The sequence below is a fragment of the Dysgonomonas sp. 511 genome (assembly GCF_010501105.1).
Classification (GTDB): Bacteria; Bacteroidota; Bacteroidia; order Bacteroidales; family Dysgonomonadaceae; genus Dysgonomonas.
Window position 1 is genome coordinate 1 of record NZ_QVMQ01000006.1, and the last position, 57,671, is coordinate 57,671.

General features: G+C 43.2%; 34 protein-coding genes and 3 pseudogenes (1 of these 37 running past the window's edge). 34 read left to right on the forward strand and 3 right to left on the reverse strand.

Annotation, left to right across the window (positions count from 1 at the left end):
* Positions 1 to 395: 395 nt before the first annotated feature.
* The 9 genes from D0T57_RS03735 (at position 396) to D0T57_RS03775 (ending at position 19,242) form a co-directional block, all read left to right on the forward strand.
* Positions 396 to 2,522 (forward strand): RagB/SusD family nutrient uptake outer membrane protein, encoded by a 2,127-nt coding sequence (locus D0T57_RS03735; protein WP_368666898.1) that lies wholly within the window; start codon positions 396 to 398, stop codon positions 2,520 to 2,522.
* Between the two features lie 152 nt (positions 2,523 to 2,674).
* Positions 2,675 to 4,369 (forward strand): polysaccharide lyase, encoded by a 1,695-nt coding sequence (locus D0T57_RS03740; RefSeq protein WP_163271028.1) that lies wholly within the window; start codon positions 2,675 to 2,677, stop codon positions 4,367 to 4,369.
* A gap of 80 nt (positions 4,370 to 4,449) precedes the next feature.
* A complete protein-coding gene (locus D0T57_RS03745) occupies positions 4,450 to 5,103 on the forward strand; it encodes a DUF3826 domain-containing protein (RefSeq protein ID WP_163271030.1) in 654 nt (217 codons plus the stop codon).
* A 114-nt stretch (positions 5,104 to 5,217) separates the two neighbouring features.
* Positions 5,218 to 8,253, forward strand: a complete 3,036-nt coding sequence (locus tag D0T57_RS16060; RefSeq protein ID WP_221412279.1) for a DUF6298 domain-containing protein — start codon at positions 5,218 to 5,220, stop codon at positions 8,251 to 8,253.
* Between the two features lie 282 nt (positions 8,254 to 8,535).
* Complete coding sequence (locus D0T57_RS03755; protein WP_163271204.1) at positions 8,536 to 9,384, forward strand: glycoside hydrolase family 43 protein; 849 nt, start codon at positions 8,536 to 8,538, stop codon at positions 9,382 to 9,384.
* Positions 9,377 to 12,697: a glycosyl hydrolase family 65 protein gene (locus D0T57_RS03760; RefSeq protein ID WP_163271034.1), complete on the forward strand. Its 3,321-nt coding sequence runs from the start codon at positions 9,377 to 9,379 to the stop codon at positions 12,695 to 12,697. Before D0T57_RS03755 ends, D0T57_RS03760 begins: the two co-directional genes overlap by 8 nt.
* Before the next feature lie 3 nt (positions 12,698 to 12,700).
* A complete protein-coding gene (locus D0T57_RS03765; protein ID WP_163271035.1) occupies positions 12,701 to 15,382 on the forward strand; it encodes a glycoside hydrolase family 78 protein in 2,682 nt (893 codons plus the stop codon).
* Positions 15,383 to 15,406: 24 nt separating this feature from the next.
* Positions 15,407 to 17,434, forward strand: coding sequence for a glycoside hydrolase family 127 protein (locus tag D0T57_RS03770; RefSeq protein ID WP_163271037.1), 2,028 nt, complete (start codon positions 15,407 to 15,409; stop codon positions 17,432 to 17,434).
* Positions 17,435 to 17,583: 149 nt separating this feature from the next.
* Entirely contained in the window at positions 17,584 to 19,242 is a 1,659-nt protein-coding gene (locus D0T57_RS03775; protein WP_163271039.1) for a glycosyltransferase family 39 protein, read from the forward strand.
* Positions 19,243 to 19,317: 75 nt separating this feature from the next.
* Here D0T57_RS03775 and D0T57_RS03780 read toward each other — a convergent pair whose 3' ends face one another.
* Both D0T57_RS03780 and D0T57_RS03785 read right to left on the reverse strand, forming a co-directional pair.
* On the reverse strand, positions 19,318 to 19,707 hold the full coding sequence (locus tag D0T57_RS03780) for a hypothetical protein (RefSeq protein ID WP_163271041.1): 390 nt from the start codon (positions 19,705 to 19,707) through the stop codon (positions 19,318 to 19,320).
* A 160-nt stretch (positions 19,708 to 19,867) separates the two neighbouring features.
* Positions 19,868 to 20,887 carry a LacI family DNA-binding transcriptional regulator gene (locus tag D0T57_RS03785; protein WP_163271042.1) on the reverse strand — a complete coding sequence of 340 codons (1,020 nt, stop codon included), beginning with the start codon at positions 20,885 to 20,887 and terminating at the stop codon, positions 19,868 to 19,870.
* 144 nt (positions 20,888 to 21,031) lie between these two features.
* Between D0T57_RS03785 and D0T57_RS03790 the strand changes: the two genes are divergently transcribed.
* From D0T57_RS03790 to D0T57_RS03860, 16 genes and pseudogenes are all read left to right on the forward strand, one after another.
* Positions 21,032 to 21,964 carry an aldo/keto reductase gene (locus D0T57_RS03790; protein ID WP_163271044.1) on the forward strand — a complete coding sequence of 311 codons (933 nt, stop codon included), beginning with the start codon at positions 21,032 to 21,034 and terminating at the stop codon, positions 21,962 to 21,964.
* A 3-nt stretch (positions 21,965 to 21,967) separates the two neighbouring features.
* Positions 21,968 to 22,357 (forward strand): L-rhamnose mutarotase, encoded by a 390-nt coding sequence (locus D0T57_RS03795; RefSeq protein ID WP_163271046.1) that lies wholly within the window; start codon positions 21,968 to 21,970, stop codon positions 22,355 to 22,357.
* Position 22,358: 1 nt separating this feature from the next.
* The gene (locus D0T57_RS03800) at positions 22,359 to 23,375 is read left to right on the forward strand and encodes a zinc-binding alcohol dehydrogenase family protein (RefSeq protein WP_163271048.1); all 1,017 of its coding nucleotides are present in this window, start codon (positions 22,359 to 22,361) and stop codon (positions 23,373 to 23,375) included.
* 13 nt (positions 23,376 to 23,388) lie between these two features.
* Complete coding sequence (locus tag D0T57_RS03805; RefSeq protein ID WP_163271049.1) at positions 23,389 to 24,312, forward strand: amidohydrolase; 924 nt, start codon at positions 23,389 to 23,391, stop codon at positions 24,310 to 24,312.
* Positions 24,313 to 24,359: 47 nt separating this feature from the next.
* Positions 24,360 to 25,625: pseudogene (gene fucP, locus D0T57_RS03810) on the forward strand (L-fucose:H+ symporter permease).
* Between the two features lie 153 nt (positions 25,626 to 25,778).
* The gene (locus tag D0T57_RS03815) at positions 25,779 to 27,887 is read left to right on the forward strand and encodes a S46 family peptidase (protein ID WP_163271051.1); all 2,109 of its coding nucleotides are present in this window, start codon (positions 25,779 to 25,781) and stop codon (positions 27,885 to 27,887) included.
* 304 nt (positions 27,888 to 28,191) lie between these two features.
* The gene (locus tag D0T57_RS03820) at positions 28,192 to 29,037 is read left to right on the forward strand and encodes a hypothetical protein (protein WP_163271053.1); all 846 of its coding nucleotides are present in this window, start codon (positions 28,192 to 28,194) and stop codon (positions 29,035 to 29,037) included.
* Positions 29,038 to 29,277: 240 nt separating this feature from the next.
* Complete coding sequence (locus tag D0T57_RS03825; RefSeq protein WP_163271055.1) at positions 29,278 to 30,747, forward strand: glycosyltransferase family A protein; 1,470 nt, start codon at positions 29,278 to 29,280, stop codon at positions 30,745 to 30,747.
* Positions 30,748 to 30,779: 32 nt separating this feature from the next.
* A complete protein-coding gene (locus D0T57_RS03830) occupies positions 30,780 to 31,718 on the forward strand; it encodes a DUF4922 domain-containing protein (protein WP_163271206.1) in 939 nt (312 codons plus the stop codon).
* A 2-nt stretch (positions 31,719 to 31,720) separates the two neighbouring features.
* Positions 31,721 to 33,016, forward strand: coding sequence for a SpoIID/LytB domain-containing protein (locus D0T57_RS03835; RefSeq protein ID WP_163271057.1), 1,296 nt, complete (start codon positions 31,721 to 31,723; stop codon positions 33,014 to 33,016).
* Between the two features lie 22 nt (positions 33,017 to 33,038).
* Positions 33,039 to 33,539: pseudogene (locus D0T57_RS15780) on the forward strand (MFS transporter); the annotation flags it as partial.
* 573 nt (positions 33,540 to 34,112) lie between these two features.
* Positions 34,113 to 34,913, forward strand: a pseudogene (locus tag D0T57_RS16065) (MFS transporter); the annotation flags it as partial.
* A 179-nt stretch (positions 34,914 to 35,092) separates the two neighbouring features.
* Positions 35,093 to 36,325 (forward strand): exo-beta-N-acetylmuramidase NamZ domain-containing protein, encoded by a 1,233-nt coding sequence (locus D0T57_RS03845; RefSeq protein ID WP_163271059.1) that lies wholly within the window; start codon positions 35,093 to 35,095, stop codon positions 36,323 to 36,325.
* 36 nt (positions 36,326 to 36,361) lie between these two features.
* Positions 36,362 to 37,195, forward strand: a complete 834-nt coding sequence (locus D0T57_RS03850) for a BadF/BadG/BcrA/BcrD ATPase family protein (protein WP_163271061.1) — start codon at positions 36,362 to 36,364, stop codon at positions 37,193 to 37,195.
* Positions 37,196 to 37,215: 20 nt separating this feature from the next.
* Positions 37,216 to 38,034, forward strand: a complete 819-nt coding sequence (gene murQ / locus D0T57_RS03855; protein ID WP_163271063.1) for an N-acetylmuramic acid 6-phosphate etherase — start codon at positions 37,216 to 37,218, stop codon at positions 38,032 to 38,034.
* A gap of 422 nt (positions 38,035 to 38,456) precedes the next feature.
* Entirely contained in the window at positions 38,457 to 41,504 is a 3,048-nt protein-coding gene (locus tag D0T57_RS03860) for a xanthan lyase (protein ID WP_255490479.1), read from the forward strand.
* A gap of 67 nt (positions 41,505 to 41,571) precedes the next feature.
* On the opposite strand, the gene D0T57_RS03865 is transcribed toward D0T57_RS03860, so the two are convergent.
* The gene (locus D0T57_RS03865) at positions 41,572 to 42,462 is read right to left on the reverse strand and encodes an outer membrane beta-barrel protein (RefSeq protein WP_163271065.1); all 891 of its coding nucleotides are present in this window, start codon (positions 42,460 to 42,462) and stop codon (positions 41,572 to 41,574) included.
* 729 nt (positions 42,463 to 43,191) lie between these two features.
* On the opposite strand from D0T57_RS03865, the gene D0T57_RS03870 reads away from it, so the two are divergent.
* The 9 genes from D0T57_RS03870 to D0T57_RS03910 all read left to right on the forward strand — a co-directional run.
* Positions 43,192 to 44,856 carry a DUF4623 domain-containing protein gene (locus D0T57_RS03870; protein ID WP_163271067.1) on the forward strand — a complete coding sequence of 555 codons (1,665 nt, stop codon included), beginning with the start codon at positions 43,192 to 43,194 and terminating at the stop codon, positions 44,854 to 44,856.
* 21 nt (positions 44,857 to 44,877) lie between these two features.
* On the forward strand, positions 44,878 to 46,341 hold the full coding sequence (locus D0T57_RS03875; RefSeq protein WP_163271069.1) for a glycoside hydrolase family 10 protein: 1,464 nt from the start codon (positions 44,878 to 44,880) through the stop codon (positions 46,339 to 46,341).
* 72 nt (positions 46,342 to 46,413) lie between these two features.
* On the forward strand, positions 46,414 to 49,914 hold the full coding sequence (locus D0T57_RS03880; RefSeq protein WP_163271071.1) for a TonB-dependent receptor: 3,501 nt from the start codon (positions 46,414 to 46,416) through the stop codon (positions 49,912 to 49,914).
* 19 nt (positions 49,915 to 49,933) lie between these two features.
* Positions 49,934 to 51,805, forward strand: coding sequence for a RagB/SusD family nutrient uptake outer membrane protein (locus tag D0T57_RS03885; protein WP_163271073.1), 1,872 nt, complete (start codon positions 49,934 to 49,936; stop codon positions 51,803 to 51,805).
* A gap of 259 nt (positions 51,806 to 52,064) precedes the next feature.
* Positions 52,065 to 53,036, forward strand: a complete 972-nt coding sequence (locus D0T57_RS03890; protein ID WP_163271075.1) for an ROK family protein — start codon at positions 52,065 to 52,067, stop codon at positions 53,034 to 53,036.
* On the forward strand, positions 53,033 to 54,184 hold the full coding sequence (locus D0T57_RS03895) for a sugar MFS transporter (protein ID WP_163271077.1): 1,152 nt from the start codon (positions 53,033 to 53,035) through the stop codon (positions 54,182 to 54,184). The genes D0T57_RS03890 and D0T57_RS03895 overlap by 4 nt, the downstream gene beginning before the upstream one ends.
* A gap of 113 nt (positions 54,185 to 54,297) precedes the next feature.
* The gene (locus tag D0T57_RS03900) at positions 54,298 to 55,059 is read left to right on the forward strand and encodes a sugar isomerase domain-containing protein (protein WP_163271079.1); all 762 of its coding nucleotides are present in this window, start codon (positions 54,298 to 54,300) and stop codon (positions 55,057 to 55,059) included.
* Positions 55,060 to 55,068: 9 nt separating this feature from the next.
* Complete coding sequence (locus D0T57_RS03905) at positions 55,069 to 55,845, forward strand: creatininase family protein (RefSeq protein WP_163271081.1); 777 nt, start codon at positions 55,069 to 55,071, stop codon at positions 55,843 to 55,845.
* A gap of 12 nt (positions 55,846 to 55,857) precedes the next feature.
* Positions 55,858 to 57,671 carry the 5' portion of a glycoside hydrolase family 20 protein gene (locus D0T57_RS03910; protein ID WP_163271083.1) on the forward strand. It continues 469 nt past the right edge of the window, so 1,814 of the gene's 2,283 nt are visible here — the first part of the coding sequence; it begins with the start codon at positions 55,858 to 55,860; the stop codon falls past the right edge of the window.

Genomic DNA, 57,671 nt, shown 5'->3' on the forward strand with positions numbered 1-57,671 from the left:
ACTTAATTGCTTACTTTTGTTACAGACCTTGGTTTCCATCTTATGAAAAACTGGGGAGTTTTTCTTTCTAAGATACTAAAAATCAAGGTCTTTTCAAAACAATAACAGGCTTATTATCAGTTAATTATTTCCCTTTTTATCCTATTTTTGTCATGTACTATGCACTCAGGTTACTCTCCGTAATGTTACATTGGCTTATAGCTTGCCTAAAAATCTTGTGAATAAAATCGGACTAGAAAGTTGTCGGTTAAACCTGACAGCACAGAATGTATTGAGTTTTTATAATCCTTATCCTGACAATTTTATGAGTTCGCTTTCGGGAAGTTATAATCAATATCCTAACCTGCGAAAAATTACTTTAGGGGTTAATGTTTCATTCTAAAAAAAGAATAATAATGATGAAAATGAAAAAAATATATGGTTTAAGCACAGCTTTCTTAATGGCGATACTCGTCCTTACAGGGTGTAGTGATCAATTCCTGGAAGATAAAAGAAATTTCTCCAATGCCGGAGACGAGATTTTTGATAATTATGTAACTGCTGAAGCTCTAATCAATGATTTGTATTTACTCTCTTTACCAGCTTCAACTTCTGGTATTACTTATCAGTATCCTAGTGCCGGGACAAGCGATGCATACTCTCAAGCTACTGAAGAATATGCAGGATTAAGCTTTATTGTAGATGATGGAGTTGTACTAACGACATCCTCTACACAAATGTTAAGCCTTTTCTATAATGAACGAAAAACATCTAATAATCCTTATGGGCGTATACGTACATGTAATGATGCAATCAGAGGTATAGAACAAGGTGCCCTTAACAATGAAGAAAAGGCCAAATTGCTGGGGCAGGTATATTTCTTCCGGGCATGGACTTACTATCGTTTAGTTAAAGAGTTTGGAGGCGTACCAATTGTTACGGAAGTACAGAATGCAATAATAGGTGACGATGGCGGAATTTCATTATTTGTTCCACGTTCAACAACGAAACAGTGTATAGACTATATTTGCGATGATTTAGATAAAGCTGCGAATTATTTATCTTCTGTGAATTGGGGCAATGATAGCGACTATGGTAGGGTGACAGCTGGTACAGCTCTGGCTTTACAAGGACGCGCTCGCCTACTTTATGCGAGTCCGGTATTCAATCGTGCAGATAATGCAGACCGTTGGACATTGGCTTACCAATCAAATAAGGCTGCTATTGAAAGGTTGAAAACAGAAGGACGTAAGTTAGCATATCTTGATGATCCGGGTGAAAATGCCTCTGGATGGGCAAAAATGTTCGCTGAATATAACAGCCCTGAAGCCGTTTTTGTAACACTTTATAATAATGTGGCGAAACCGACAGGAACAACAAATCCTGCATGGTGGAATGGTTGGGAAAACTCTATTCGTCCTGCCAATACAGGAGCTAATACAGGAAAAAACACTACAAGTACGATGATAGACTTGTTTCCTATGGTAGATGGTAAAAAGCCAGGACAATCAGTAGATTATCCATATGATCCGGATTTATTTATGTTGAATAGGGATCCTCGTTTCTACCGTACGTTTGGTTTCCCTGGAGTACGTTGGGCGTATGCATATACAGGGTCTAATGGTTATGGAAATGGGACTAACTATGAATTGTGGAACTATTCATGGTATATATCTCAAGAAAGTAAAGAATCTCCGTCAGATGGTGGTTATGCTGGTGATAAATTGGGTACAGATTATAAAGGAGTATATGTTCGCAAACGTACTGATGATGCAGACCTGAATTCTACTGCTCTATATGTCTACGAAGTAGACGGAACAAAATGTTTCCAACGTAGTGCTGCCCCATATATGGAAATACGCTATGCTGAGGTATTACTTAATTTTGCCGAAGCCGCCTGTGGTGTAGGACAATATAGCGAGGCCCTGGAAGCATTGAGAGATATACGCAGACGAGTTGGCTATACTGGCAATTGTGGATTAGAAGATGGTTTGGCCGGAGATAGAGGAAAATTGTTCGGTGCAATTCTGTATGAACGCCAAATCGAATTAGCTTATGAAGGTAAACGCTTCGATGATATGCGTCGCTGGATGCTTTGGGATGGTGGTGTAGGACAATCTGCTATAAAATCTACTTGGGCGTTGACAGGATTCGGTGGAAATACATGTAACTATTTAGGACTTACTCCTTTTAATGGTACAAATAGAAAAATAGTAGAACTCCGTGTCTCGGATGATATTAACAATGGTTTGTCTTCATCTAAGGATGTTGATCCATTATTAGCTGATCGTCCTAAAGCTTGGAACTTGAAAACAGAGGCTTCGCCTAGTGCAGAATTAGTGAAATTCTATACTGAAAAATTGAAACGTAAAGAAAGAAAAGGGGATGATCTCGATAAAGTTATTTCTTTCAAACCGAAGTATTATATTGGAGGTCTTAAGGAAAATGCACAAAGAACAAATCCTAAGCTTGAACAAAACATTGGTTGGGAAGATTATATGAATGGTAATGCCCCTGGCACATTCGACCCGCTAGCCGAATAATATTAAATAAAGCAATAAACATAAAGACTTCTGTAGTTTTCTACAGGAGTCTTTATATTAGAAAAGAAAGGTTATTAGGTAAATTTATATATTTTTTAAGGTAATTAAGCCTGATCGTTGAGAGAAAGGCTATAAATTGAAACAAAAAGATTATGAAAAAGAAGTTGATCCTTGCAGTAGCAGCATTATGTATGCTAGCATTCAACACAGAGGTATTTGCCCAGTACCCCAAAGAATCTGCTGAGGTAAAGGCACATGTAGCCAAAATGATGAAAGAAGAAAGGGAAAGATCCGATGCTGCGTTTGAAAAAGCGATGGTAATTATCGAACAAGAAACCAAAGAAGGAAGACCTTACATCCCTTGGGCTGCACGTCCTACCGATTTGCCACAAGCAGAAATTCCTGCATTCCCCGGAGCTGAAGGGGGCGGTGCATATAGCTTTGGCGGACGTGGGGGTAAAGTGATTGTTGTCACCAGCCTCGAAGACAGTGGCCCGGGTACTTTGCGCGAAGCGTGCGAACAAGGAGGAGCCCGTATTGTTGTGTTTAACGTTGCCGGTATTATCAAACTTAAAACACCGCTTATCATCCGTGCCCCATATATAACTATTGCGGGACAAACAGCTCCCGGCGATGGAGTTTGTGTTGCAGGAGAAACACTGTGGGTTAATACTCACGATGTAGTGGTAAGGCATATGCGTTTCCGTAGAGGTGAGACTTATGTCGGTCGTCGCGACGATTCTTTTGGAGGAAATCCGGTCGGTAACATCATGATCGACCACTGTTCCACAAGCTGGGGACTGGACGAGAATATCTCATTCTATCGTCATATGTTCGATCCGGGATACGAAGGAGCAAAAGAATTGAAACTGCCAACAGTGAACGTTACAATCCAAAATACAATTTCTTCTCAGGCACTCGATACATATAACCATGCTTTCGGAAGTACTCTTGGTGGAGAAAACTGTACATTCATGCGCAACCTGTGGGCTAACAATGCCGGACGTAACCCATCTATAGGTTGGAATGGAGTATTCAACTTCGTAAACAATGTTATCTACAACTGGGTACACCGTTCGGTAGACGGAGGAGATTACTCTGCATTGTACAACATGATAAATAACTATTACAAACCGGGACCCCTTACGCCGAAAAATTCGCCTGTAGGTCACCGCATCTTAAAACCCGAATCGGGACGCAGCAAACTGAGCTATAAAGAATATGGCCGCGTTTATGCAAATGGTAATATAATGGAAGGTTACCCTGAAATAACAAAAGATAACTGGGCTGGTGGTATCCAAGTAGAAACTCAAGGTAATACAGATGGATATACCGAGAAAATGAAATGGAACAAACCATTTCCAATCGAAAATCCATTCCCTATTATGACAGCTCAGGAAGCTTACAACTTTGTGATGGATAATGTAGGAGCAACTTTTCCTAAGCGCGATATCGTAGACCAACGCGTTGTAGAACAAGTGCAAACAGGAAAGGTATATTATGCAAAAGACCTCAATCCTGACGATTTCTACCAATTCGAACACCGCCGTCTGCCAAAAGACTCATACAAGCATGGCATTATAACCGACATCAAGCAAGTTGGCGGATATCCTGAATATAAAGGAAAACCATATAAAGACAGCGATGGTGACGGTATGCCGGATGAGTGGGAAAAGAAATACGGGCTCAACCCTAACGATCCGTCTGATGCTGTAAAAGATATGAATGGTGACGGATATACTAATATCGAAAAATATATCAACGGTATCGACCCTACTACGAAAGTTGACTGGACAAAACCGGAGAATAACCACGATACACTGGCCAAAAGAAAAAGCCTATTATAAATAATAAAATACAATAAAATTCCGGATTGGCGGTACATATATTAAAAATGTATCGTCAATCTTTGTAACACAAAGATATTATGAGACATATATTGTCAATATTAGCCATCCTTTTTATCTCGGTTTCTTTATTCGCCCAAAATAACGATGAGGAATATAACAAAGTATTGCAACAGAGAGCCGATAAGATAGTCAAGACTCTAGGCGTAAGAAATCAGGCTGTTTACGATGAAGTTGTAGATATTATAGCCGATCAGTACAAAGGGCTGGGTACAATTCACGATAGTGCCAATGAACAAATAAAAGCAACTAAAAAGAATATTCAGAACAAGGAACAAAAAGAAACAGCCGTCAAGAACATAGAAAACGACCGTGATGCCCAACTCTATAAATTACATTGTGCATATATAGGCGCATTGTCAGTCTACCTGACCAACGACCAAATAGAAAAAGTGAAGGATGGTATGACTTATGGTGTTGTAAAAGTAACCTACGATTCTTATCTTGATATGATACCGACACTCAAACAAGGAGAAAAAGACCAATTGTATGCTTGGCTGGTAGAAGCCCGCGAATATGCTATGAGTGAATCGTCTTCGAAGAAGAAACACGAATGGTTTGGCAAATACAAAGGGCGTTTCAATAATTACCTTTCTAAAAACGGATACAACCTGCAAAAGGAACGCGAAGAATGGACCAAACGTATTCAGGAACGTGAGAGTGCCGATAAATAACAAGGATATTCATTTGTAAAACAATCATATTCGAATATCAGAAATATGAATAAGATTAATCTATTGATATTACTTCTTTTTTTGGGTGGATATATTTCCGCTCAAAAAAAGAAAGTGGAAAAACCAATCCCCCCTCTGGAGTGGAAAGCTGGAAAGCTGGTTTATACGCCAGACAGTTTGGGAAACCGTATCCCCGACTTCTCTTATGCCGGATATATGGCAGGCGAAATGCCCATACCTCAGCCTGCTGCTATAGTATCCATTCCTCGTACTAACGGTGATGCAACGACAAGCATACAAAATGCTATTAACTATATAGGGAATTTAAAACCCGGAGAGAACGGATTCCGGGGCGTTATACAATTCGATCCGGGTACTTACAAGATATCAGGAAATATCAATATCCCATATTCGGGAATTGTCCTTCGCGGTTCGGGAATGAATGCCGGAGGAACGACATTACTGGCAACAGGGGAAGACCGCAGAACCCTTATACAGATAAGCGGCAAGAAAGATATAATAAAAGGAACACCGCAGGAGATAACGGATAGTTACGTGCCTGTCAATGCAATGACTATGAGTGTTGCAGCAGGGCATAACCTGAAAAAAGGAGATAAAATATTCATCCAACGCCCCTCTACTCAGGAATGGATAAAAACACTGGGTACAGAGCATTTTGGCGGAGGAATAACAGCCTTAGGATGGAAAGCAGGAGAGCAAGACCTGTTTTGGGACAGGACTATTGTTTCGGCCGAAGGAAACCAGATAACAATTGATGCACCGATAACCACGACTCTAGACAAGAAATACGGAGGTGGATATATCATCCCTTACACATGGAATGGGCGTATAACCAATGTGGGAATAGAAAATATGACTATCGCCTCCGAATATGATACCAACAATCCGAAAGACGAAGCTCATTCGTGGACGGCGATTACGATGGAAAACATGAGTGATGGATGGATACGCAATATCGTATTCAAGCACTTTGCCGCATCGGCTGTCGCTATATTGGAAACAAGTAAACGGATAACAGTCGAAAATTGCAAATCGCTGGAACCCGTTTCCGAAATAGGAGGGCAACGCCGCTATTCATTCTTTACATCGGGACAGCAATGCCTCTTTCAACGGATATATGCGCAACAGGGCTACCACGATTTTGCAGTGGGTTTTTGTGCGCCGGGACCTAATGCCTTTGTGCAATGCGAATCCGATTTACCCTATAGCTTTAGTGGGCCTGTCGATAGTTGGGCATCGGGTGTATTGTTCGATATAGTGAATGTAAATGGCAATGTTTTGAGTTATAAAAACCGTATGCAGGAAGCGCAAGGTGCTGGCTGGAATGCTGCGAACAGCGTGTTCTGGCAATGTTCGGCTTCTTTGGTAGAATGCTTTGCTCCGCCTACAGCCCAGAATTGGGCATTTGGTACATGGGCTGAATTTTCGGGTAACGGATATTGGAACGAAAGCAACAACCACATAAATCCCCGTAGCCTGTACTATGCACAGTTGCAGGAAAGGCTTGGCGAAGCATATACCGATAGGGCTGATCTGCTCCCTGTAGGGCGCGAAGCATCGAGTTCCCCGTCTATAGCTGTAGCAAATGAATTGACAAAACAGGCATATAATGCACCGGTTACGCTTAGCGAATGGATAGATAAGGTCGTAGAAAAACAAGCGATTCCATTGTCGGAAAACGTAGATATATTAGCCACGTCGATAAATGGGATAAGAGTTCGTAAAGATTCTCCATTGGCAATTACAAACGGATGGATTACCCGCAACGGACAAGTACAATCCGGCTACAAGCACAATGTGCCGTGGTGGAACGGAACTGTACAACCCGCATACCTGAACAAAACAGCAAGTCCACACCTTACACGTTTTGTCCCAAGCCGTATGGGCACAGGGCTGACCGACAATATAGATTCGGTTGCTATGTGGATGACAAAGAATAATATAAAAGTACTCGACCACAATTACGGGCTTTGGTACGACCGCCGCCGCGACGACCACGAGCGAATCCGCCGTATCAACGGCGAAGTATGGGCTCCGTTCTACGAGCAGCCTTTTGCACGTAGCGGGCAGGGTATGGCATACGATGGTTTAAGCAAATATGACCTTACAAAGTACAACACCTGGTACTGGATGCGGTTGCGCCAGTTTGCCGAAAAAGCAGGTGACGAAGGATTAGTATTGATGCACCAGAACTATTTCCAACACAATATAATAGAAGCCGGTGCGCACTGGACGGATAGTCCTTGGCGTCCTGCCAACAATATAAATAATACAGGCTTTCCCGAACCTGCACCCTATGCAGGGGATAAGCGTATATTTCTGGCAGAGCAATTTTATGATGTCAATCATCCTGTAAGGCGTGAACTGCATCGCGCTTATATCAGGCAGTGCCTCGATAATTTCAAAGGAACAGGCAGTGTAATCCAACTGATAAGCGAAGAATACACAGGGCCTCTCCATTTTGTGGAGTTCTGGCTCGATGTTATTGCCGAATGGGAAAAGGAAACAGGTGAAAAACAGCTGATAGCCCTCAGTACGACAAAAGATGTACAAGATGCAATCCTTGCAGACCCTATCCGCTCGAAGATTGTGGATATTATCGACATACGTTACTGGTTCTACCGCAAAGATGGTTCTACTTATGCACCACAAGGCGGGCAAAACCTCGCACCACGTCAACACGCGCGTTTAGTAAAGCCGGGAGGAGTAGATTTTACTTCCGTATATTGTGCCGTCAGCGAATATAGGCAGAAACATCCCGATAAAGCTGTAACTTTCTATGCAAGCACATATCCGCAACAGGCCTGGGCGGTATTTATGGCTCAGGGTTCATTGGCTTGTCTACCCAAAATGAGCAATAGCCGATTTCTGGAAGATGCCGCTTCGATGACGATTGTGCCGGAAATGAACACCGAAGGGCAATATGTATTGGGCAATGCTGCGACAGGCTATATCGTTTATTCAGAAAACGAAAAAATATCGTTGAACCTGACGGATAAAAACAGGTATGATATTTATTGGATAAACGGAAAAACCGGTGTTGTTACCAAAGACAAACAAAGCGTTAAAGGAGGAAGCCTGATAGATATTCAAACGAAAAGCTCTATCCTCTGGCTTGTAAAAAAATAAAACACCGCTCCCCAACTCTTTCCAAAAGAGAGGGAGTTGCGATGCCATGACGAAATATATTTCGTCCATACTGATTTATAATCCTAAAGAAGAAAAAATATAATATAGTCAATTCCAAAAAATAGAAGAATGAACAATAATAAAATCTTGTCGAGGCTTGCCTGTCTCCCTCTCTATTGGAGAGGGCTGGGGAGAGGTGGCGTTTTATTTATCCTCGTATTCATTACACTAATATCTTGCAATACAAACAAAAATAAAGACCAGGAAGAACGCGAAGTCTATATGTTCACATCCTTTCGCGAGCCTGCAACCGATGGATTGAAATTACTCTATAGTTACGATGGCTATAAATGGGACAGCCTTCCGGGCATATACCTGAAACCCGAAGCCGGAGTGCAAAAACTGATGCGCGACCCAAGTATTGTTGTCGGGCCCGACAGCACGTTCCATCTGGTATGGACATGTAGTTGGAAAGGTGATCCTGCATTCGGTTATGCCTCATCGAAAGACCTGATAAACTGGTCGGAGCAGAAACATGTGCCTATCATGGCATTCGATACCACTACGGTAAATGTATGGGCGCCCGAACTGTTCTACGATGATGTGAATGACGATTTTATCATTGTGTGGGCATCTACTATTCCGTTCAAATTTGAAAAAGGAATCGAAGCCGAAGACAACAATCACCGCCTGTATTATACTCGAACCAAAGATTTCAATGATTTTTCGAAAGCCGAACTGCTTTACGATCCGGGATATAGTTCGATAGATGCCGTAATTGTAAAAAGGGATAGTGCCGACTATGTACTGGTATTTAAGGACAATACCCGCCCCGAAAGAAATATGCTGGTAGCATTCGGCAAAACGGCTGTAGGCCCTTACGAGAATCCTTCGGGAAAATTTACGGGCAACTTTACCGAAGGCCCATCCGTAGTTAAAGTTGGCGACGAATGGCTGATTTATTTCGACGCTTACGAAAAGAAATCGTATGATGCCGTATCTACCAAAGACTTTAAAACTTTTACAGATATAAACAATAAAATATCAGTGCCCGCAGGACACAAGCATGGCACTATATTTAAAGTGAAAGAAAGTATTCTAAACAATCTGAAATCAGCAAACAATGAATAGGAAGATAATTATCGCCCTGCTATTTTGCCTCATGTCCGTTCTCTCAGTTTATGCTCAGGACGGGGTGCATTATACAGGAAAAACACTGTCGAATGTAGACTATCATCACGGGCAACTTAGTCCAGCTGTCGGTACACATAACATCCAAACATTCAGAGCCAATAGGGAATATCCGCAGAAAGCGGAAGGATTGGGATGGACATACAACCACGCCCCTATGCTCGCATACTGGAACGGAACATTTTATCTGGAATATCTGAATGCCCCGGTGGGGGAGCATATGCCTCCGACAAGGACTATGATACAGACATCGAAAGATGGCTATAGCTGGACAACGCCTGTCACTCTCTTCCCTGAATATAAAGTACCTGACGGATATACCAAGCCTAATTATAAGGGAGTGGCGAAAGACTTGTATGCAATCACTCACCAGCGTGTAGGCTTCTATACAGCAAAGAATGGTAAACTGCTGGCAATGAGTTTTTATGGCGTTGCTCTGGACATGAAAGACGATCCTAATGATGGTAACGGCATCGGGCGTGTGGTGCGCGAGATAAATAAAGATGGTTCGTTCGGGCCTATCTATTTTATCCGCTACAGCCATGCCTTCAACGAGAAGAATACGGATTACCCATTTTATAAGAAAAGTAAAGATAAAGCATTTGTCCAAGCTTGTGATGAGCTACTTGCAGACCCGCTTTATATGCTCCAATGGATAGAAGAAGCAGACCGGAACGACCCGATAATTCCGAAGATAAAACCATATAAAGCACTTAGCTATTATCATCTGAACGACGGGCGTGTAGTCGGGCTTTGGAAACATGCGCTTACAACTATCAGCAACGATGGTGGACGTACCTGGCCTGAAGCAGCATACCGCGCACCCGGTTTTGTAAACAGCAATGCTAAGATATGGGGGCAAAAAACATCGGACGGGAAATATGCTACTGTTTACAATCCTTCCGAGTTTCGTTGGCCGTTGGCAGTTTCCACCAGTGAAGACGGACTGGAATATACAAACCTCTATCTGGTGCATGGCGACCTTACGCCAATGCGCTATGGCGGTAACTATAAATCGAGAGGCCCTCAATATGTAAGGGGAATATTGGAAAACAATGGCAATCCTCCGGGTGATGATATGTGGGTTACCTACAGTGTCAACAAAGAAGATATGTGGGTGTCGAAAGTACCCGTTCCTATTACCGATATGGCAAGCAGCCATGCCGATGAGGTGTTTAACGATATGCCCGAAGGTAAGGAACTCGATGTGTGGAATATCTACAGTCCGCTTTGGGCGCCTGTAAAAATAGAAAAGCGAAGCGATGGCAAACGTTGGCTTTCGCTCAAGGATTGGGATTTGTTCGATCATGCCAAAGCAGAAAGGGTTATTCCCGAATCGAAGACATTGGAAGCTTCTTTCTCTGTTTTACCAATGCAAAACGACAAAGGCAACCTGCAAATAGAGTTCCAAAACGAAAAAGGAGAAACTTGTACACGTATCATTTTCGACAAGGATGGTACGATGAAACTGAAAACAGGAGCAAGGTATAACGGGTTGACGCCTTACAAAGCCAATCAGGTGTATAATATTCAGGTTTCGTTGAATACAGCTACCCGCAGCCTTACAATGAAAATCAATGATAAACAGATTCCGACCCGCTTATTCTTTAATCCGGTGGAATCTATAACCCGCATAGTTTTCCGCACAGGAGACTTACCTACCGATCCGAATCCGAATACGCCTGCCGACAGGTTTACCGATCTGCCAAATGCAGGAGACGACGAGCCGAGAGCAGAATATTATATATCTTATCTGAAAACATCTAATCCGTCTTCAACTTCTGCAATCTTAAATGTAGACGACTATAAATCGTATGTCGACTATTTCAATGCGATGGAAGACGAAAATATCGTACAGGCTATACCTAACTCTGAATCATGGAACTGGATGAAGGCAAATATTCCTTTGTTTGAATGTCCTCAGGCTAATTTTCAGGAAATGTATTATTATCGCTGGTGGTCGTTCAGGAAACACATCAAAGAAACTCCTGTAGGCTATATTATGACCGAGTTTCTTGTAAACCGTTCGTATGCTGATAAATACAATCTTATTGCCTGTGCCCTGGGGCATCATATATACGAAAGCCGCTGGTTGCACGACCAGAAATATACCAACCAATATGTTCATGTATGGTTTAGAGGTAACGAAGGGCAACCTATGAATAAACTGCGCAATTTCAGCAGTTGGACGGCCAATGCTTTGTACAGCAAATATCTGGTAGACGGCGATAGTAACTACCTGTTGGATATGTATCCCGATTTGGAAAAAGAGTATGCAGCCTGGGAAGACGACCATCGACAACCAAGTGGCCTTTACTGGCAGGGCGATGTGCAGGATGGTATGGAAGAGACAATCAGCGGCGGACGCCGTAAGAAATATGCACGCCCTACTATCAACTCGTATATGTACGGCAATGCGATGGCGTTGGCCGAAATGGCAGAGATGAAAGGCGACGCAGCAACAGCCAAGAAGTATAAAGAAAAAGCTGACGAAATAAAGAATCTTGTTCAAACACAGTTGTGGAACAGCGACAGCATATTTTTCGAAACGTTGAGAGAGCCGGGTAGGTTTGCCCTCGTGCGCGAAGCTATTGGGTATATTCCGTGGTATTTCAATCTACCAGACGCAAAACCGGAGTATGCTCAGGCATGGAAGCAGGTAATAGACGAGAAAGGCTTCCTAGCCCCTTATGGAATGACTACGGCAGAACGCCGCCATCCCTTGTTCCGTACGCATGGTTGCTGCAAGTGCGAATGGGACGGTGCTATCTGGCCATTTGCCACATCGCAAACCCTGACAGCTATGGCTAATCTGCTGAACGGCTATAAACAGGATGTGGTAAACGATAGCGTATATTTCCGCCATATGGAACTGTATGTAGAGAGTCAGTACCACAGAGGGCGTCCGTACATTGGCGAGTATCAGGACGAAGTGACCGGATACTGGCTGAAAGGCGATCAGGAGCGCAGCCGCTATTACAACCATTCTACATTCAACGACCTGATTATATCAGGGCTGGTGGGGCTTCGTCCACGGGCAGATGAAGTATTGGAAGTGAATCCGTTGATACCTCAGGATAAATGGGATTGGTTCTGCCTCGATAATGTGCCTTATCACGGAAAGACAATTACTATCGTGTGGGATAAAACGGGCGAAAAATACAAGCGTGGAAAAGGTTTCTATGCAATGGTAGACGGAAAGGTGGTTGCCAAAGCGGATTTCCTGACGAAATTAACCTATAAAATGAAATAATAGATGAAAATACTATTTATAGGAGTCATAAACTTCCTATTGTGTTTAAATACTTTTGCTTTAGATATCTCTAACCTTACAACAGAACTACAGGAAACTCCGTTGGCGGTCGACGTCAGTAGTCCCCGTTTCGGATGGCTGCTGACATCCACCGAAAGAAGCGAATACCAGACAGCTTATCAGATTGTAGTGATGGACGGAAAAACGAAAATCTGGGACTCTGGCAAAGTAAATTCATCGGCAAGCCAGTTTGTCTCGTACAAAGGCAAGCCATTAACAGCCGGAGTCCGCTACACATGGAAGGTAAAGGTATGGAACAAGAGCGGAAAGGCAAGCGAAAGCAGCCCTTCTTATTTCGAAATGGCTCCATCATTCACCTCTTCCGATATACAATGGATAGGTGCTATTACCCGCGAAGATGCCAACCTTCCGATAGGTCGCCGCGATCTGCATGGGCCTTCGTTCAAGAAGCAGGAATATAAAAATATGTACGACCAGATAGATACATTGGCACTAAAAAGTATCGACCTGCGCAAGACTTTCAGCACCAGTAAAAAGGTAGAAAGGGCTGTCGTACATGTTTCGGGATTAGGGCATTACAATCTCTTTCTCAACGGGAAAAGGGTGAGCAAAGATATATTCACACCCGTATGGAGCGATTATGACAAGACGGTATATTATAACACCTATCAGGTGGATTCTCTTATAGTAGGAGGCGAAAACGCTATCGGAGTAAGATTAGGTAATGGTTTTTATAACGCGGTGGGCAATCGCTACCGCAAATTGTGGATATCGTTCGGACCTCCTACTTTATTTTTCAAGATGCACATCTATTATGCAGATGGCTCAAAGGATGTTATTTCTTCCGATAATACATGGAAATACAGCTTAAGTCCGGTTACCTTCAATGATATTTATGGAGGTGAGAATTACGATGCCCGTTTAGAGCAGCAGGGCTGGAACAAACCCGGATTTGATGACAAGGCGTGGAAACCTGTTGTCATGCAAGATGCACCGAAAGGAAAACTGCGGGCTCAGCAGGTAACAAATGTCCGTTGCATGAAAGAATATAGTTCCGCAAAGGTGACAAAAATAGATTCAAGCTATGTATTAGACATGGGGCAGAATCTCTCAGGTTATCCGGCTATTCGCGTAAAAGGCAAGGCCGGACAAACCATTAAGCTAACTGTTGGCGAGCAGTTGAACAAAGAAACTGGACTTGTTTCGCAAAAGCAATCGGGCAGCCCCCATACATACTATTACACGCTAAAAGGGGAAGGCGAAGAAACATGGCATCCCGAATTTTCGTATTATGGATTTCAGTATATTCAAGTAGATGGGGCAAACATCCTGTCATATAGCAATGATAAACCGACCATTCTGGATATTAAATCGCATTTCATATACAATGCTGTAGATGAAAACGGACACTTTGAGTCGTCGAACGAGATATTCAACAAAGCTCATATCTTGATTAAAAATGCAGTAAGAAGCAATATGCAAGCCGTATTTACCGATTGTCCGCACCGTGAAAAACTGGGATGGCTCGAAGAAACTCACCTCAATGGCCCCGGACTGCTCTACAATTGGAACTTGACGCAATTCTTCAATAAAGTGATGCAGGACATGGCCGACGGGCAGCAAGCTAATGGCTTAATACCTAATATTGTGCCCGAATATGTCGTGTTTGGCCACGGGCTCGAAGTATTCCGCGATTCGCCGGAGTGGGGCGGAGCTTCTGTTATTATGCCGTGGATGTATTATCGTTTTTATGGCGATGATACATTGTTGAGAAAATATTATAATGTGATGAAAGGCTATGTGGATTACCTTACTTCTATGGCTACAGATCACATCGTTTCGCATGGCTTGGGCGACTGGTACGACTATGGCGAGCACCGCGCCGGATTCTCTAAAAATAGTCCTGTACCTGTTTCGGCTACAGCGCATTATTACTATGTAACCCATTTGTTTGCCGAAGCTGCTAAATTGCAAGGCAAAAAGGCTGATGAAAAGAAGTACAGTGCTTTAGCAAAAGAGATAAGGAAGGCTTTTAATGATAAGTTTTTCGATAAAGCAAGCAAACAATACGGTTCGGGCAGCCAGTTTTGTAATGCCGTTGCCGTTTTTATGAACCTTGTCGAGCCTCAGGATAAGCAGGCCGTAATGGCTAACCTGAAAAAAGATATTGCCGAAAGAGGCAATCGCCTTACAACGGGCGATGTAGGCAACCGTTACTTGTTTCAGGCATTGGCACTCAATGGTGAGAATGAATTGATGTACCAGATGCACAACCATGAAGATGCACCGGGCTATGGTTTCCAGATAAAATTTGGTGCTACTACCCTTACCGAGCAATGGGATCCGCGCAAGGGTGCATCGTGGAACCACTTTATGATGGGGCAGATCGACGAATGGTTTTTCCGCAGTCTGGCGGGAATAGAACCTACAACTCCCGGATTCCGGGAATTTACTATTCAGCCGCAACCTGTAGGCGATCTTAAATGGGTTAAAACGAAACATAAAACCCTTTACGGCGACATCAAGGTGGAATGGGAAAATGCAGATGGTAAATTTAAGCTATCTGTGCTTGTGCCTGTGAATACAAAGGCTATCGTGATTTTGCCAAACGGGCAAAGAGAAATGGTAGGTTCGGGTCATTATAACTTCGAATGTAAAATATAGAACTTAATAAAACTAGAAAGAAAGATGAAATTGAAAGGCATTTCTCTATGTTTCTTAGCCTTCTGTCTGGCTGTCGTAGCAATGGCACAGACAAAAGGTTTGACAAACACAACAAAAAGCCCATATGCGAAGATGCACAGTGTAGATCTTAGCGATGTAACATGGACAAAAGGCTTTTGGGCCGAACGGTTCGATGTGTGCAAAGACACCATGCTCTACAATATGTGGCGTATATTCGACAACCCCGAACTCAGCCATGCTTACCGCAATTTCGAAATTGCAGCAGGACTGAAAGAGGGCGAGCACAAAGACCCTCCGTTTTTCGATGGTGATATGTACAAGTGGCTCGAAGGGGCGGCAGCAGTTTATGCGATAACCAAAGACCCTAAGCTGGATGCGCTTATGGATCGTTTCATAGAAACGATACGGCTGTCGCAACGCGAAGACGGCTATATTCATACAGCTACTATAGTGGCAGATAAGAATAATCCCGGTGCGAAAAAAGGATTTGAGGAAAGGCTGCATTTCGAGACTTACAATATGGGGCACCTGATGACTGCCGGATGTGTACATTACCGGGTGACAGGAAAGAGGACATTGCTGGACTTGGCGATAAAGACCACCGATTTCTTATACAACTTCTATAAAACGGCAACCAACGAACTGGCTAGAAGCGCCATTTGCCCCTCTCACTATATGGGTGTGGTAGAGATGTACCGTACAACGAGAGATCCTAAATATCTCGAACTGTCGAAAAGCCTGATTGATATCCGTGGTATGGTAGAAAACGGAACCGATGACAACCAAGACAGGATTCCTTTCCGCGAACAAAAAGTAGCAATGGGGCATGCCGTAAGGGCAAACTACCTGTATGCGGGCGTAGCCGATGTTTATCTGGAAACCGGGGATAAGACTTTGCTGGAATGCCTGCATCCGATATGGAATGATGTGACTTACCGCAAGATGTATATTACAGGCGGATGCGGGGCTTTGTACGATGGTACGTCTCCCGATGGTACAGCCTATGAGCCCGACAGCATACAAAAAGTACACCAGTCGTACGGACGTGCATACCAGTTGCCGCAAGAAACGGCTCACAACGAGACTTGTGCCAATATCGGGAATATGCTGTGGAACTTTCGTATGCTGCAACTTTCTGCCGATTCTAAATATGCCGATATCATGGAGCAGACATATTACAACAGCATCTTGTCGGGTATTAGCCTCGATGGCAAGAAGTATTTTTATACAAATGCGCTTAGCCATTCGCACGAGTTTCCTTATCAGATGCGCTGGGGCAATTTCCGTCAGGAATATATTACCTGTTTTTGTTGCCCGCCTAATACAGTGCGCACCATAGCCGAAGCAAACAGTTCTGCTTATGCTACTTCCCACAAGGGTGTATATTGCAATCTCTATGGCGGAAATACTTTGAGAACAAAAGCCATCGACGGCTCCGATATACATATCACGCAAACCACCGATTATCCTTGGGACGGAAATGTAACCTTGAAAGTGGAGAAAGCACCAAAAGGAAATTATTCCATTTTCCTGCGTGTCCCCGAATGGAGCGAAAGCGCAACAGTAAAGGTGAATGGTAAAGAGGAAAATATAAAAATAGTACCGGGCAGCTATGCCGAGGTAAACAGGCAGTGGAAAAACGGCGATATGGTCGAACTCATTATGCCATTCGAAGCAAGGCTGGTAGAGGCTAATCCTATGGTGGAGGAAAGCCGCAACCAGATAGCGGTGATGTATGGGCCATTGGTATATTGTATGGAAGCTAAAGACCTGCCGGAAGGTGTCTCAATTTATGATATACTGATACCTACTGATATAAAACTGACCCCAAAAGCCGTAACCATAGAGAATAGTAAGGTGGTGATGCTGACTGGCAAAGCGCGTCTGCTCGACCGGAATAAATGGACCGGTAAGTTGTATCGCAAGGTCAATACATCGGTGAAAGATATTGAGATAAGCCTTATTCCGTATTATGCGTGGAACAACAGGGGCAATTGCGATATGTCAGTCTGGCTGAGGGCTGCGAACTGAGAAACTAAAATTCAATATAAAGGAGGAAAGAGATCTGTAGGTTTCTTTCCTCTTGTTCTTTACCCCTGATGATCAACCCGTTTATTTTTATTATCTTTGCCTCCATTTCGAAAAGGCTACTATTGGTTTGTATCTAACTTCACACTAAAATGAAACTGTTCGTTAAGGGTATTTTTATTTTATCTCTGCTCTTTTTTATATTTGGCTTTGTTGTATCGGTTTTATTACCGGTCAATGAGGTTATCCTCGAATATTATCTCTACTATTCAGACTTCTTTACCGGCAAGGAGGAAGCCTTCAGTATTTTTGCCAATCGCAGCTATTTAGTTTTTCAGACAATACTGGTGGTGCTTATTTTATTCAATATAACAGTATTATATCGGTTCGGCTTTGTATATGAAAAATTGACAACCTTTTTCTTCTATACCAAGCAGGCTATAACTAATATAGGCAAGGATATAAAGTCGGGGAACATTATTGCAGTATTAATTATTCCCTTTGTATCGTCCATATATTTTGCATTCACCGTTCCCGTTTCTTTAGATGAGGGAATTACCTACTTGGTTCAGACCAACAAACCCATCTTTTGGTCATATGCTACCTATCTGGAACCCAACAATCATGTATTGCATTCTTTGATTACGCATATTACAAAACATATTCCTTTTTTCAATATGTTGTTTTGTATCCGGGTGTCGTCTATCATAGCATCGTTGTTTGCCTGGATAATACTTTACTCTTTTGTGAAAAGGTTCTTTTCCGAAAAAACATCATTATTTACAGTTGCCTTGTCGTCTATGATGTTCATGTCTGTTTATTATAGTTATATGTCGAGAGGATATGGGCTTACAGTTCTGTTTTTTACTATTTGTTTATATGCAGCTTTCAGTATAATAAAAAATGGAAGCAGGAATAAAGACTGGGTCTTCTTTACTATAGCAGGAACATTGGGTGCATATACAATCCCTTCTTTTTTATATCCGTTTGCTATTCTCAATGTTGTTATACTTATATTCAATTATAAAAGGATCAGGCAACAAATATGTTTTAATGCACTGGCCGGTATAATGACGTTTTCCTTGTATATACCCATCATGATGCGGCATGGAATAAAAGCCCTGACGGCCAATGGATGGGTTGCCCCTATCGGGCGTGCAGAAGTACTGGAGCGGCTTCCGGGCTATTTTTCGCAGACAATAAACGAGATAACAGGCATTCCTTTATTGGCCTCAGTTCTCATAATTTTATCGGCTTTTATTTATACCTGTTGGACAGGAAATAAACAAGTATTAAAATTATGGGCCGTATTTGCCCTGATGCCTCCATGCATTTTACTCTTACATTCGGTAATACCATTTCCCCGGACTTTTGTTTATTATGCTATAATAATGGCTTTCATTGTAGGTATATCATATCAGCAACTTATTGATAAACTTCCTAAAACGGGACTGACTGCAGGACTGATAATAATACAGGCATTGGGCTTTGTCAATTTCTATCAGAATATTGGCGAATACGAATCGTTCAATACCTATTATCACGATATAAATAAAAGGATCATAGAAAAAGGCAAAACATATTATGTGGTAAGTGGGTTCGACTGTGTGAACCACCGGTTCGAAATGCTGGTAAACGGATGCAATCCTGATGACGATGCCGTTTATGAAGATATCTATTGGACAAAAAAGGACGTCTCGGCTGATAGTATCAATGGATTTGATTATATAGTTATCGACGTGGTCAGGGATAAAACTGTCTTGAAAAAACCAATATATTCGAATAAAGAACAAAATTTATATGCCCGGTAGCAACATGATGTAAGAATGTCTCGTCCCAAAAAACTGTAACGGTTTTTTAGGACGAGACACGATTTTATATACCAGCTATTCAGCTAAAACATCGGAGAGAACGGGCGGGTTATCGTTATCCATATTTGTAATAATTTCTTCTAATGCATCTTCCGAAAAATCTACACCAAGATAAGTTAGCGCTTCAGAGAAATAATCTACCATAAATTCATTTTCCGGGAGGTTTCCGGCTTCGGCCACCATGTATGAGAACAATTTCTCCTGCTTCTTTTTGGTCCAGTCGAAATATTCTTCGTACCAACTCTCAAGATTTTCCTCGATGTTATATACATCAATGGCGTAGACACTGCAAGCTGCTAAAAGTTTTAGACCATCGTCAGTATCTTCGAGCCTGTCGATAATCATCTCCAACTCGTCGGTCTGTCCACCATTGATTTTCTTCATTTCATTGATAAAATTTTCCATATGTATAAGATTTTGTATAGTTGTTTGTCGAAATCTGTATTATGCGTGCTAAAGGTATAGAATAAAGTTATTGCTCTAAAGTATTTAAAGAAGGAAAACATCAAAAACAGGTGTAAATATTCCCTTCCCCATTCTCATTTTGGATTGGCATATCTGAAAACTATTTTACCTTACTCGATGAATCGCGCACCGATAAAATACACGGCACTACCACCTGTTCTACACTATAATCTCCTGCTATATGTTTCAACAATAATTTGCAGGTGGCCTCACCCATCTTGTAAGTCTGATGCGTAACCGCCGTAAGCGGGGGATCGACATAGCCGGAATGTATTTCATCGGTATAGCCAATAAGGGCAACATCCTCAGGTATCCTCAGGTTGCGTTCCCTTATAGCTTTCATTGCCCCAAAAGCCAGGCTGTCGGTCATTCCCAATATGGCATCGGGAGGATTGGGTAGAGACAACAAGGCTTTTGCAGCCTTATACCCCGTTTCGTAACCTATCTTTTCGCAATAGACCAGTTCTTTTTCGATAGGTATCTTATTGTCTCTCAACGCTTGCAAATAGCCATGCTTCCTTTGCTTTACAATATCCAGATGGTTAGCCCCTCCAATAAAGCCAACCCGCTTCGACCCGGTTTCGAGAAAATGGACTGTTGCCTTCATGGCCGAATCTACATTATCTGTCACTACCGACGAAAATTTATCCGTAAGGCATATCCTGTCGAAAAATACAAGAGGTATATTCTGTTCGTACAGCATTTCGAAGTGCGAATAGTCGCGGGTTTCTTGAGAAAGGCAGACTATAATACCTTCTACCCTGATATTAACGAGGTCTTCGAGGCATTGAATCTCCAGTTTATACTTTTCGTAAGAAGAAGTTATTATTATCGAGTACCCATTCTTTCTCGCCACATCGTTTATCCCGCTGATTATTGATGAATAGTAATGCGTAACGATATCGGGAACTATAATGCCTATTATATGCGGAGCATTTTTCAGCAGGCTTATGGCAAAAGGGTTTGGGCGGTAGTTTTTTTCCTTGGCCAACATTTTTACGCGTTTTTTCATTTCCGCTCCTATCTCCGGGCTGTTTTTCAATGCTCTGGAAACAGTAGAAACCGATACACCTAATTCTTTAGCTAGGTCTTTTAGCGAAACCGGGCGTTTCTTATTCATATCATGGTGATGTAGATTCTGTAGGCTAAATTATATAAATTCCTTCATTTACGCAAAGCTTTGCGTTCGATTTTAGAAATTATAGTGCAGATTAAAATAGCCAAAATTTTATTTTTGAAATCGAAATACCTAAAATAGAATATCGTGGAATACAGAGAAATAGGAAAAACAGGCATGAAAGTGTCCAATCTGAGCTTTGGAGCTTCGTCACTAGGCGGAGTTTTTCATTCGATCAAAGAAGATGAAGCTATAAAAGCAGTACATACAGCAGTAGACAATGGGATCAACTTCATCGACGTATCTCCTTACTACGGACATCTGAAGGCTGAAACGGTACTGGGAAAAGCCCTGAAAAACATAGACAGAAGCAAATACTATTTGTCTACAAAGGTTGGCCGTTATGGAAAAGACGGGGTAAACTACTGGGATTATTCTGCCGGTAAAGCAAAAGAAAGCGTGTACGAGAGTATGGAGCGACTGAATGTCAGCCATATCGACCTCATCAATATACATGACATCGAATTTGCAGACCTGGATATGATTTGCAAGGAAACCCTTCCGGCATTGGTCGAGTTGAGAGAAAAAGGAATAGTCAAAAACGTAGGGATAACAAACCTTACATTGAACCATCTGAAATATGTAATAGAAAATGTGCCGGAAGGAACGGTCGACAGCGTGCTCTCGTTCTGCCACTATTGCCTCAATGACGATGCACTGGCAGACTTCCTCGATTTTTTCGAAGCAAGAGGCATAGGTGTCATCAATGCATCTCCGTTCTCGATGGGGCTACTCACCGAGAGGGGCGCTCCCGAATGGCATCCCGCACCAAAACCCCTACAGGAGTTGTGCCGAAAAGCAATGAAGCATTGCAAAGATAAAGGTGAATCTATAGAACAGCTTGCCGTGAAATATTCGGTGTCCAATCCTCGGATTGCAACTACACTGTTCAGTACATCACGCCCGGCTGCCGTACTTCAAAATATAGAATGGGCAGAACAGCCATTGAATGAGGAATTACTGACAGAAGTACAGGCTATATTAAAGCCCCGTTTTCGCGATACATGGCTAAATAGTTGAAAAATGGAAACAAAAGCATCGGGGTATAAATCTAATAAATATGATTTCCCTACAAAAAAATATTGCCAGACATTAGATCTGAAGGACGATCCTAAACTGATTGAAGAGTACATAAAACGTCACAGCAAGGAAGAACACTGGCCTGTTATTAGAGAAGGGATAAGAGAAGTTGGCATCCTGGAAATGGAAATATATCTGTTTGGAAACTGCCTGTTTATGATAGTAGAAACACCTTTAGATTTCGATTGGGACGATGCCTTCTCCAGATTGGCTACTTTGCCCAAACAAGCCGAATGGGAAGAATATATGTCTGTTTTTCAGAATGCAGAGAAAGGAGCCAGCTCCAGCGAAAAATGGCAGTTGATGGATCGTATTTTTAAATTGTATGAGTAAGATGAAAGCAATAACAATATTAGGAAAAGAACAAATCGTTGTAACGGACATAGATAAGCCCGAACTAGGGGCGGGCGAGGTTCTCCTTAAGATAAAGTATGTAGGATTCTGCGGCTCCGACCTGAATACATACCTCGGCAAAAACCCGATGGTACAGCTACCCGTGATACCCGGGCATGAGATTGGTGCTGTAGTAGAAGCCGTAGGCGACAATGTACCCGGCTCTATAGAAGTGGGAGCAACCTGTACTGTCAATCCCTACACTAATTGCGGACATTGCCCTTCGTGCCGCAACGGGCGTCCTAACGCTTGCCAGTTCAACCAGACATTTGGAGTGCAGCGCGATGGAGCTATGTGCGAATATATAGCCGTTCCCTGGCAGAAGGTGATACCCGATAAAGATATTAATGCAAGAGACTTTGCTCTGGTAGAGCCTATGAGCGTCGGATTTCATGCCGTTTCGCGCGCCGCTGTAACCGATTTGGATATTGTGCTGGTGATAGGCTGCGGTATGATCGGCGTAGGAGCTATCGTGAGGGCGGCACTACGTGGAGCACGCGTTGTCGCGATGGATATGGACGATGAGAAGCTGAAACTGGCGCAACGCTTGGGTGCTGCTTATACCATCAATTCCAAGACCGAGGATGTACATGCCCGGTTGCAGGAAATTACCGATGGAACAGGTCCCGATGTAGTAGTCGAAGCCGTAGGCGCTCCTGTAACATATCAGACGGCTATAAACGAAGTGGCTTTCACCGGACGGGTTGTATGCATCGGATATGCAAAAACAGAAATAGCATTCGAGACAAAATACTTCGTCCAGAAAGAGTTGGATATCAGAGGATCGAGAAACGCTATGCCCGAAGACTTCCGTGCCGTAATGGAATATATGAAACGGGGAACTTGCCCTGTGGATCAGCTAATAAGTGGTATTTACAAACCGGAACAGGCGCAGCAGGCTTTAGAAGGCTGGTCGGCAAATCCGGGGAAAGTATTCAGGATACTTATCGAATTTTAAAAACAACAAACACATGGATTTCAACATAATAGACGCCCATGCGCATCTTTGGCTCAATCAGAATACAGAGGTGAACGGTCTGGAGATAAAAACACTGGACGATGGAAAATCTCTTTTTATGGGGGAAATTCGTCAAATGGTTCCTCCCTTCATCGTAGACGGAAGGAATACTGCTGAAATATTCCTTGCAAACATGAACTATGCGCAGGTGTCGGCAGCCGTTATTACCCAGGAATATATCGACGGCTTGCAAAATGCGTATCTGAACCAAGTAGAAGAAAAGTATCCCAACCGGTTTCTATGTTGCGGCATGTTCGATGTAAGGCAGCCCAATTATGTAAAACATGCGAAGAAACTTATCGGGCATGGCTTCAAAGCATTGAAAATTCCCGCTCAACGCTTCTTCCTTCCCGAAGGCAGGGTTTACCTGACTATCGACCCGATGATGGAAATATTCAAGCAGATGGAGAAAAACGATATTCTTTTGTCCATCGACCTGGCAGACGGCGATGAACAGGTAGCGGAAATGAATGAAATAATAAAAGAATGTCCCAACCTCAGGATTGCTGTCGGGCACTTCGGCATGGTTACCCGCCCCAAATGGCAAGAACAGATAAAGCTTGCCCTGAACAAGAATGTCATGATAGAATCGGGCGGCATCACATGGCTGTTCAACGACGAGTTTTACCCGTTCGAAGGGGCTGTCCGGGCGATAAAAGAAGCCGCCGACCTCGTAGGTATGGACAAACTGATGTGGGGATCGGATTATCCGCGAACCATAACAGCCATCACCTACCGCATGTCTTACGACTTTGTTGTGAAGTCAGACCTTCTGAACGATGAAGAAAAAGCCTTGTTCTTAGGCAAAAATGCTGAGAAATTTTATAGATTTAAAAATCTTATAGATCTTCCTTATATAAAGAATATGTCGGAATAAGATACCAGACACCTATTCTGCACTAACCATGAAAACAAAAGCAAACCATGAATGACAACAAAAAAAGAAATTACACCATCACCCTGGCCCTGATATTCAGCCTGTTCTTCATATGGGCTATCAGCAGTAATTTGCTGCCGACCATGATACGCCAATTGATGAAAACCTGCGAACTAAACACTTTCGAAGCATCATTTACCGAAACGGCTTATTGGCTGGCATATTTCATTTTCCCTATCCCGATAGCCATGTTTATGAAAAAGTACAGCTACAAAGCCGGCATTATATTCGGGCTGTTGCTGGCAGCTTTGGGCGGATTGCTGTTTTTTCCGGCATCCATTATTAAGGAATACTGGGCATATCTGGGTATCTTCTTTATAATAGCAACAGGGATGTGCTTCCTCGAAACCGCAGCCAACCCGTATGTTACAGTTCTGGGTGATGCCAAGACTGCACCGCGAAGGCTCAACCTTGCACAATCGTTCAACGGGCTTGGTGCTTTCATTGCTGCCATGTTTCTCAGCAAACTCGTACTGAGCGGGCACGAATATACGCGCGAGACTATTCCAGCCGATTATGTTGGCGGTTGGGAAAGCTACATACAGTTCGAAACGGATGCAATGAAACTGCCTTACCTCATTCTTGCAGGATTGCTTATCGTTATAGCCATTATCTTTATTTTCTCGCATCTGCCTAAGATTAAAGAAGGCGACCACGAAGAAGGCGAAAGGAGCAATGAAAAACTTATCGACTTCAAAGTGCTGAAATGAAGGCATCTCCGTTGGGGTGTTATCGCCCAGTTTTTCTACAATGGCGGACAGACTGCCATCAACAGCCTCTTCCTTGTCTATTGCTGTACCTATGCCGGAATGTCCGAAAGCACAGCCACTACCTTCTTCGGCCTGTATATGCTGGCTTTCCTTTTGGGACGCTGGATAGGAACCATGCTGATGGTGAAATTCAAGCCTCAGAATATGCTGGTTGTATATGCGTTGGTCAACATATTGCTTTGTGGCGTTATTATGGTTTTCGGTGGAACTGTAGGCTTGTATGCAATGCTTGGAGTATCATTCTTTATGTCTATCATGTACCCTACACAGTTTTCGCTCGCGCTCGAAGGCTTAGGGAGCAATACCAAGAGTGGTTCGGCATTTCTTGTAATGGCCATTGTGGGCAATGCCTGCCTGCCTCAGCTTACGGCATACATAATGCATCACAACGAGCATATCTATCAGGTAGCTTATATAATACCTCTCATCTGCTTTATATTCTGTGCTTATTATGGATGGAAAGGGTATAAAGTAGTAGATTAATAAATAAAAAAGTAATGAAATGTTATTACATGTATTAACTTTGAGTTACTTTTAGAGTCTGTTTAAATTTTAGCGAAAATTTTTCTTATAGTTCTGTGTAACTTTCGTTGCTATAAAATTTAAACAGGCTCTTAATTTATTGATCTATTCGTTATGAGAAAAATTTTACTTATTGTAGCCTGTGTGCTATCTTATTGTGCTGTGTCTCAGGCGCAGGGCGGTATGTGGGTTCCGTCTTTGATAGAGGAACGTGTAAAAGATATGCAGTCGAAGGGGCTGAAAATATCGGCAGGCGATATTTATGCCACCGATAAAGCGTCGTACAAAGACGCGGTTGTCTTATTTGGTGGAGGATGTACCGGCGAAATGGTATCGTCCGAAGGGCTTATGCTGACTAACCACCATTGCGGATTTTCGGTACTGCAAAAACATAGCTCGGTAGAGCACGATTATCTAAAAGACGGTTTCTGGGCGATGAACAGGGACGAAGAACTGCCAAACCCGGGGTTGACCGTTAAGTTCCTTGTCAGGATGGACGATGTTACCGACAAGGTATTTGCAGGAACAGAGGGACTTAGCGCAAGCGAAGCCGAGAGTATTAAACGTTCTAATATCGAAAAAGTAATACAAGAAACGGTAGGCGGAACGCATTATGAGGCAGATGTAAAGACCCTTTATTATGGCAACCAATATTATATCTATGTTTACGAGGTTTTCGAAGATGTACGCATCGTAGGTGCGCCGCCTTCCTCTATTGGCAAATTTGGAGGCGAAACCGATAACTGGATGTGGCCACGCCATACGGGCGATTTTATGTATTTCAGGGTATATGCAGGAAAAGATAATAAACCTGCGCCCTATTCGAAAGATAATGTGCCATACAAACCCAAAAAGTATTTTAATATTTCGACCGGCGGAATCGGCGAAGGCGATTTTACAATGGTATATGGCTATCCGGCACGTACACAGCAATATTTATTCTCCAGTGGGGTAGATGATGTCCTTAGCCATTCTAATCCCGCAAAGATAAAACTACGGACTATGCGGCTCGAAGAAATACAACGTGCCCGCAAATCAGATCCTGCTATAAGGATAGCCTACTCGTATAAAGAGGCGAGCATAGCCAATGCCTGGAAAAAATGGCAAGGCGAGAGCCTCGGGCTCGAAAGGCTGAAAACGATAGCAAAGAAAGAAGCTTATGAAAAATCCTTCGAAGAGTGGGCATACACCAAGCCTGAATATAAAGATGTTGTATCTTCCTTGAGAGCACAATATGACTCGATTCACGATTACAGCCTCGCTTGGGACTATCTCAGGGAAGCCATTTTTGCTATCGAACTGGTTCAGGTGATGAGGATTGCCGACAAATGGATAGAAAGTCCTTCAGAGGCGATTCCTCAAAAGCTATCTGATTTTTATGGCGATTATTATCCGGAAATAGATAAGAAGATAGCGAAAAAGCTTCTGGCAGAATACATGGGCAAAATTCCACAAAGATTTATTCCTGATGAGGTGGCAGAAGATATAAAAACAGCTAATGGGGTGGATGCATACGTCGATATGTTGTTCCAGTCGTCATCGTTTGTCTCTGCCGACAGGCTGGCTTCAGCTATAGCGCAGAAGCAAGATTTGACGAAAGATCCGGCTGTCGTATTTTATTTCGCTTTTGCCAATATGTTCAACAATGCAGTTAGAGGGAAGATTATAAAATATGATGCCAATATAGAGGCTCTCCAGAAAACATTCGTGCGCGGACAAAAAGCCTTTGATGCAGATAATAAAACCGGGCGGGTCTTTTTCCCTGATGCCAATCATACGCTGAGGGTGTCTTATGGTTCGGTTAGCGGCTATTCACCCGAAGATGCTGTATGGTATATGCCAATATCCACTCTCGAAGGGATTATAGCAAAAGACAATCCGCAGGAATATGAATTTAATATACCTCAAAAACTACGCGATATACACGCCTCATCCGATTATGGCAGGTGGAGTGTAAACGGTACTGTGCCGGTGTGTTTCATTGCCAACAATCACACTAGTGGCGGAAATAGCGGCAGTCCTGTCCTGAATGGGAAGGGAGAACTGATAGGGATCAACTTCGACCGTACATGGACAGGTACGATGAGCGATATTGAATTTGATCCTGAAATATGCCGCAATATAAGCCTCGATATACGGTATGTCCTTTTCGTTACCGAAAAAATTGGTGGTGCTGGATATTTGATAGATGAAATGAATATAGTACATAGCAAGGCTAAATAGGCTTTATAATAGACGTTTCGTTTTTTAGCCGGATAAAGATATACTGACAAGGAAGGAGGGTGCATCGGCTTGGTATTATAAACCAGCGGTGGCGCCCTCTGTTTGCGAATACGGTTAAAGTATGTTATTTACATTAAAAACAATGATTTGATTAATAATAATCGTTAATTTTGTCTGCGACTACTAATAGTTACTTAGAGTTGATGGACTATCAAGGAATAGTTGTCAGTAGAGAGACTGTTTAAATTTTTGCTGAAATTTGAACAGGCTTTAGGCATTCAAAAAATTATATACAAATTGCGGTATGATATTAATAGGAGAGAGTAGCTCGTCGAAAACGGAATGGTGTATAACATCCCGGTTCGAAACCGAAATAATAGAACATTGTATTACAGATGGGATAAACCCGTATTTGCAAACCCGGAAGCAAATTAGCCATGTGATCCGGTTGCAGCTTCCTCCCGAGTTCTTCAAAATAAAATGTTCTACTATCTATTTTTACAGCGCAGGATGTGCTAACGACGAAAAGAAAGATATTGTAAAGGCTTCTTTAGAGTCGCAGTTTCGTACCCCTTCGGTGATAGAAAGCGACTTGGTAGGGGCTGCCAGGGCGTTGTTCCAGAACGAAGCGGGCATTGCCTGCATACTTGGTACCGGATCCAACTCCTGTTTCTACGATGGCGAGAAAATAGTAAAGAATGTAAAACCTCTCGGCTTTATATTAGGCGACGAAGGCAGTGGCGCTTCTATGGGTAAATCTTTCCTTGCCGATTGCCTCAAAGGGTTGGCTCCGAAAGAATTGGTAGAACCGTTCTTCGATCTGTACAAGATAGATGAGAATGAAATACTCGATTTTATATATAATCAGCAAAGTCCGCAAAAACTACTTTATACACTTTCCTATTTCCTGTCCGAGTATATCGAACACGAATATATCTACAACCTTGTGAAAAATAACATCAAATCGTTTTTCGAAAGGAATATATTACAATACAATGCCTCTAACTATCCTATCCGGTTTGTGGGGGCGGTAGCAGTTATGTATTCTAACATACTAAGGGAAGTGGCTGCTGAATACGGCTTGAAGGTAGATCAGATTGTAGGGAAGTCGATGAAGGGTTTGATGGAATACCATAAAGGCAAAATGTGAAAATATAATCAAGACTCATAAAAAATGTTAATTTAGTGGTTTTGCTTATTCATAAATAAGGTTTAAAAATAATTACTTCCTATATTTGACATCAGAAAGGTTTTGTTCTCAAAAATATCATAACCTGCACAATAATAAGCTCGCTTTTAAGGATTGTTTTTTATTGCAAGTATTGTCTAATGAATGTTAGGTAATCCGTCATGGTTATATACATGTGGACTTAAATTTAATCAATAATATATGAGAAAAATAATTAATTGTTTTATTCCTTATCGAAGCAAGGAACAGGTGGAAAAGACTGTCGAAGCTTTGAGAGAATCACCTCTTGTAGATAAAATATTTCTGCTGAACGATCAGGTTTCTAACGAAGCTGTGGCCGGGGCCGAAATTATCAATATCCAATCCCTGCAATCAACCGCTACAATAAAGAAAATAGCAGAATACGCAGATGCTAAATATACATTGGTCTATACAAAAACAGCAAGCCTGCGTTTTGGTATGTTTGCCCTCGAAAGGATGCTCCGCATAGCCGACGATTCGGCGGCGGGTATGGTCTATGCCGATCATTATCAGGTGATAGACGGCGAAAAGAAAAACAGCCCTGTCATAGCCTATCAGAGAGGAAGCCTGCGCGACGACTTCAATTTTGGCTCGGTATTGATATATAATACTCTGGAATTGAAAGATGCGGCTAACCGTATGGATACCGGCTATCAGTTTGCCGGACTGTACGACCTGCGGCTCAAAGTGTCGCAAAAAGCTCAGCTTGTTCATATCAACGAATATTTATATACCGAAGTAGAAGAAGATAACCGGAAAAGCGGACAGAAGATATTCGACTATGTAGATCCTAAAAACAGACAGGTTCAGATAGAAATGGAACAGGCTTGCACAGCCCATCTTAAAGAAATTGGCGGCTATCTGGTGCCTGTTTTCAAAGATGTAGAGTTTGGTGCTGCCGGTTTCGAATACGAGGCCTCTGTTATTATACCCGTGCGAAACCGCATCAGAACCATTAAGGATGCAATATCGTCGGTATTAGAGCAAAAAGCCAACTTCAAATTCAACGTCATTGTCGTAGATAATTATTCGACCGACGGTACCACCGATGCTATTGCCGGATTTGCCGCAAAAGACGAACGGGTGATCCACCTTATACCCGAAAACAAAGAACTCGGTATCGGCGGGTGCTGGAACGTGGGGGTACATAGTGAGAAGTGCGGCAGGTTTGCCGTGCAACTCGATAGCGACGATATATATTCAGGCGACGATACATTGCAGAAAATAGTAGATGCTTTCTACGAGCAGAATTGTGCAATGGTAGTAGGCACTTACAAACTGACCGATTTCGACCTGAACGAAATACCGCCGGGAGTGATCGACCACAAAGAATGGACACCCGATAACGGACGAAACAATGCGCTTCGCATCAACGGATTAGGTGCGCCACGTGCATTCTATACCCCGACACTGAGAGATATTAAAGTGCCAAATACGAGCTATGGCGAAGACTATGCCCTGGGATTGTATTTCTCGCGCGAATACCAGATCGGACGCATCTATGACGTATTGTACCTGTGCCGCAGGTGGGACGACAATTCGGATGCAGCATTGGATATAAACAAGATGAATGCCCACAATACCTATAAAGACAGGATCAGGACATGGGAGTTGCAGGCAAGGATAGCTCTGAACAAGAAGAAAGCATAAACCTTTTCGAAACTACTCTAATGAAAGAAGCGATGGGCTCAATATCGGAAAAAGCGGAAAAATTGCTGCATAATCAGCTTGAAGTCTGGCAGTTGGCACAAACTAACTACAGGAACTTATCGACTGTGCGATCGAAAGAGTTTGACTTTGGCAATTTTAAAGTGAGGGTGCAGTTCAATCCCGGAAGGATACAATCGTCGGCAGCCAAGGTGGATGCAAAATCCATCAGCGAAAGAAAATGTTTCTTGTGTCCTGCCAATCTTCCTAAAGAACAGGAAGGAATAGATATTGATAATAAATACCAGATCTTGGTCAACCCTTTTCCTATATTTCCCGAGCATTTTACAATACCGGCCTACGATCATACCGACCAGTTGATACTCGACAGGTATGAAGATATGCTGACCCTGTCGCAACTTCTCGATCGGTATTCCCTGTTCTATAACGGGCCTAAGTGTGGGGCTTCGGCTCCCGATCATATGCACTTTCAGGCTGGTATCAAGGGGTTTATGCCGATAGAGCACGATGTGGAAAACGTAGGGAAAAGAGAACTGGTGCAGCTTGAAGACCTGACAGTATATGCTTTGGATAACTATTTAAGGAACAGCTTCCTTATCTGTTCTCAAGATAAAGACAAGTCTGTACGCTTTTTCAGTGAATTGTACCACGCGTTAGAAATAAGAGCAGGAGAACCAGAGCCGATGATGAATATAATTGCCTGGTATGGCAATGGTATGTTCCACACTGTTGTCTTGCCTCGCGAGCAGCACAGGCCAGCTTGTTTCTTTGCCTGCGGCGGCGATAATATACTCATTAGCCCGGCATCAGTCGATTTGGGAGGCGTATTTATTACTCCTCAGGAAAAAGATTTCGAAAAAATAACAGCTAAGGACATCGAAAATATACTGAAAGAGGTATGTGTCAGCGATGTGAAATTTGAGACTATAATTGAAAGTTTGATGATTAGATAACTATGGAGCCAAAACTGAGAGTGGGAATATTACAAGAGGAAATGATTGCTTTTTCGTTGAAAGGGTCATATTTATGCAATCGGGTTGCAGCCAGCGGCGATCAGCAACTTTGGTATCAGGATGGACGGATTCAGTGGAACGGCAACAGCTATTCGGAGTTATATTTCGATTCTCAGGACGGCCATTCTTCTTTCATCTTGCGCAATGTTGTAATTGGTATAAACTTCCATTGGGAGAGAAAAGAAGATCAGGAGTTTAGCGGGTCGTTGAAGTTTATAGTCGAAGATGGTAAAATCAGGGCTATCAATGTTATCGGCATAGAAGATTACCTCACATCGGTCATTTCATCCGAAATGAGTGCCACTGCTTCTCCGGCTCTATTGAAAGCGCATGCCGTAATCTCGCGAAGCTGGCTGCTGGCTCAGATAGAGAAGAACAAGGTTCTCGAACAGGAAAATAAGGAATATAAGGCAGGATTCGAAAGCGAGGACGAAATTGTCCGTTGGTACGACCGCGAAGATCACCACGGTTTTGATGTATGTGCCGACGATCATTGTCAACGTTATCAGGGTATTACCCGCACTTATTCCAATTTGCAGATTGTAAAGGAAGCCATAGGCGAAACCCGCGGAAAGGTATTGACTTATGATGGGGCAATCTGCGATGCCCGTTTCTACAAATGTTGTGGCGGTGCATTAGAAGAGTTTCAAAACTGTTGGGAAGACGCAAAACATCCTTACCTGGTGAAGATGAGGGACTCGGAAAATCCTTCCGACTTGCCCGACCTCACCAATGAAGAAGAGGCTGTGAAGTGGATAACAGGTTCGCCGGTAGCGTTCTGCAATACAAAAGATAAAAAGATACTCGCGCAGGTATTGAACAATTACGATCAGGAAACGGTCGATTTCTACCGTTGGCAGGTCTGCTATTCGCAAGCCGAACTTTCTGCCCTTGCAAAAGAACGTTCGGGCATCGACTTCGGATTGATCGAAGAGTTGATCCCTCTTGGCCGCGGAACATCCGGACGGATAATAAGGCTGAAAATTATAGGGACTAAAAAAACAATGATAATAGGTAAAGAACTGGAGATAAGAAGGATTTTGTCAACATCGCATCTCTACAGTTCGGCTTTTGTTGTCAGCAAAAAAGACGGTCAATTCACTCTCACAGGAGCCGGATGGGGGCATGGCGTAGGCTTGTGCCAGATAGGTGCGGCGGTGATGGGCGAAAAGGGATACTCGTACAAGGAAATCCTTGCACATTACTATGTGGGTGCGGCATTAGAAAAGAAATACTGAAAACCTAAGAATAACTACTATGATAAAAACAAAAAACAAATCACCTTGGGCTTGGGTTCCCTCCTTGTATCTGGCTGAGGGACTACCATATGTAGCCGTAATGACCATATCGGTTATTATGTACAAACGCTTGGGTGTGTCAAATACCGATATAGCATTATATACCAGTTGGCTGTACCTGCCGTGGGTTATAAAGCCTTTCTGGAGCCCGTTTGTCGATTTGTTGAAAACCAAGCGGTGGTGGATTGTAATCATGCAATTGCTTATCGGGGCTGCCTTCGGGGGTATTGCACTTACTATTCCCGTTCCGTTTTTCTTTCAGGCAACTTTAGCCTTTTTCTGGTTGTTGGCATTCAGTTCGGCCACTCACGATATTGCCGCCGACGGGTTTTATATGTTGGGGCTCGATACCAATCAGCAGGCCAAGTTTGTAGGCATCAGAAGTACATTTTATCGTATAGCCACTGTCTTCGGGCAAGGTATCCTGATTATCCTTGCCGGATTTTTGGAGAGTGGTACCGGCAAAGAGCCTCTGAATATTACGGTAGATGCATCTCCGCAATATCAGCAGGAAACCCTATATATCAGTCCATATACCCACCCGGGCGAACAGGCAGGCGAACTGCATTTCCTGATGGATCGCCAATCAGTACAGATTGGTACTAATACCATTCACAAAGATAGTGCTAAAGTATTCCTGGATAAACTAAAAGAACTGAACCAACAGAATGGCTTTGTGCCAAAAGAAGTTGAAAATACAGCTGCTACAGCCAAAAACGAACAAAGCTGGTGGACTTCTTCCGTATCCCAACCTTTGGGCAACTGGATAAAAAACACATTCGGAGAAGCTGTTTCAGATGCAAACGATACGGCTACAGGAAATATAGGCTATGCAATAGTTTCGTTGTCGAAGAAACCCGAAGCCGGTGAGCATATTGTGCTGAACACCAGTATGCAAAAAGGCGATGCCAGCATTTCGCTGGAAGAGGGCGAACGTTTGGTCTTCGACGAAAGCAACTGGGATAAGCCGGCATATATAGCTTTCAAACTCGATCCTAAATTACAGGAAGCCAGTTCGGCACACTATACCGGCCTGTCGGGGAATATACCGATGGCGTGGTCTATCACATTCTTTGTCCTTGCCGGACTGTTTATAGCATTCAGTTTCTATCATAGATTTGGTTTGCCTCGTCCCGATTCGGATAAGCCGCAGGAGCAAACATCGGCAGGTAATATCCTCAATGAGTTCCTGACCACATTTGCCACATTCTTCAAGAAGCCGCAAGCCGTAGCAGCAATATTTTTCATGCTCACGTTCCGTTTTTCCGAAGCGCAACTTTTGAAACTTATCAACCCTTTCCTGCTCGATTCGAAAGATATTGGCGGTTTAGGGCTTACCACAGGAGAAGTCGGTTTTGTTTATGGTACGATAGGCATCATCGGGCTGACGTTGGGCGGCATTATCGGAGGTTTCGTAGCAGCCAAGGGCGGGCTCAAAAAATGGCTTTGGCCAATGACTATGAGCATGCTGCTTACTATCCTTACATTCGTCTATCTCGGATATTTCCAACCCGAAAGCCTATTGGTAATCAATATCTGCGTATTTGTCGAGCAGTTTGGCTACGGCTTCGGATTCACGGCATATATGCTTTACCTTATCTATTACTCGCAAGGCGAGCATAAAACTGCCCATTATGCTATCTGTACAGGCTTTATGGCATTGGGGATGATGATTCCGGGTATGTTTGCCGGATGGCTGCAAGAATTGCTGGGTTACGAAAGGTTCTTTATTTGGGTAATGATTTGCAGCATCATACCGATTGTTGCAGTCTCGCTGCTGAAAATAGACCCATCGTTCGGAAAGGCTCAAAAAGAGAAATCTGAGGGCGATAATTAGAGCCTGTTTAAATTTTAGCGAAAATATTTCTTATAGGTTCTTTAATATAGTTCTTAGCAACTTTTTTATGCTCTTTTTAGCGTATTTTCCGCATTTTACTCTCGGTTTAGCCCGCTAAACCAGCGAGCAAAACACATAAAATCCAGACTCTTAATTGTAAAAAGTAAAAAATATTGATAATGAAAAATATAATAATCACGCTATTAGTCCTTTGTTTCCCCTTAACGGGCTTTGCACAGAAAATAACGATAAGCACAGGCATAGAGGTGCTTAAAGAGCAAAACTTTAAAGTGTTGGAAGGAAAAAGGGTAGGGCTGATAACCAACCCCACAGGCGTGGATAATAAAATGAAATCGACCATTGATATATTACACGAAGCCCCCAATGTAAACCTTGTGGCTCTCTTTGCACCCGAACATGGGGTAAGGGGCGATGCCCATGCCGGCGATGATGTGGAAAATATGGTCGACCCGAAGACTAATCTTCCGGTTTACTCGTTACATGGTAAGACAAAGGTTCCGACCGACGAAATGCTGAAAGGTATAGATGTTCTTGTCTACGATATTCAGGATATCGGTTGCCGCTCGTTCACCTATATTAGCACGATGGGGCTGGCGATGGAAAAGGCAGCCGAAAAAGGCGTTGAGTTTGTCGTTCTCGACAGGCCTAATCCGCTGGGAGGATTGAAGGTTGAGGGCGGACTGGTAGACGACGGTGTGGTTTCATTTGTCAGCCAGTTCAAGATACCTTATGTATATGGACTGACGTGTGGCGAACTTGCTGCTTTGTTGAACGAAGAAGGCTTGCTCAAACACAAGGCAAAGCTCCATGTAGTGAAAATGAAGAAATGGAAGCGTAAGATGAGGTATGAGGATACCGGATTGCAATGGATCCCGTCTTCTCCGCATATTCCACAACCAATATCGGCAGCCTTCTATCCGGTGTCGGGCATATTGGGCGAACTAGGATATCTGTCGATAGGTGTGGGTTATACCATTCCTTTCCAGATGTTTGCGGCAGAGTGGCTCAATGCAGAGGCCTTAGCCGGAAACCTGAACAGATTAAATCTGCCCGGAATATATTTCAGGCCTATCTATCTGAAACCGTTTTACTCGGTAGGGCAGGGCAAGCATTTGCAGGGAGTACAGGTTCACCTGATGGATTACGAGAAAGCCCGTCTGTCGGAGATCCAGTTTTATGTAATGCAGGAAATCGCCGTGTTGCATCCCGATAAGGCTGTTTTCGGTAATGCCGATGAAAAAAGATACCGGATGTTCGACCAGGTAACCGGAAGTTCCTTTGTCAGGACTGAATTTGCAAAGAATAATAGATTCGATGATATTAAAGAATTTTGGTACGGAAAAACCGATGATTTCAGGAAAACATCGAAAAAATATTACTTGTATAAATAGACACAAATTACATATATTTTCAATAAATAGAACGATATGAGATTATTAGCAGACGGGGGATCAACTAGTGTAGATTGGCGTTTGATTGATAACGGAAAAGAAATACTAAGAACGTCGACGAAAGGAGCGAATCCTTTTTTCAGGACTACAGAAGATATCAGTGAGGAAATAGGTAAGTACCTCATTCCCCGGATAAATGGGAGTGATATTAGTTCTGTACACTTTTTTGGCGCAGGTTGCGCCTTCCCCGAAAAAAATGAAATTATAAGGCAGGCTATAGCCAAACACTTGTCGCAGGTCGATATTGAAGTCGATAGCGATTTGCTGGCTGCTGCCCGTGGGCTTTGCGGGCACGAGAAAGGCATCGCTTGCATTATTGGCACGGGCTCTAATTCTTGTTTTTATGACGGGAATAAGATAGTAGATAATGTTTCGCCTCTCGGTTATATACTGGGCGATGAGGGCAGCGGGGCTGTATTAGGGCGCCTCTTTATAGGGGCATGCCTCAAAAATCAGCTGACCAGCGGATTGAAAGAAAAAATGCTGGCGGAGATGGGGCTTACCCCGTCCGAAATTTTAGATAGGGTGTACAGGCAACCTCTGGCAAACCGGTTCTTGGCGTCTTTCTCTCCGTTTATGAATAAACATATTGAAGATAAGTCGGTCTACGATTTGGTATTCAATGCATTCCGCGATTTTTTCACGAAAAACGTAATGCAGTACGACTATAAAAACAATCTTGTACATTTTACAGGTTCGGTAGCCTATGCCTATGCGGCAGTTTTGCGCGACGTGGCTCGCAGCCTCGATATAGAGGTAGGCACTATTACGGCTTCGCCAATGGAAGGATTGATAAAATATTATTCTTAATCGTGTTAAAGAAGATATAAATGACATTTGTAAAAATAACAGAGCAGCCGTCTCTGTATAATGATTTGGAAAACAAATCGGTACACGAACTTCTCATTGATATCAACAATGAGGATAAGAAGGTGGCCGATGCCGTAGAAAAAGCCATCCCTGCCATCGAAAAACTGGTGAGTGAGATTGTGCCCAGGATGAAAAAGGGAGGGCGTATATTTTACATCGGGGCAGGAACGAGCGGGCGGCTTGGTGTGCTCGATGCTTCGGAGATTCCGCCGACATTCGGCATGCCTCCTACCTATGTGATAGGGCTTATTGCCGGGGGCGACCATGCACTCCGCAATCCGGTGGAGGGTGCGGAAGACGATATGGCGGCAGGTTGGCGAGATTTGGAAGCTCATGGAGCGAATGAGTTGGATACAGTGATCGGCATAGCTGCCTCGGGTACAACGCCCTATGTGGTGGGCGGACTTAGGGAAGCCCGCAGGCGGGGGATACTGACAGCCGCCATTTCGAGCAACCCCGATTCGCCGATTGCGCAGGAAGCCGAAATTGCTATCGAAATGATAGTCGGGCCAGAGTTTATAACGGGAAGTTCGCGGATGAAGTCGGGAACAGGCCAGAAGATGATTTGCAATATGATTACTACTGCTACCATGATAAAGATGGGGCGGGTGAAAGGTAACAAGATGGTGAATATGCAGTTGTCGAACGCCAAATTGGTAGACCGCGGAACCCGTATGATTGTAGAGGAGTTGGGGCTCGACTATGAGGAGGCCAAGAGATTGCTCCTGCTACATGGGTCGGTAAAGAAAGCCGTGGATGCTTATCGGGGCGGAGAGTAAATAATAGCGATTGATGTGAATCGGAGATAGAAAAGTTTATCTATATAAGCCCCCTCAATCCCCCAAGGGGGACTTAGTGCAAAGCCACGGCAAGAGAAAGTAACAATTAAAAATAGAGAAAAAGGTGTTACATGTGTTACTTTTTAGAGAGATACAAGATACCAGTAGACAAGTTAACGAGTTGGTTTCTGATAAAATATGAACTTGTGTCTTGTATCTTGTTTACTTGTATCTAAAGAAAAAGTAACAATAGGAAAACAGCAAAAATCCTGTTACATGTGTTACTTTTTAACTATATATTGCAAAAATAGGTTAAATGAATGCGGGTTTCGAAAGCAGGACGGATAGAAAAAGTAACACTATCGTCTACATGGCAGAGAGAGAAGATAGATGAAAGTAATAAAGCTTAAATAGAAATATATATGATAGTTAGTTTTAAATCTAATATATTGATGTATAGGGGAATAGTAATAATATCAATACTATTCCTTTTTAGTCAGAACACTTTCTCTCAGGAAATACTGTCCGAGAGCCAGAAAGCCAGTATCGGGAAATTCCTGACCACGTATGTCATGCAGAAAACGAAGATTTCTCCGCTAAAGGTTGATTCGGTTTCGGTTGTAAAAAACGAAATCAGACTCTTTACAGGCGTGCCTTTATCGTATATGATAGTTAAGCAAAAGGACGTGGAAGCCATAAATGCCGGAGTGAAAGCCTTGTTGCCCGAAAAATATAAGAAGTATAAAGTATCTGTATTTTCCGATGGATATCCGATAGGCGATTATCCGGCAGGGAATCGTAAAGAAAGATTCGAGAATAAAATATCCAGCCCTTTGGTGACACGGATATCGCAGCCGAATACAATATCCAGAGGCTTGGCCGGACGCCACCTTGTAGTCTGGCAAAGCCACGGAAGGTATTACAACCAGAAGGAAAGACGCTGGCAGTGGCAACGGGCAAGGGTTTTCCAGACAGTAGAAGACCTGTACACCCAAAGCTATATACTGCCCTACATAGTGCCTATGCTGGAAAATGCCGGAGCCAATGTACTTATTCCCCGCGAGAGGGATACGCAGAAACATGAGGTAATAGTAGATGCCGATGCCGCCACTGCGGGTTCTGTGTATGAAGAAATGGTAGGGAAAGAAAAGTGGACGAAGGCTAAAGGCGAAGGGTTTGCACACTTAAAGCCTTTCTATCTGGATGGGGAGAACCCTTTTGATGCAGGCACTTATCAGGCGATAAGGTCGGTGGGCAAGGAGAGCGAAGAAAGCTTTTGTAGCTGGATTCCCGATATACCCGAGCGCGGGGAATATGCCGTATATGTATCGTATAAATCGCTGAAAAATAGCGCGCCCGACGCCCGATATACCGTTTTTCATTTGGGTGGAGAATCCCAGTTCCTTGTCAACCAACAAATAGGGGGAGGTACATGGATATATCTCGGAAAATTTGCTTTCGAAAAAGGGGTAAACCGTGAGTTTCGTATAGAATTGTCGAACAGGTCGTCCCGAAAAGGAAGCATTATTACAGCCGATGCCGTTAAAATCGGCGGGGGAATGGGAAATATTGCCCGCCAGCCTAATCTCGAAGGTTTGATAACGGAAAATGTAAAGAGTTCGGAGGCCATCAGTAGCAATTCAGAGATAAAAGAATCGCCGGAGATCAGGACAAAACCTGAGATAAGTACTTACCCGCGATATACCGAGGCATCGCGATACTGGCTTCAATGGGCAGGTGCGCCGGATAGTGTATATTCGAAAAGCAAGGGTACGAATGACTATACCGACGATTACCAGAGCAGGGCTTATTGGGTGAACTATATAGCCGGAGGCTCGTCTGTATTGCCTAAAAAGGAAGGGTTGAAGATACCTGTCGATCTGGCATTTGCCTTCCATACCGATGCCGGGACAACATATAACGACTCTATAATAGGCACATTGGGTATCTGTATGACCCATTACAACAATGAAGTGTTTGAGAATAAGAAACCACGCATCCTTTCGCGCGACCTGACTCAATACATCATGGACGAAATAGAAAGGGGAATCCGCACCCGCTACGAACCGCGCTGGACTACCCGCCATATATGGAACCGTTCGTATGCCGAAGCCCGCATTCCCGAAGTGCCGACTATGTTGCTGGAGCTGCTGTCGCACCAGAATTTTGCAGATATGAAGTATGGGCTCGATCCCCGTTTCCAGTTCGATGTCAGCCGGGCGATATATAAGGGCATGCTGAAATTCGTTTCGGGGCAATACAAGCAGGATTATGTAGTGCAACCGCTACCTGTCAACACCTTTAGCCTCGATTTTACAGGTCAGACGCGTGTAAGGCTTGAGTGGCAGCCGACTGTCGATTCGCTGGAAAGCACTGCAACCCCCGATGCTTATATTGTGTACACCAGAACAGGAGGTTCTGCATTTGATAACGGACGGCTGGTAAAAGGCAACTCCATAGAGCTCGATATAGAACATGATAAGATATACAGTTACAAGGTGGTAGCCGTGAATGATGGAGGGCAAAGCTTCCCTTCCGAAATCCTTTCGGTTTGCCGGACGAGTGCAGAAAAAGGCTGTGTGCTGGTTATCAACGGATTCGATAGATTATCTGCCCCACATAGCTTCCAGACATCTGATAGTATCGCAGGTTTTGTAGATGCAATAGATCATGGCGTACCTTATGTCAGCCAATACAACTATATCGGTAGCCAAAAAGAGTTTCGCCGCCGGTTGCCTTGGCTAAGCGACGATTCTTCGGGATTTGGAGATAGTTATTCCGATTATGAGACTATGGTTGTAGCCGGAAATACATTCGATTATCCGTCCGTTCACGGCGAAGCTATAGCCGCTAATGGCTATTCGTTTATCTCGGCAAGCCGCGATGCTGTAGTGAAAAGCCAAGTGTCGATGAATAAGTACAAACTTGTAGATATTATCTTGGGCAAGCAGAAACAGACCAAAGTAGGTCGTGGAGTATTTGGATCTGATTTTAAGACCTTTACTTCTGATTTTCAGGCTAAAATAAAAGACTATTGCAACAGTAAGGGAAATGTCTTCGTTAGCGGAGCTTTTGTTGCCTCCGACCTATGGACTGGCGACAGTGTGAAGAAAGCCGATAAGGATTTTGCGCAGCAGGTATTGAAATACAAGTGGATGGTTGGACAGGCTGCCCGCAGGGGAACTGTAAAGGCGGTAGCATCGCCATTCGGAATGCTAAAGGGAGATTGTTCGTTCTACAACGAACTGAATGAAAAGATGTACGTTGTAGAATCGCCTGATGCCCTGGTTCCGGCGGGTGATAATTCGTTTACATTCTTGCGGTATAGCGAAAATGGTTTGAGCGCGGCGGTTGCATCTTCGGGCGAATATAAGACAGTAGTAGCAGGCTTCCCGTTTGAGTCGATAAAGGGTAAGGATGAGAGAAAAGCTTTTATGAAGGGTGTCTTAGACTTTGCTTTCGACAGGTAAGCGGATTTGACAGCATAAAAATAGGCTGCCCGACAATGGACAGCCTATCTCTTATATGCTTCGGGAGTTAGAATCTTACACCAATGCCTGCATATAAGTTTCCGTTTCTGATTTTGTAATTTGGTGTTTTATAGACGGTTGCGGAGCCCATTGCTTTAGCTGCTTCAATTTCATTCTTGTATTCGTCACCGTATTGAGCCTTTATCTGGTTCAGCTCATCTTCGGAGAAGTTGTGTTTGAATGTTGTGCGTTTGGCAGCGTTTAATGCGCTGATTTCGTAGCCGATATTGATATCGAACCTGTCGAACTCGATTCTCACTCCGATGCCGACACCCAGGTCGAACTTCTTCATAAGTTGCTGGCCTGAGTTTGCAATGACGCTCTTTGTATTCACCCAGTGCGACTCCATACCGAGGGCAAACGGGCTTTCGGTACTTACTATCTTGTTGGCTACATTAGGATACAGTGAAGGGTTGTCCAACAGGTCTTGGGAAAGGATTGGCCTGCCTATATCATCCATCAGGATGCTAGTCTTATAGTCGATACCATCGCTAAAGACATTCCAACTGCCGTTCAGCCCCGATGATCCCTTCACCTTATATCTGCCCGATATACCGTATGCCACATAAGGGCCGGCATGTACAGCTAGTTTGATGTTGTCATTTATCTCAAACTTAGTTCCTATATGGATTGGCATTTGGATGTATAGCGGCCATGCTGTCAGGCGTACACCCGAACTGTTCTTTTCGGTTCCTCCTTTTGTTGTCAGCTCAAGGCCCGACATCAGATATAGGTTCTTCGAAAATTCATAGTCTACAGTCATTCCCAGATGGAAGCCCGGCTGTATTTTCGATCCTTTGGTGTCGCCTATCATCATAGAAGCATTAAATCCTCCTTTTGCACCGAAGGTAAGCTCTTGAGCTCCTATGCTTGTACATGCAACTAGTAATATTAGCACTAGTATTGATTTAAAATGTGTTTTCATAATATATTCCAGATAATTAGAATTATTGATTAATATTTCAAATTTATGATATCTCTGTAAATTGCCAAAATGATCTTAATTTAACTATTATTTAGATGTAATTTCAAATTTTATTGATTTATGTTTGCAAATTATCCTATATAATGCGAGTTGTAAATATCATTTTATTTGGTTTTCAATTTGGTTATATGATTCATTTATAGAAAGTAAGTTATGCTATCAAAAATATTCCAATAGAATATAATAATGTTCAATAAAATGACTGATTTTTAATTTTAAGTAGTTATTAATCAGTATAATATTAAACAACGCATATTTATCAAAAGAAAAGAGACTGCAATGTAGTTAAGGTGTTTTGAAATAGCAAGGGTATGGAATATAATTTAACTAAAATTGTATGAATTTAGTATTTATGCACTTTTATTTATATATTTTAACTGCCATATTATTTTTTTCTTATATTAATTGTAATACATTTGTGAGTGCTAAGTGTAACTATAATAAAATTCACACTAGAAATAATCCGCATACGAAACAAAGAAAAGAGAGCGAGCTTATCTTCTTGATTATTAATTAGTATAATATATAGGAAGTATAGCTGAAAAGATGTCGAACCTTAAAAGAGTAATACCTTTTAGCGCTTTAAAGAAAAAAATCAAACCAAATCAAACGGATTCGTTGTAATTAACCTAATACTTAATTATGAAAAATTTTAATTTTAAGATTGTCGGACTAGCTTTGCTGTTTACAATTCTGTTTGCCTGCAATGATAATTTCGAGCCCAGATTCGAGAGGCTTACCGTTATCAGCGAACTGATTATAGCAAATGGTGGTATAGATGGCAAGACGGCCATTACTGGGACTTATGTTCCCGAAGGAAACATATTTGTTTTCGATAATGTACCTGCAGAAACAGATTTGCAGAATATAAAATTTACAGGCAGTATTGCCCTTGGTGCTGCTCCCGAATTTGAAACTTATGATTTCTTCTCGACCAACCCTCAGGAAATCAAGATTATCAACCGGGAGGTTTCCAGTACATATAATGTGAAATTTAATATCCTGCCTCCGGCAATGGATCCGGCTATCAATAGGGTGGTGGTTACTCTCGAAGATGGGGTTACCGAAGTTATTGGAGAGGTGGACAAGACAGCTAAAATATTATATCTTGACGCCAAAAACGGGGAGTATGTCTTCCTGAAGTCGATAGAAACATTGCCTAAACATGCCTTGTGCGAATTTACTGCAATACAAGGTAGTAAAATATATCAGGCAGATCCCGGGAAAATCAAACTCGACCACATGGGGAGAACTGACGAATATACTATCGAGTTTATTTATATTCCGCCGGTGGGAGTTGATTTCGATAAGAAAATAATCTACGATTATACTAAGAGCAATTCTCTTGTAAGCTTCGGACAGTATCCGGCAGGAAGTGGCGGAGCTATAAGAGGTGGGGATTTTGATGGTACGGAAACATTTATATCCAACCGCGGAGCAGCAGAAGGTGTCACAAACTTTAAACTGGAAGATATAATTGCTGGAGATATAAGTAAAGTAGTTCTGGCCAAAGAGCCAGTGGGGGGATATGGCTATTTTGGATCGAGTCAGACTGCGCTTTCGGGTGGCAACTATTATGCAATTAATATGCCGACACCTGGAACGGGAGTTCTTAATGTCCATCATTGGTCCAGCATTAGCGTTGCGCCTACGTTGACAAGCATCCCTCTGTCAGATACAGAATCGGCTGGAACTGCCAGATATGGAGATAATATGTCTATTCAATTAGATGAAAATGGAAACGGCTATATGTTCTCTATAAATAATGTACAAAACAAATTGATGAGAATAAGGATAAATAATTATATCGTTTCGGCAACAGACCTGGCATTTGTGGCAATTCCGGGAGGATCTCAAGGTGGATATGCCAATTTTAATCCGGTGAGGATACATGATGCAGAAATAGGATCTGGCGATGCCAATGAATATACTTATGTAACAAGCGGAGGGCTGCAATTATTTGATAGGAATGGTGCGATATTGTCTACTGTTGGCTTAGGGAAGCTCCCTGCCAATTTATACAATGCCCGTATAGCTGTGTACAACAAGGGAAGATATATGGTTGTGCTAACGAAAGAAGCTAAAATGTATATCTATGACATAAGTGAAGGTGATACTACTGTAGATGCACTAGCTAAATTTAATGCAACTTCTCCAGCTCCATTATTTGAATATTCTTTAGGCGCATTTTCTGGATACGGGTCAATAGTAGCCACTGGTATTAAAAATGATGTGCTGTACGTTATGGTCGGTTCTGGAAATATAGGATCGGTAATAGTAGGTCTTCCTAAGAAAACAGATGATTAACCTTAAACTAATTATAGAATAATGAAAAAACTAAAATATCTGTTAGTAACCGCATTCTTGGCAGGATTCATTTTCTCCTGTACCGATAGGGATGATGCTTTCAATGAAGCCAACTATCGCCCGATTCCCGATCCGGGAACTGTGGAAGAAATGCCAAAGAAAGAATTTAGAGCCGTGTGGTTTACCACTGTCTGGAATTTAGATATATCTAAATGTACAAATGTTGCAGCCCATAAAAAAGAATATACCGATCTGCTGGACGAATTGGTGGAACTGAACATAAATACAGTTGTAGCGCAAGTACGCCCTAAAGCAGATGCATTCTGGAAATCCGATATAGAGCCATGGAGTACATGGCTCTCCGGACTGGGTGTTGACCCGGGGTACGATCCACTGGCATTTTGGATAGAAGAGGCTCATAAGCGAGGAATGGAGCTGCATGCATGGTTCAACCCTTACGATATCACCACCGATAAAAGAAACTTTGTGCCGGCGCCCGGTAGTGCTCCTGCCGTCCATCCTGAGTGGACGATGGAATACCCTAACGGACAGTACACAAGGATAATGTTCCGCCCTTCTCATCCCGATGTGCCAGATTATCTGGTGAGCGTTATAAAAGAAGTGGCAGACAAGTATGATATAGACGGAGTGCATTTCGACGACTATTTCTATCCATATCCCGAAGACGGGGCAACGCTTGATGATGCCGACGACTATGTTAAATACGGGGCGGGATATGCCAGTATCGACGACTTCAGGCGTGGTTGTGTCGACAAAGCTATCGAGAAAGTATCTACAATGCTGAAGGCAAACCATCCGGATATATTGTTTAGTATAAGCCCTTTTACCGATGGTCCGTACAATTACAACAAACTGTATGCCGACCTTACGAAGTGGAGCCAAAAGGGATGGGTAGATTTTATTGTTCCTCAATTGTACAACGGTTCTTCGTCAATAGCAACTTACTATCCTTTCGAAACCCAGTTGAGATGGTGGATACAAAATACTTCGACCCCGGTTGTTTCAGGATTTCCTCTTTACCGGGTAAACAATCCTTCAGAGTTGAACGGAAAGATGAATAATGCCGATTTCTCAAGGCAATTAGCGTATGCTTACGATAGCAAGGGTAATTTCGGAGGCTTCTTCTATAGGGCTAAAAATTTCATGGAAAACCTCGGCGACCTGCAAAGTGTAATCAAAGAGTACTACAAAGACCCGGCTCTCAGACCATTTATGGGGCGCGCCACACTGCCTACGCCTGGTAAGGTTACGGCTACTATTTCGGGGGCAAAACTGAGTTGGTCATCCCTGGGAAGCGATTTGAAATATGTTGTCTACAAGAAGGAGGACAAAACCGCCCGCATTGTAACGATAACAGAAGATACCAATTATATACTTTCGGATAGTGGAATCTATTTCGTGAGTGCTGTAAATAAGGATAATGCTGAAGGAGAAGTTTCTGACTTTATTAACTTCGAAGAATAAAAAAAGTAGCCTCTTCTTATCGGAGGTAGGAAGAGGCTTTCGGAAAAAAATAATCTTAAATAATATTTCAATATGAAACTATTAAAAACACGAGGTCGTACACTTTGTGCGAGGCTGATAGTCGCATTGATTTTGTCTGCCGGTGTATTGGTGCCTTTCAGCGAGGCTAAGGCCTCTGCAATCGAAGGAGATGGCATACAACAACAGGAAGGCATAAAGATACAAGGAAAGGTTACCGATACAAGCGGCGAAGCCCTGATAGGTGTAAGCGTTGCCGTAGAAGGAACAACCCGCCGTACCGTTACCGATGTCGATGGTAATTATACCATTGTAGCACCAAAAGCTAATTCAAAGGTTACTTTTTCATATATCGGATTCAAAAGTATAACAGTCGAAGCCAAGCCGAAACTGGATGTGGTAATGAGCGAAGATTCCCGCGAACTGTCGGCAGTGGTAGTAGTGGGTTACGGTTCCATGAAGAAGGAGAACCTGACAGGATCGGTAGTTTCTGTCGATTTGGACAAAGCCATAGGCAGCAGGCCTATTGCCGATATCGGTCGTGGTCTTCAAGGCGTTGCCCCTGGTTTGCAGGTGACATTGCCGAGTACCGAAATTGGTTCGGAGCCTAACTTGAAAATTCGTGGAAACATTGGTTCTATCGAAGGTAGCTCCCAACCTCTTATATTATTAGATAATGTGGAAATACCTAGTATCCAATTGGTAAATCCCGACGATATTGCATCGATAAGTGTATTGAAAGATGCCGCTTCTACTTCCATCTATGGATCGAAGGCTGCCTTTGGTGTGGTTCTGATTACTACCAAAAAAGGGGGTGTAGGCGATAGGTTTAATATTCAATATAGCAACAACCTGTCGTGGCAAACTGTAGACAAGACAATAAAACTGGCCGGAATAGAAGGTCTTGAATATGCGTTGGACGCTCTGGAGAGAACAGGATCGTCTTCTTTCATCGGAGCATTCTTTAAGGTGAGCCGCGAATCGTTGGAGCGTACCAAAGAATGGATGCAAAATTATGGGGGCACAATCGGCATGAACGACCCGATGGTGTATGGCCGCGACTGGTATCGCGACGGTGCATATAACTTCGGAGTGCGCCTTTACAATCCGGCAGACTATATGATCAAAGATTGGTCGTTCTCGCAAAATCACAACTTGTCGGTCAATGGTAGTGCAGGGAAAACTTCATATACCTTGTCTTTGGGATTCCTGGATCAAAACAGTATGCTTAAACCTGCAAAAACAGATGATTTTAAACGCTATACTGCCAATGTGAAACTCAGTAGCGAGTTGAATAAATATATTACGGTAAGGGTAGGTGCAATGTATTCGAACAGGAACAAGAGAAGCCCTTTTGCTACAGCTTCATATACAGCCGACCCTTGGTACTATATGTACAGGTGGACGCCTGTGATGCCTTATGGTATTGACGAATATGGCGACCCTATGCGGAGTGCAGCCTTCGAAATGGGAGCGGCACATACGGCCGAGCGCGAAAACGCTTATTCGAGCACAAACCTGGGAGCTACCATCAACCTTGCTTCCAATTGGGATGTTGTTGCCGATTTCACTTATTCCCGCAACGATTATACCGTGACGCTGCCCGGCACTCGGTTCCTCGGATCGAATATATGGGGAGCGCCGACGCCTAGGCTCGATGGATTTGGCAATCCGGTATATGTAAACCAGCACGGAGAAGTGGTGGCTAGCGGTTCGGGCAAATACGTGTCTCAGGCCTACGATTTCCCTTATTTGCAATACAATGCAGGAGGTACTACTGATAGATATAGAAGAGAGTTTTCGCAAGACAAACAAGCTGTTTGGAATGTGTATTCTACATACAGCCTGAAACTGGGAGAAGAAGGGGTTCATAATCTTAAGTTTATGGCCGGAACAAACCGTGTAACAAGGGACTATACTTGGAGCCAAGTGGACAAAACCGGTATATTAATACCCGAAAAACCGGAGATAAACCAGACTGTAACAGCTACATCCAGCGAAGGAACTGCCGGATGGGAAGCACAAATAGGATATTTCGGGCGTATCAATTATATGTTTGATAACAAATACCTGTTTGAAGCAAATATACGCTACGATGGATCATCCAAATTTCCGAAAGGAAGAAAATGGAAAGCTTTCCCTTCATTCTCGGCAGGATGGATCGCTACGCACGAAAGTTTCATGAAACCACTCGACCCAGTTTTGAGCTTCTTTAAGGGGAGAGCTTCGTGGGGATCGAATGGCGACCAGAGTGTGCCGTCAGGTTTGTATATGGAGTTGATGCCTAAATCTACCCTCTCGTGGCTCGATTCTTCGGGACAAAAGATAACTACTTATGGAGCGCCGGCATTTGTTCAGCCTAGCCTTACATGGCAAAAAATAGAAATACTGGACTTAGGTTTCGATGCCCGTTTCTGGAACGATCGCATAGGCGTTACATTCGACTGGTATCAGAAGAAGACTAAAGATATGATTACCAGTGGTGCTACATTGCCGGCTACGGTAGGTGCTGCAAGCCCTAAAGGTAATTATGCGGAGCTGACAACAAAAGGATGGGAATTGGCGGTAGACTTCAATCATCGCTTTGCCAATGGGCTGACTATCCACGGAGGAGCTGCAATATGGGATGCAAAGAGTGTTTATACAGATTTCTACGACGATCAGCAAAAAAGTATATTCGGCTACTATAAGGGAAAAACTTATGGCGAAATATGGGGATATACCACCGACCGCTTGTTTACTTTCGACGATTTCGTACATAAAGATGGAACAGACCCTAAAGATTATTCTCTGGCTACTTTGGTAACTGTGAATGTAGATGGAAAAACCAAATATGTATTCAAAGATCCGAAGACTGCCGATCAGACATATCTCGAAGGTTCGGGCTTTATATTTGGCCCGGGTGATGTGAAATACGTAGACCGCGACGGTAGTGGTGCCATAAATTCGGGTACAGCATCTATCGACGATCACGGCGATATGAGTATTATCGGTAATTCCACTCCAAGATACGAGTATAGTTTCAATCTGGGATTCGACTATAAAGGATTCGACTTCTCGGTTTACGCACAAGGTATAGGCAAACGCCAGATGTGGGGTGCAGGCCAGATGGCGATACCGGGCTTTATGATTGGCGACGGGGGTATGCCGCTGGCCATAGCATCGAATTATTGGACACCCGACAGGCAAAATGCGTTCTATCCGCGTGCATGGAATATGTATGGAAGCAATACCGGATACAATCTGCAAACGCAAACAAGGTACTTACTCGATATGTCGTACCTGAGAATTAAGAATGTGACGCTAGGTTATACTTTCAATCCTCAGTGGACTAAGAAGGCATTCATAAACAAAGCGCGTATCTACCTGTCTATCGAAAACCTGTTTACATTCGATAACCTGCGCGGGTTGCCTATCGACCCTGAGGTAGTGACCGGTAATAGAGGTAACTCTATGTTCCTCAACGAATCTGTTAGTGAATACAATAGTGGTAGGACAGGGCAAGGTGCACCGGCATTCAAGACTGTATCGTGTGGAGTACAAATAACTTTCTAACCTAATAAAAGAGATGAATATGAAAAAGATTATATATATAGCGTTGCTGCTGATCTTGGTACTTCCCGGCTGTCACGACGACCTCGACAGAGACCCGCGCGACGAAGTGCATGAAAAAGACTATTGGAGAGAAGAAGCCCATGTGAGATATTATGCAAATAAATTCCTGCCTAAGTTTTTCCCGGGCTATAATACCGGTTACGGAACTGAATATGCTCCGCTCAAGGGCTACTATTTCAATGATGATGTGACTGTGGATGGAAAGCAAGCAAATTTTGAAGACAAAATCCCTTCGTCTCGCAACGGAACAACATGGATGGCCAGTTATACCGGTCCGCAATGGAATTTCGAAATAATAAGGGAAGTTAACCTGATGCTCAGCCGGTTGGAAGGTATGTATAAAGAACGGTTGATCACCGAAGAGGCTTATAAGCACTGGGTAGGAATCGGACTGTTCTACCGGGGATTGCAAACAAGCAAAATGGTTAGTGTCTTTGGCGATATGGTCTATGTAGACCAATTGATAGACCCTTACACTACCGATCCGGATATAGTGTATCAGAACAGGAAGTCGCGAGGAGAAGTGATGGATAAGGTTTACGAAGACTTTAAGTATGCCATTGAAAACGTGAGGGTAAGCCCATCGTATGAAGATATGGATAATAATAATGTGAGCAGGTATGTCGTTGCTTCCTTTATTTCGCGTGCTATGCTGGTCGAAGGTTCGTTTCAGAAATATCATCCAGGTTTAGGAGCAGAAGCTCCGGCAAGAGCCGAGAAATATTTCAAGTTTGCAATGGATGCAGCCGATTATGTTATGTCAAGCGACAAATATCAGATAAGTGGAGACTATAGGAGCCTGTTCACATCTACAGACCTCAAGAGCCACAAAGAAGTTATTTATTCCCGTACCTATAGTGCTACGCTGAGCATTACACACTCTGTGGCATCGGCCAGCAACACGTTGGAGGGGCAGGCTTATGGGGCTAACCTGAGTTTGATAAAATCGTATATATGTACCGATGGCAAGCCTTGGCAAAATTCAACAGTGGCAAATGCGAATAAATTTGATATAACCAGTTTGATCAAGACTCGCGATTCGCGCTTCGAAGCCACTTTCCAAAATAAGGCTAACGATAAATCGGTATCTTATTTGTATGGTACCAAATTCTGTCCGCGAGACAGGATGGGGCAAACGTCCGGCGACTGGTCGGGTAGCCTCAATCCGTCGGCTGCTCCGGTTATGCGCTATTCAGAGGTTCTTCTCAATTGGGTTGAGGCAAAAGCCGAGCTTGCAGATATGGGTATATTGCCTCTTACGCAGGGCGATCTGGATATCTCTGTAAATGCGATACGAAACAGGGATCTGGCCAAAGATGCCATAGCTGCCGGAGTGCAAAAGACAAACCCTTTGGTGCTGGCTTCCTTGCCCGACGATCCGGATAGAGATGCAGACGTGTCGCCGATTTTGTGGGAAATTCGCCGCGAACGCCGTATGGAATTTGTTTACGAACATTCCCGTATTTTAGACCTGAGAAGATGGCGCAAGCTTGAATACATGGACAATTACAATGATAAGTATAAGACATACAGGCTTGGGTTGTGGGTTACAAAAACCGAACTTGCTTCTAAATTGAGCCAATCTTATATAGGCAAACTTAGCGTAGTGAAAGATTTGAACAATATAAACGTTAAGACTGTGTATGATGGCACGAACGAAAACGACATGACCGGTTTTTATGTCATATACGGAGCCGATGCTAATCCGCGCGATGGTTTCGATCCTTCGCACGACAGGGCATACAATGCACCGATTGGAGAAAATGATATAAATGAATACGCCCGTAGAGGATATACGCTGACTCAATCGAGAGGGTGGAGTACAAATTAATGGGTTACTAGTTGAGCTATATTTCTTTTGGTAAAAGTGGGAGTGGTTGGGAATAGGCTGCTCTCACTTTATTTTCTCTTATTCTATTAACTTAAATATGTATATATTAATATTTATATACTTAAATAAAGAAAAATTAACCGTAAGACATATATATTAACTTTTTTATTCGGAATATCTATCCTATCTTTAAGATATAATCTTGAACCTGAAAACCTTAAATGTAAAGCCTCGAAAGGGCGATAATACCATAAACATAATGAATGTAATAGGAATAGATCTTGGGGGCACCAAAGTGACCGGTGCCATATTCGATGATAAAGGAGCGGTAATTAAAAAAGAGACTTTTTTTCTGGAAAAAAGAAAAGGAAAGGAAGTTGGCGAATTGATTCGCTCTCTTATAGATAAGTTGATGGGTTACCTCGGAAAAGAAACCGGAATAGTAACTGCCATAGGTATATGTGTGCCCGGTATAGCCGATGCTAAAACGGGTGAAGTGTGGGCGCCCAATATCCCCGAATGGACAAACTACCGGCTACAGGAGGAACTCGAAAATCATGTGGAACAGTATGGCGTAAAGGTCTACGTGGCAAGCGACCGCACATGCTACATATTGGGCGAGCGGTGGATAGGGCAGGCAAAGGGGTGCGACAATGCTGTCTTTATAGCCGTGGGTACTGGTATCGGCCTGGGTATCCTGCTCGATGGAAATATCGTTCACGGGCATGCCGATGTGGTTGGGGCAATAGGTTGGATGGCATTGCAAACGCCTTATAAAGAAGGATATGAAGAATGCGGCTGTTTCGAGACTTATGCTTCCGGTGAGGGTATAGCAAAGCAGGCACGGGCTATATTGAAATCCAATGCGCCTTTGTATAAAGAAAGTTCGCTGAGACGAAAAAAAATAGAAGATATTACATCGCACGACGTCTTTTTTGCCTATATGCAAAAAGACCCCCTGGCAGTGCATGTGTTGAATAAGGCGATAGAGCTGTGGGGGATGGCTGCTGCCAATGTTGTCAGCCTTTTCAATCCCGAAAAAGTCATATGGGGAGGGGGCGTATTTGGCCCTGCTCAGCAGTTTATCGACAAAATATATGATGAGGCATGCCGGTGGGCTCAGCCTATCAGTATCAAACAGGCAAAGTTTGAATACTCAATTCTCTCTGGCGATGCGGGATTGTATGGTGCAGGTTATCTGGCCTTGAAATCGTTAAATGAAAAGCTATGATTACTTTTGATAAAACCAGGGTTTATATTGCTGCCTGTATAGGCATGATGTTTTTTGGCGTTGCTTTTATCGTGATGGGCTCGGTGCTTCCTGCCATGACGCTGAAGTATGGGCTGAACGAAATACAATCGTCGTCGCTCGTCACATTCCTTCCTATTGGTGTCTTGGTAGGGTCGTTGCTGTTCGGGCCGGTGGTAGACCGCTTTGGGTACAAAAGCCTGCTGATAACAAGTACAGTGTTGGTAGGATTGGGGCTTCTCGGACTTTCTTATTTCGACGATTTCAACGTGCTGCGCCTCTTTATATTCATAATCGGACTGGGTGGCGGCATTCTCAATGGGGAGACCAATGCCATTGTAGCCGAAATATATAGTGGCGACAAGAGTGCTTCTAAGCTCAGCCTTCTGGGTATGTGCTATGGGATAGGCGCTTTGGGCGTACCGCTCATTCTGAGTTTTTTCTCTGCAAAATATTCGTACGAAGTGATCCTTCGCTGGACTACATTGGTGATATTGTTGAGCGTAGTCTATTTCTCGTTCACCAAGTTTCCCGAATCTAAATATAAGCAGGGTTTCCCTATCAGGTCGGCTTTGAAACTGATAAAAGAGCCGGTATTGCTCTTGATGGGTTTTATCCTCTTCTTTCAGAGTGGCTTGGAGGGGTTGTTCAACAATTGGAGTACCACCTACCTGATAAATGCAAATATTGGTCACGATGAAGCTCTTTTGGCATTGACAGCATTAGTTGCCGGAATAACTGTTGCCCGGTTGCTGCTCAGCTACCTGCTGACAAGGGTCAATACACAATATATATTATACGCGGGCTTGCTGATACTTGCTGCCGGAATAGCCGTGTTGAATTATGCCGGTTCGTTTTGGGGTGGGGCAGTAGCCCTGTTTATTGTCGGTATAGGGCTTGCCGGTGTATTCCCTATCGTTATCGGGCGGATAGGGACATTGTATAAAGAAATGTCGGGAACAGCCATCGGCTTTGCTCTGTTTATCGCGCTTAGCGGCAATTCCCTGCTGAATCTGCTGATGGGCGTAGTAGCCAAAGAATACCAGATAGCTGTCTTTCCTGTATTCCTGATTGTTTGTGTTGCAATACAGGGGCTATTGATATTGATAAGTAAGAAACATATGAATTGAATAATTACAAGTTGCTTCGCCCTATGGGCTGTTACGAGTCGCAAGTATTTGTATTATTCTCGTAACTAGCAACTTGTCACTCGTAACTTAAATTAAATTAATCGAAAAAAATTATGTTAGCATTAGAATGGTTAAAGAATGCCAGAGGCATTATGGAAAAGATTGAGGAAACTCAAATGGATAATATCAAAGCAGCAGCTAAAATAATGGCTGATTGCATCGAAAAAGAAAACTGGGTGCATACATTCGGTTGCGGCCATGCTACTATCCCTATCGAAGAGATGTATCCCCGCATTGGTGGTTTCGTTGGTTTTCACCCGATAGTAGAACTTCCTATGACATTCTTTACAGGTATCACAGGGCAAATGGGTATCAATCAGTTTTTGTTTCTTGAAAGATGCCAGGGATACGGCAACGCAATAATGAAACAATACAATTTCGACAAAAACGATTGTATCTGGTTGTTCTCCCATACCGGCATCAACAATGTAAACATCGACGTAGCATTGGAAGCCAAAGAACGCGGAATGAAAGTGATTGTTTACGGTTCTGCAGCCGAAGCTAAAGGCAAGACTACCCGCCATCCGTCGGGCAAAACATTGTTCGAACTGGCCGATGTGGTTGTCGATTCTTGCGTTCCTGTCATAGACGCTTCGGTTGTCCTCAAAAATCATCAGGACAAGATAGGCCCTGTGTCTACCTTGGCGTTCGTTACATTGGTTTGGATGACAATAACTACAGTAGCCGAAATACTTGCCGACAGAGGCGTGAAGTTGTATATACACCCGTCTCACAATGTGCCGGGAGATACTACTGCTCACGAACGTCTTGACGCTTGTTTGCTGGAATACAAGAGACGGGTTTCAAAATTGTAATAAAACATTATGAGTTCAAGAATTAAGAGAAATAAAGGGACAGACTTGTTGCAGGAAAATTACGGGATAGTAAAAAACAACACGTACGATTTTGCAATCCTTCCCTGGGGTGCAACCGAACCGCACAACAATCATCTGCCATACGTTACCGATTGTTATCTAGCCTATGCGGTTGCGGTAGACTCTGTAAACAAAGCTCTTGATAAACATGGAGTAAGGGGCATGGTATTGCCCCCTATTCCTCTTGGTAGCCAGAATCCGGGACAGACCAACCAGCCGTTTTGCCTGCATGGCAGGTACGAAACTCAACGGCTGATAATGCGCGATGTTATAGAATCGCTGATAAGGCAGGGATTGAAAAAGCTGATTATCATGAATGGGCATGGTGGCAACAACTTCAAGAACATGATCCGCGATTTCGATCTCGATTATCCCGATATGGTTATTGCCTGTTGCGAATGGTTCAAGGTTGTTCCCCAGAAAGAATATTTCGAATTGCCCGACGACCATGCCGGAGAAATGGAAACATCGCTAATGATGTATTATTATCCCGAGTTGGTACATTTGGAAACCGCAGGAGACGGCGCAGTCAATCAGTTCAATATCGAAGCTTTCAACAAAGGGCAGGTTTGGATACCGAGGCATTGGGAAAAGATAGCACCCGACACCGGAGCAGGCGATCCGAGGAGGGCGACAGCCGAAAAAGGGGAAAGGTATGCAACAGATGTTACCGATGCATTAGCCGATTTTTATTTCGATTTCGCAACCAAATCTATTTACAAATAATAAAAGGTGGCTATGAGAAAACTTTTATTCCTGATCACGATACTTGTCGCTTCCCTGTCGGCTTGTAATAAGGCCGTTGTCGAAGCCGGTTACGATATTATCCCCCTGCCTCAGAAGATAGAGGTGGTAGAGAAAGAGCCTTTTGTGTTAGATCCTCAGGCGACGATTTCTTACGATGCGAATAATAAAGGTGTTGCCAATGTTGCCGGCTTTTTGACCGGATACATCGAACAAGCAGTTGGTTACAAGCTTTCTCATACATCAGTGCAGGAAAATAGCTTAAAGAAAACCATTCTCCTAAAAATAAACAAAGATATACAACATCGCGAAGGATACAGGCTCGAAATAGACAGTGCAGGTATAACCATCGAAGGTGCCGACGAAGCCGGGCTTTTCTATGGCGTGCAAACACTGAGAAAATCTATTCCGGTTGCCAGCAAAGAAACGGCTGTAATATTTCCTGCCGCCACTATAGACGATTATCCGCGTTTCGGTTACCGTGGTATGCATCTGGATGTGAGCCGTCATTTCTGGACGGTCGATTTTATTAAGCGTTACATCGACATATTGGCTCTGCACAATATCAACAAGTTCCATATGCACCTGACCGAAGACCAGGGATGGAGGGTAGAAATCAAAAGTTATCCGAAGCTTACCGAGGTAGGCTCTAAACGAAAAGAAACAATCAAAGGTTTTATAACCGGCGAATACGATAATACACCGCATGGCGGTTACTACACACAGGAAGAACTGAAAGACATTGTACAGTATGCCGCACAACGTTATATCGAGGTAATTCCCGAAGTAGACCTTCCGGGGCATATGCTGGCTGCATTAGCTTCGTATCCCGAACTGGGTTGCACGGGCGGCCCGTACGAAGTAGCAACAAAATGGGGAATATTTCCGGATGTGCTTTGCGGAGGAAACGAAAAAACATATGAGTTTCTCGAAAAAGTATTTACCGAGATATTCGAAATATTCCCGTCTCAATATATCCATATAGGAGGCGACGAGTGTCCGAAGATCAGATGGAAAGAATGTCGAAAATGCCAGGCTAAGATTAAAGCACTGGGTTTGACGGACGACAAAGATTATAGCAAGGAGAGCAAATTGCAAAGCTATATGACGCACCGCCTCGAAAAGTTTATCAGCAGCCACGGACGTAAGTTGGTAGGCTGGGACGAAATTATAGAGGGAGGGCTGGCTCCCAATGCCACTGTTATGTCGTGGCGCGGCGAAAAAGGAGGAAGGATAGCAGCCCAAATGGGGCGCGATGTTATCATGACTCCCAATTCGCATTTGTATTTCGACTATTACCAGACCGAAAATACAATGACCGAGCCGCCTGCATTCCCCGAAACAAATACGATGGAGGAGGTATATAATTTCGACCCTATACCAAGCGGCTTGACAGAGGCAGAAGCCAAGCATATCATAGGCGTTCAGGCAAATTTGTGGGTGGAACAGATAAAGGAAGAGAGCCATGTGGAATATATGACATTACCGCGATTGGCAGCATTGGCGGAGATACAATGGCAAAACGGCGGGGATAAAGATTACCCCGGTTTCCTGAAAAGGTTGGAACGGCTTATTGCGCTATACGATATGTATGGATACAATTTTTCTGTAGCGGCATTCGAGCCGAATGCCGGTTTTATAGAAGATGCGGAAAAGAAGGAATTGAAAGTAGGACTATCGACTCCCGACAATGCGGACATCTTTTATACTTTAGACGGTTCGTTGCCTACCCTCAAGAGTAAACGCTATGCCGAGCCTGTTTTGCTGGAGGGCAAAGGGACTATAAAGGCACAGGCATTCCGAAATAA

What these genes read in the sequence shown, in the direction of transcription:
- D0T57_RS03735 (WP_368666898.1), top strand. Translation starts at nt 396, where the DNA reads ATGATGAAAATGAAAAAAATATATGGTTTAAGCACAGCTTTCTTAATG.
- D0T57_RS03740 (WP_163271028.1), top strand. Translation starts at nt 2,675, where the DNA reads ATGAAAAAGAAGTTGATCCTTGCAGTAGCAGCATTATGTATGCTAGCA.
- D0T57_RS03745 (WP_163271030.1), top strand. Translation starts at nt 4,450, where the DNA reads ATGAGACATATATTGTCAATATTAGCCATCCTTTTTATCTCGGTTTCT.
- D0T57_RS03755 (WP_163271204.1), top strand. Translation starts at nt 8,536, where the DNA reads ATGTTCACATCCTTTCGCGAGCCTGCAACCGATGGATTGAAATTACTC.
- D0T57_RS03760 (WP_163271034.1), top strand. Translation starts at nt 9,377, where the DNA reads ATGAATAGGAAGATAATTATCGCCCTGCTATTTTGCCTCATGTCCGTT.
- D0T57_RS03765 (WP_163271035.1), top strand. Translation starts at nt 12,701, where the DNA reads ATGAAAATACTATTTATAGGAGTCATAAACTTCCTATTGTGTTTAAAT.
- D0T57_RS03770 (WP_163271037.1), top strand. Translation starts at nt 15,407, where the DNA reads ATGAAATTGAAAGGCATTTCTCTATGTTTCTTAGCCTTCTGTCTGGCT.
- D0T57_RS03775 (WP_163271039.1), top strand. Translation starts at nt 17,584, where the DNA reads ATGAAACTGTTCGTTAAGGGTATTTTTATTTTATCTCTGCTCTTTTTT.
- D0T57_RS03780 (WP_163271041.1), bottom strand. Translation starts at nt 19,707, where the DNA reads ATGGAAAATTTTATCAATGAAATGAAGAAAATCAATGGTGGACAGACC.
- D0T57_RS03785 (WP_163271042.1), bottom strand. Translation starts at nt 20,887, where the DNA reads ATGAATAAGAAACGCCCGGTTTCGCTAAAAGACCTAGCTAAAGAATTA.
- D0T57_RS03795 (WP_163271046.1), top strand. Translation starts at nt 21,968, where the DNA reads ATGGAAACAAAAGCATCGGGGTATAAATCTAATAAATATGATTTCCCT.
- D0T57_RS03800 (WP_163271048.1), top strand. Translation starts at nt 22,359, where the DNA reads ATGAAAGCAATAACAATATTAGGAAAAGAACAAATCGTTGTAACGGAC.
- D0T57_RS03805 (WP_163271049.1), top strand. Translation starts at nt 23,389, where the DNA reads ATGGATTTCAACATAATAGACGCCCATGCGCATCTTTGGCTCAATCAG.
- D0T57_RS03815 (WP_163271051.1), top strand. Translation starts at nt 25,779, where the DNA reads ATGAGAAAAATTTTACTTATTGTAGCCTGTGTGCTATCTTATTGTGCT.
- D0T57_RS03820 (WP_163271053.1), top strand. Translation starts at nt 28,192, where the DNA reads ATGATATTAATAGGAGAGAGTAGCTCGTCGAAAACGGAATGGTGTATA.
- D0T57_RS03825 (WP_163271055.1), top strand. Translation starts at nt 29,278, where the DNA reads ATGAGAAAAATAATTAATTGTTTTATTCCTTATCGAAGCAAGGAACAG.
- D0T57_RS03830 (WP_163271206.1), top strand. Translation starts at nt 30,780, where the DNA reads ATGGGCTCAATATCGGAAAAAGCGGAAAAATTGCTGCATAATCAGCTT.
- D0T57_RS03835 (WP_163271057.1), top strand. Translation starts at nt 31,721, where the DNA reads ATGGAGCCAAAACTGAGAGTGGGAATATTACAAGAGGAAATGATTGCT.
- D0T57_RS03845 (WP_163271059.1), top strand. Translation starts at nt 35,093, where the DNA reads ATGAAAAATATAATAATCACGCTATTAGTCCTTTGTTTCCCCTTAACG.
- D0T57_RS03850 (WP_163271061.1), top strand. Translation starts at nt 36,362, where the DNA reads ATGAGATTATTAGCAGACGGGGGATCAACTAGTGTAGATTGGCGTTTG.
- murQ (WP_163271063.1), top strand. Translation starts at nt 37,216, where the DNA reads ATGACATTTGTAAAAATAACAGAGCAGCCGTCTCTGTATAATGATTTG.
- D0T57_RS03860 (WP_255490479.1), top strand. Translation starts at nt 38,457, where the DNA reads ATGATAGTTAGTTTTAAATCTAATATATTGATGTATAGGGGAATAGTA.
- D0T57_RS03870 (WP_163271067.1), top strand. Translation starts at nt 43,192, where the DNA reads ATGAAAAATTTTAATTTTAAGATTGTCGGACTAGCTTTGCTGTTTACA.
- D0T57_RS03875 (WP_163271069.1), top strand. Translation starts at nt 44,878, where the DNA reads ATGAAAAAACTAAAATATCTGTTAGTAACCGCATTCTTGGCAGGATTC.
- D0T57_RS03880 (WP_163271071.1), top strand. Translation starts at nt 46,414, where the DNA reads ATGAAACTATTAAAAACACGAGGTCGTACACTTTGTGCGAGGCTGATA.
- D0T57_RS03885 (WP_163271073.1), top strand. Translation starts at nt 49,934, where the DNA reads ATGAAAAAGATTATATATATAGCGTTGCTGCTGATCTTGGTACTTCCC.
- D0T57_RS03890 (WP_163271075.1), top strand. Translation starts at nt 52,065, where the DNA reads ATGAATGTAATAGGAATAGATCTTGGGGGCACCAAAGTGACCGGTGCC.
- D0T57_RS03895 (WP_163271077.1), top strand. Translation starts at nt 53,033, where the DNA reads ATGATTACTTTTGATAAAACCAGGGTTTATATTGCTGCCTGTATAGGC.
- D0T57_RS03900 (WP_163271079.1), top strand. Translation starts at nt 54,298, where the DNA reads ATGTTAGCATTAGAATGGTTAAAGAATGCCAGAGGCATTATGGAAAAG.
- D0T57_RS03905 (WP_163271081.1), top strand. Translation starts at nt 55,069, where the DNA reads ATGAGTTCAAGAATTAAGAGAAATAAAGGGACAGACTTGTTGCAGGAA.